Here is a 54,699-nt window from a genome sequence, read left to right on the forward strand (position 1 = left end):
TGTTCAGTTCGCTCAGGTCTTCGTCCCAGACGTGGCCGGTGGTGGAACCGGCGACCGGCTGGTCCCCCTTCTTGACCTTCCAGTTGGACTGCTGCCAGAGCAGCAGCGCGCAACCGGCAATGCCCAGCACGGTCAGGACGATGATCCAGATATTCCAGAAACCATTGGTGAAATCAGCCATGGCGCACCTCCTTGTCGACGCCTTCCGAAGCCGGCTGGCCGATATCGCCATCGGCAAAGGGAATCATCTCGGCTTGCTTGAAATCGGCGGGCTTGTGGCCGACGTAGGTCCACCACAGGATGCCGGCAAAGGTGATGAAACTGATCAGCGTGATCAGGCTGCGTGGATCGGTAATCATTTCAATCATGGTCTTATCTCTCCGCCTTGATCAGGATGCCCAGGCCCTGCAGGTAGGCGATCAGCGCATCCTGCTCGGTCTTGCCGACCAGTTCGGCCGGGGCGTTCTTGATGTCTTCTTCGGTGTACGGGTCGCCGATGCGCTTCAAGGCCTTCATGCGCGAGACGATGTCGTAGTTGTCCAGCTTGGTCTGTTCCAGCCACGGGTAGGCCGGCATGTTGGACTCCGGCACCACGTCGCGCGGGTTGTGCAGGTGGGCACGATGCCATTCATCGCTGTAGCGGCTGCCGACGCGGGCCAGGTCAGGTCCGGTCCGCTTGGAACCCCACTGGAAGGGGTGGTCGTAGACCGATTCGCCCGCCACGGAATAGTGGCCATAGCGCTCGGTCTCGGCGCGCAGCGGGCGGATCATCTGCGAGTGGCAGTTGTAGCAACCCTCGCGGATGTACACGTCGCGGCCCGCCAGGCGCAGCGCCGAGTAGGGCTTCAGGCCGGCGATCGGCTCGGTGGTCGATTTCTGGAAGAACAGCGGCACGATCTCGGCCAGGCCGCCGACGCTCACCACCAGCAGCACCAGGCCGATCAGCAGCCAGGGGTTCTTCTCGATCCATTCATGCGAAAACTTCATATTTCCCCCAAATCAGTGCGCAGCGTTGGTCACGGCAGGAATCGGTGCGACGGCCAGTTCGGTGCCGCGCATCGTGCGCCAGGTGTTGTAGGCCATCACCAGCATGCCGGACAGGTACATCAGTCCACCCATCAGACGGATGATGTAGTACGGATAGGTCGCCTTGACGCTTTCCACGAAGGTGTAGGTCAGGGTGCCGTCGCTGTTGACGGCGCGCCACATCAGGCCTTGCATGACACCGGCGATCCACATCGCGGCGATGTACAGGACGATGCCGATGGTGGCGACCCAGAAGTGGATCTCGATGAGGTCCTTGCTCCACATCTGGGTCTTGCCCGACAGACGCGGAATCAGGTAGTACATCGCACCCATGGTGACGAAGCCGACCCAGCCCAGGGCACCGGAGTGCACGTGGCCGATGGTCCAGTCGGTGTAGTGGGACAGGGCATTGACGGTCTTGATGGCCATCATCGGACCTTCGAAGGTCGACATGCCGTAGAAGGACAGCGACACCACCAGGAACTTCAGGATGGGATCGGTGCGCAGCTGGCTCCAGGCGCCCGACATGGTCATCATGCCGTTGATCATGCCGCCCCAGGACGGTGCCAGCAGGATCAGCGAGAACACCATGCCCAGCGACTGGGTCCAGTCAGGCAGTGCGGTGTAGTGCAGATGGTGCGGACCGGCCCACATGTAGGTGAAGATCAGCGCCCAGAAGTGCACGATCGACAGGCGATAGGAATAGACCGGACGGTTGACCTGCTTGGGGATGAAGTAATACATCATGCCCAGGAAACCGGCGGTCAGGAAGAAGCCCACCGCGTTGTGCCCGTACCACCACTGGATCATGGCGTCCTGCGCGCCGCTGTACATGGAGTAGGACTTGGTCATGGTCGCCGGCATGGTCATGCCGTTGACGATGTGCAGGATGGCCACGGCGATGATGAAGGCACCGTAGAACCAGTTGGCCACGTAGATGTGCTGCACCTTGCGCTTGACGATGGTGCCGAAGAACACCACCGCGTAGGCGACCCAGACCACGGCGATCAGGATGGTCAGGGGCCATTCCAGTTCGGCGTATTCCTTGCCACGGGTGAAGCCCAGCGGCAGCGAGACCGCCGCGCCGACGATGACCACCTGCCAGCCCCAGAAGGTGAAGGCGGCCAGGAAGTCGGAGAACAGTCGTACCTGGCAGGTACGCTGCACGACGTAATACGAGGTTGCCATCAGCGCACTACCGCCGAAGGCAAAGATGACAGCGTTGGTATGCAAGGGACGTAGCCGGCCGAAGCTCAGCCAGGGAATCCCCATGTTCAATTCGGGCCATGCCAGCTGGGCGGCGATGAACACGCCGACCAGCATGCCGACTACGCCCCACAGGATGGTCGCCACGCTGAACTGGCGCACAACCTTGTAGTTGTAGCTATTTTCTTTGCTCACGAAACTCTCCCCACTATGTTGAGTACTGATCAACGCGAGCTTACGGGTCGAGTTCCCCTGGGGCATTGACGTGTATCAAAGCGGGGAGAAGCATGAAAACAAAGACGGATAAACAACAGGAAAAACGCAGGAAAAAGACGGTATCTGCCCCCAGGGACAGGCTTGGAGGAAGGACTCAGGGCGCGCCTGGAGCATCCTTGCCGGGGACGGCATCGTCGTCATGGAGGATGCGCATGGCCGGACCTTCCAGGTCATCGAACTGACCACTATCGGAGGCGCGGAAGAAGATCCAGATCGCCACGAACACCAGCAAGGTGCTCAAGGGAATGAGCAGGTAGAGCGCTTCCATCAGACACCTCCTGCCAGCGCCGGCGCGGGCGCAGCGATGTCGCTGGCGGCCTCGTCGACAGCACGCCCGGAGCCGCGTGCGCGGCGGCTCAGACGCAGGGCATTGCCCACCACCAGCAGCGAACTGAGCGACATGCCCACCGCCGACATCCACGGATCGAGCAGGCCGAAGGCAGCGGCGGGGATGGCCAGGAAATTGTAGAGGGTGGCCCACACCAGGTTCTGCCGCACGATGCGCATGGTCCGCTGCGCCATGCCGGCGCAATCGGCCACGGCCTGCAGGCGGTCGCTGATGATCACGGCATCGGCACTGATCTGCGCCAGCGCCGCGCCCTTGCCCATGGCAAAGGAGACATCGCCGGCACGCAGCATGGCCGCGTCGTTGATGCCGTCGCCGACGATGGCCACCACCGCCCCGCCCTGCTGCAACTGACGCACGTAGTCCAGCTTGCCTTGCGGCGTGCATCCGGCGACCACATCGGTGATGCCTGTTGCGGCGGCGACGTCGGCACACACCTCGGGCTGGTCGCCGCTGAGAAGAATGGTGCGCAACCCGAGCCGGCGGAACGCGGCCACGGTGGCCACGGCATCGGGCCGCAGTGCATCGGCCAGGTCGAAGCGCGCCAGCCAGCCGGCACTGCTGCCCAGGTACACCGCGCCGGCACCGGCTGCCACCGGCTGGTTCAGTGCATCGGGCAGGACGTCACCCGCGATGTCGGCGACGAAGCGGCGCGCGCCGATGCGGTGGATCACGCCGTCGATCTGACACTGCATGCCGGCCCCGGTCACCGATTCCAGCATGGTGACGTCGACCGGCCGGACCTGTTTCGCCATCGCTTCCTGCACCAGCGCGCGCGCCAGCGGATGCAGGCTGCCACGCTCCATGGCGGCGGCCATCGCCAGCATCCGCGACTGCGGCGCTTCACTCCAGAAGGCGGTGAGTTGCGGCCGCCCCTGGGTCAGGGTGCCGGTCTTGTCGAAGACGATGGTATCGGCGCGTTGCAGGGCTTCCAGCACATTGCCGCGCACCACCAGCGTGCCTTCGCGCAGCAGCCGGTCGGTCGCCGCCGCCAACGCCGAGGGCGTGGCCAGTGACAGTGCGCAGGGACAGGACACCACCAGCACCGCAATGGCCGTGGCCCAGGCGCGCGAGGGATCGATCAGATGCCAGGCAAGGAAGGTCGCCGCCGCCAGCAACAGCAAGGCGACCACGAAGCGCGAAGCCACCAGGTCCGCCCACTGCGCCAATGCCGGCTTGCCCTGCCCGGCCTGTTCCGCCAGTCGCGTGAGGGCGGCCAGGGTACTGTCGCGGGTGGTGCGTACCACCCGCAGCAACACCGGCTGACTCAGGTTGACGGCGCCACCGGGGGCCTCCTGGCCAGGCTGGAAAGATTGCGGGCGACTCTCGCCGGAGAGCAGCGCCAGGTCCAGTTCGGTCTCGCCTTCGATCAGGCTGGCATCGGCCGCGATGGTGTCGCCCGGTCGGGCCAGGATGACATCGCCGGGCTGCAGTTGCGCGGCTGCCACCAGCGTGGTGTCGCGTTGTTGCGGATAGCCGCCCAGCACCAGGGCCGACGCCGGAAAGGCTTGCTGCATGCGCTCCAGCGCCGAGGCCGAACGACGCCGCGCCGCCGTCTCCAGATAGCGGCTGGCCAGCAGCAGGAAGATGAACATGCTCACGCTGTCGAACCAGATCTCGCCCTCGCCGCGCCAGGTGGCGATGGCGCTGCCAGCGAAGGCGGCGGCGATGCCGATGGCCACCGGCAGGTCCATGCCCGGTGCGCGCGCACGCAGGCCGGCCCAGGCACCGGTGAAGAAAGGCAGGGCCGAATAGAACACGGCAGGAATGGTCAGGAACAGGCTGGCCCAGCGCATCAGCGACATCATGTCGGGATCGATACCTTCATGCGTCATGTAGACCGGCACGGCGTACATCATGACCTGCATCATCGACAGCCCGGCGATGAACAATTGCCGGAACAGGCGACGCGAGGCGCGCCTGGCCTGCTCGCCCTGGCGCAGGGGATCGAAGGGATAGGCGGTGTAGCCCAGGCCACGCAGACCGCGCAGGATGACGGAGGTGGAGCACAGCGCCGGATCACGGCGGATATGCAGACGGGCGCTGGCGACGTTCATCTCGGCCATACGGATGCCGGGCAGACGCGCCAGGTATTTTTCGATCAGCCAGACGCAGGCTGAACAGCGCAGGCCATCAATGGAGAGCACCAGTTCTGCGGCCTGGTCGTCGGTAGCGGGGGCGTCGTGATGCTGCGCCTGCAGGGGCAGGTCCACCAGCGCCAGTTCCGGTGGCAGCAACTGTTCAGGATCGACGCGTGCCGAGGGCACCGTGCGACGCAGGTAGAAATCTTCACACCCGCTATCGACGATCAGACGGGCCACGCTCTGGCAACCCACGCAGCACATCGCGCGCGTATGGCCACCGATTTGCAGCGGCCAGGTCTCCCCGGCCGGTACCGGTTGACCGCAGTGGAAACACGGGTTCCCCTCCCCGCTCCCGTCGCCCTTATCGCTGCCGTTCATGCTCAAGCTCCATGTCCTGGCGTGATGCAGAACACATCGATCCAGCCACGGGCGATGCCCATGCCGCCGATCTCGGCGGCACGCAGCAAGCCCAGGATGCCGAATGCCAGCACGATCACGCCGGCCGCGCGGCGGACTGCCGGCCGTGACGCCAGTTGCCGCAGGCGTGCCCCGGACAAACCCGCCGCCAGCAACACCGGCAGGGTGCCGGCGCCGAAGGCCAGCATGGTCAGCGCACCCTGCACGGCGCTACCGGCCATCAGGGCAGTGAGCAAGGCGCTGTAGACCATCCCGCAGGGCAACCAGCCCCACAGGCTGCCCAGCAGCAAGGCCTTCTGGGGCGTATCGACCGGCACCAGGCGTGCCGCATGCGGACGCAGGCGCGCCCAGAGGCCGCTGCCCAGCTGTTCGATGCGGGTCATGCCCGTCCACCATTGGGTCAGGTACAGCCCAAGCAGAACGAGGACGAGATTGGTCATCACATAGGCGGCCGTCTGCGCCGGTGCCAGCCAGCCTAGCACGTCCGCACCCCGCAAGAGCCCGGCTGCGATGCCACCAGCCAGGGCACCTGCCAGCGCATAGCTGGAGAGGCGACCGAGGTTGTAGCTCAACACACGTACCAGGTCCTGCGTGAAGACCGGGACGGTGCCAGTGCTACCGCCCGCAATTTGGATGGGAATGACACGGCTAAGAGCCCCGGGCTCAACCGCGCCGAGTGCGGAGGCCGACAGCGTGACCGGTGTACGCGCCGACGCGGCCCGGCCCGGACCTGCCGAACTGAGCGCACCGACGATGCCGCCGCACATGCCGATGCAATGGACGCTACCCATCAGGCCCACCAGGAAGATCGGTAGCAGGTTCACGTCGACTCCACTCAGACCGTCTGCGAATAGCGCTGTGGTGCATCCTTGTTCTGGCTCGCGGCCTTCTCGCGATCCTGCGTCAGGTAGCGGTCGAAGACCATGCAGATATTGCGGATCAGCAGGCGGCCCTTGGGTTCGACGGTGATCCACTCGGGTTCGATCTTGATCAGACCGTCTTCTTCCAGCTGCTTCAGCTTTTCCATCTCGGTAGCGAAGTATTCGCGGAAGACGATGGGATAGGCGATTTCCAGCGAATTGATCGACAACTCGAAGTTGCACATCAGGCGCTGGATGATCAGGCGACGCAGCACATCGTCCATGCCCAGCTGGATGCCACGGGCGATGGGCAGGGTCGAGTTTTCCAGACGGGCATAGTAGTCGTCCAGGGTCTTTTCGTTCTGGCTGTAGCTGCCGCCAACGGCGCTGATGGCCGAGACGCCGCAGGCCACCAGGTCGGTTTCGGAATGGGTGGAATAGCCCTGGAAGTTGCGGTGCAGACGCCCCTGCTGCTGGGCGATGGCCAGGTCGTCGGTCGGCTTGGCGAAGTGGTCCATGCCGATGTAGACATAGCCGGCTGCCGTCAGCTGGCGGATGCACAGGGACAGCATGTCCAGCTTGCTGTCGGCGCTGGGCAACTCGTCTTCCTTGATCTGGCGCTGGGTCTTGAACAGCTGCGGCATGTGCGCGTAGTTGTAGACGGCGATGCGGTCGGGGCTGGCGGCGATCACCTTGGTCAGCGTGCGCGACATCGACATCACGTTCTGCCTGGGCAGGCCATAGATCAGGTCGATGCTGACCGAACGGAAGCCGGCGTCACGCGCGGCCTGGATGATCTGCAGCGTCTGTTCTTCGGATTGCACGCGGTTCACCGCCAGTTGCACTTCCGGGTCGAAATCCTGCACACCCAGGCTGACGCGATTGAAGCCTTGCTCGCGCAGCTTGTGGATGCGTTCCACCGACACGGTGCGGGGATCGATTTCGATCGAGTATTCCCCCACGTGATCAGGCGCCAGAGCGAAGCAATGACGGATGTGGTCCATCAGGTCCGTCATCTGTTCGTCCGAGAGATAGGTCGGCGTACCGCCGCCGAAATGCAGCTGCTCGACCTGGTTCATGCCTGAGAACAGCGAGCCCTGCATGCTGATCTCGCGCTTGAGGTAGCTCAGGTAGAGCGCCGCCTTGGAGCGATTCTTGGTGACGATCTTGTTGCAGGCGCAGTAGTAGCAGATGGTGTCGCAGAACGGAATGTGCAAATAGAGCGACAAGGCGCGCCAGGCGCTCATGCTGCGACGGTCGGAGACCGCATGCAGGTAGTCAGTCACGGCGAAGTCGTTGGAAAAACGATCAGCCGTGGGATAGGACGTATAACGCGGGCCACGCTGGTCCATTTTGCGCAGCACGCTCTTGTTCATGCCGGCGAGACTGGCGGAAGGATGCAGGGTGGACGGATGGGCGACTTGCATGCGATGCTCCTGGCCGGCCGCCGCGCCGGACTGACGCGGCGCGCACATGCGCTGGGCCGCGAGCCCACCGGGCGAGCTGGTATTGACTGGAGCTTGCAGGATAGTCACTTCATACCCGGACTACATTGATATGCATCAAAGGGCTAGCCAGGTCCTGCTTCTGCCGTCCGTCCCGTCCCTTTTCTGACGCGGCATGGCCACGGGTTATCATCCTGTCCAGCATAGTATCGCCCTGCAATCACGACAGGCTACAGACCAAGGAGACTCCATGACCACCCCTTCGCTCGCCGCTTCGCCTACCTGTTCCCCCTTCCCCTCCAGCCTGCCGGCCAACCCCTACGAACATTGCGATCCCCGCTTTTCCAGCCTGATCGTCCCCAGCGCCCGCCTGGACTGCCTGCACGAGGGCAGTCGCTGGACCGAGGGCCCGGTCTATCTGCCGGCCACCGATGAACTGATCTGGAGCGATATTCCCAACAATCGCCTGCTGCGCTGGTCGGAAGGCGCAGGGGCCGGCGTGTTCCGCCAGCCCTCCGACTACAACAACGGCAATACCCTGGACCGCGAGGGCCGCATCGTAGGCTGCCTGCATGGCGCGCGTGCCGTGGTGCGCACCGAGCATGATGGGCGCCGCACGGTGCTGGCTTCGCACTGGCAGGGCAAGCGTCTCAACTCCCCCAACGACGTAGTGGTCAGGTCGGACGGTTCGATCTGGTTCACCGACCCGGCCTATGGCATCGACAGCGATTACGAAGGCCACAAGGCCGACAGCGAGATCGGTGGCTGCCACGTCTATCGCATCGACGGCCAGAGCGGTGCGCTGACGCCGGTCAGCCAAGATTTCGAGCGCCCCAACGGGCTGGCCTTCTCGCCGGATGAAAAGCTGCTCTACATCGCCGACACCGGCCGCACCCATCGCGCCGACGGGCCGCACCATATCCGCGTCTTCAACGTCGGCGACGATGGTCAGCTCAGCGGCGGCCGTGTCTTCGCCACGATCACGCCCGGCCTGGCCGACGGCTTCCGGGTCGATGCGCTGGGCAATGTCTGGACCAGCGCCGGCGACGGCGTGCACTGCTACGCGCCGGACGGATGCCTGCTGGGCAAGATCCGGGTGCCGGAGGTGGTTTCCAATGTCTGCTTCGGCGGGCCGCGTCACAATCGCCTGTTCATCACGGCCACGACCTCGCTGTATGCGATCTACCTGGCCGTCAATGGCGCCCGCCGGCCGGGTTGACGAAGCGACATCAAGCCGGGGTGAAGCGAGCCCGCACTGTGGCGTAAAGGGAACGCGACCGTTTGCCGGGGCCTCCCTTTCATTGCTTTTCGGCACTGTCGCGCTTTACACCCTCTCCCCCTCAACCATAGGCTGCGATGGTCAGGTCTGCATCTGCCTGAACCATCACTTTTCTATTATCCCGGGGGATTCTTCGTGCACCGTCTTCATCTTTCCTGTGCTTGCCTCATCGGACTGGGCGCCGCCAGCCTGGGCAGCGTTCATGCCGCCAACATCGGCCTCAGCGGCGAGGTCGGCACCACCGGCGTGGGCGTTCACCTGAGCGTCCCGCTGGCCCAGCAGCTCAATGCGCGCTTCGGTGTCAACTACTTCGATTACTCGTTCAATTCCAGCACCAATGACGTCAATTACGACGCCCGGGCCAAGCTGCGCACCTTCGATGCCTTGCTGGACTGGTTCCCGTTCGACAACGGCTTTCGCCTCTCGGGCGGCGTGATCTACAACGGCAACAAGATCGACGCCACCGGCAAGCCCAAGGCCAACGGTATCTACACCATCAACGGCAATGTCTATACGGCGGCCCAGGCCGGCCAGGTGGATGGCCGCATCGATTTCAAGAAGTTCGCGCCCTACCTGGGCCTGGGCTATGGCAATGCCGCGGCGCCCAACCGCGGCTGGGGCGTGACGGCTGATCTGGGGGTCATGTTCCAGGGCAATGCGTCGACCTCGGTCAGCAACTCGGGATGCAACGCCACCGCTGCGCTGTGCGCCCGGCTGGCCACCGACGTCGCGGCGGAAAACGCAGAACTCAGCGACAAGGTGCATGGCTACAACCTGTATCCGGTCGTCCGCATCGGCGTGAGCTACAGGTTCTGATCCGGACCTAGGCCACGCCAGCCTGGCTGCGCGTGGCCCGCCAGCACAGGATGGAACCGCCACACACCAGCGCCGCGCCGACCCAGAACGAGGCCGGCAGCGGTGCCTGCAACAGCAGCGCCGACAGGGCCGACGACAATACCGGAATGAAATAGGACGCGCCCGCCAGCACCGTCACCCTGCCGTGCAGGATGCCGACGTTCCACGCCGCATAGCCCAGTCCCATGGCGGCCGCCGCCAGCAGCAGGTAGACCAGCGCCGACAGGCTCAATGACATCTCCCCGGCATGACCACCCAGCAGGAACTTGCCCCACAAGGCAAGCGCCACCAGCATGAAAAACGGCGTCACGCCGTTCTGGCCGCCGGCCATGCGGGTCGTCACGGTGCAGTAGGCGGCCCAGATGAAGGCGCCGGCGAAGGCCAGGCCATAGCTGAGCGGATTGTCCTGGATGTTGACCAGCATGCCGGCCACGTCCAGCCCCTGGTCGCCACCCAGCACCCAGCAGATCCCCAGCATGGAAAGAAGAAAGCCCGGCACCACCAGCAGGCTGGCCCGCTGCCCGCCGAACAGGATGGCCGCAATCATGGTGAAGGTCGGCCAGAGATAATTGACCATGCCCACCTCGATGGCCTGGCGCCCGCTATGGGCGTAGCCGATCGACAGTGACAGGCATAACTCGTAGGCCACGAACAGCACGCTCCCCCACAGCAGGTATTTGCGTGGAAAGCTGGACAGGCGCGGAAAACCCACCGACACCAGCAGGATCACCGAGGCCACCGTATAGATCGCTGCCGCCCCGCCGGTGGCGCCCAGATGTTCGCTCACGCCACGGATCAGGCCGACGATGGCGCTCCAGAGAACGACGGCGGTCAATCCGATCAGGGTTGCCTTGTTGCTGTTCATTACACCTGCCCAAAAGCGCAGAAGTGTACCTCAAGGCCGCCGCCATGCGGCCAGGCCGGCGGGCAGAGGCGGCACTATGCTAGAATCTTGCCCCTTCCGTGTCTGGTTCAGCCGTTTTAATTTAGGGCCAGGCCTCTGTTCCATGGGTTCCCTCACCCCCATCCATCAAAAAGGTTCTGATGACGACTCTCGACTTGCGCCGCCACGCGGCCGTGCTGACCTGGCTTTCGCTGTTCCACCTGCTGGTGATCACTTCCAGCAATTACCTCGTGCAATTGCCGGTGTCCATTTTCGGGCTGCACACCACCTGGGGTGCGTTCAGCTTTCCCTTCATCTTCCTGGCCACCGACCTGACGGTTCGCTTCTTCGGCGCTACCCTGGCGCGTCGCATCATCTTCGCGGTGATGCTGCCGGCGCTGTTCATTTCCTACGGCATCTCGGCGCTGTTCTACATGGGCCAGTGGCAGGGTTTCGGCGCGCTGGCGCACTTCAACGTATTCGTCGCACGCATCGCGGCGGCCAGCTTCATGGCCTACGTGCTGGGCCAGGTACTGGACGTGCAGGTCTTCAACCGCCTGCGCGCCTCGCGCCACTGGTGGCTGGCGCCGTCGGTGTCGATGATCTTCGGCAATGCCAGCGATACCGTCGCCTTCTTCTCGATTGCCTTCTGGCGCAGCAGCGACCCCTTCATGGCCACGCACTGGGTGGAGATCGCGCTGGTCGATTACGGCTTCAAGATCGCCATCAGCCTGTTGTTCTTCCTGCCCGCCTACGGCGCACTGATGTCGGTGCTCAAGAGCTGGTTCGCCCGCCCGCTGGCGGCCGATCCGGCCTGAGTCCTGCAGGCGATCCCATAGGACGGTAAACTGGCGGCTTTGCGCGACCTCCACGTCGCGCCCTTCCTTCACCCCTCCCACCTGGAATGCGCATGAACTGGCCCCTGTTTGCCCTTGCTGTTGCCGCCTTCGGCATCGGCACCACCGAATTCGTCATCATGGGCCTGCTGCCCGACGTGGCACGCGACCTGGGCGTATCGGCGCCCGCAGCCGGCATGCTGGTGTCCGGCTATGCCCTGGGCGTGGCGGCCGGTGCGCCCATCCTGGCCATCCTCACGGCCAAGTGGCCGCGCAAGCAGGCGCTGGTGGGATTGATGTGCCTGTTCATCCTCGGCAACGTGCTGTGCGCGGTCGCCCCCAACTATGTGTTCCTGATGGTGGCCCGGGTGGTCACGGCCTTCTGCCACGCGGCCTTCTTCGGCATCGGCTCGGTGGTGGCGGCCGAGCTGGTCTCGCCGCAGAAGCGGGCGCAGGCAGTGGCGCTGATGTTCACCGGCCTGACGGTCGCCAATATCCTGGGCGTACCGCTGGGAACGGCCTTCGGCCACGCAGCCGGATGGCGTTCCACCTTCGGCGTGGTGACCGGCATCGGCGTGCTGGCCGCCATCATGCTGTGGACCATGCTGCCCAGGAAAATCCCCATGCAGGGTGGCAATATCTTCCAGGAGTTCCGCTCCATCATCGATACCCGGGTACAGCTGTCGCTGCTGACCTCGACGCTGGCCTCGATCAGCATGTTCAGCGTGATCACCTACATCGCCTACATCCTGCTGGACGTGACCGGCTTCACCACGCAACAGGAGAGCTGGGTGCTGCTGCTGTTCGGCGCCGGCATCACCGTCGGCGGCCTGGTCGGCGGCAAGCTGGCCGACTGGAAGCTGATGCCGGTCATGTGCGCCGTGTTCCTCTGCATCGCCATCGTGCTGGGCCTGTTCTCCTTCACGAGCCATTACAAGTGGCCCACGCTGGTCACCATGTTTGCCTGGGGTGCATTCGCCTTCGCGGTGGTGCCGGGCGCGCAGATCCGGGTGCTCGATACCGCCCGCGGCGCCCCCAATCTGGCTTCGACCCTGAACCAGGGTGCCTTCAACCTGGGCAATGCCACCGGTGCATGGGTGGGTGGCCTGGCGATCTCGGCCGGCCTGCCGCTGACCGACCTGCCCCTGATCGGCTCGGTCTTTGCCTTGCTGGGCCTGGCCACCGTGGCCTTCTCCGCCTCGCTGGACAAGCGCGTGCGCGCCGCCACCTGAGCACGCTCTCCACGCAAAAAAAGCGCTTGCCCACCGGGCCAAGCGCTTTTTTTCACCATGCCGGACAGTTCAGACCGGCGCCAGATGCGCTGAAGCGATGAAGTTGTCGAAGAAACTCTCGCAACGCGCCAGTTGTCCCAGCGTGACGAATTCATTGGGCTTGTGGGCATGGACGATGTCGCCCGGCCCGCAGATCACCGCCGGCATCCCGGCCTGGCCGAACAGGCCACCTTCGGTCCCGAAGCCCACCTTGCGCGCCCGCTCGCTGCCGAGAATGCGCAGCGCCGAGGTCACCAGGGGATCGTCGACCGGCGTACTCATGCCGGGATAGGCGGTCAGGGTCTCGAACTCGATACGCCCCTGCGCGCCCTCGATCTGCATCTGCGGCAGCACTTCCTGCTCGGCATAGCGCTTCACTTCGTCGAAGACCTCGGCCGGATCGATGCCCGGCAGGAAGCGGTGTTCGAAGACGAACTCGGCCTTGTCCGGGATGATATTGGGCGCATTGCCGCCATTGGACAGGGTGGTCACGATGGAGGAATACGGCACATCGAAGTCGTAGTCCTGCACCTCGGAGTTGCGCACCCGCAGGGCGATTTCACGAATCTTCAACTGCATCATCGCGGCGTAGTCGATGCTGTTGATGCCCAGATGCGGACAGGACGAATGCGCCGCATGCCCATGCACGCAGCAGCGGTAGGAACGCTTGCCCTTGTGCGCGATGACCGGCTGCATCATGGTCGGCTCGCCAATGATCACGCCAGTGGGCTTGATGTCATTCTGCTGCAGGTCGGCCAGCAGTTCGCGCACCCCCAGGCAGCCCACCTCTTCATCGTAGGAGAAGGAAAAGTGCAATGGCGTCTGCAGGCGGCCCTGATCGATGGCGGGCAGGCGTGCCAGGCAGACGGCGATGAAACCCTTCATGTCGCACGCGCCACGACCGAACAACTTGCCATCCGCGACGTGTGCCACAAAGGGATCGGTATCCCAGTTCTGCCCCTTCACAGGCACCACATCGGTATGCCCGGAAAAGACGGTCCCGAAGCGGCCAGGCCCGGCATCGCCAATGGTGGCGAAGAGGTTGGCCTTGCGCCGTTCGGCGTCGTAGGTCAGGCGGGTGACGGCGCCGTGGCGTTCGAGGTAATCGCGGACCCATTCGATCAGGCCCAGGTTGGATTCACGGCTAATGGTATTGAAACCGATGAGGGTCTTGAGGATACCCAGCGTCTGCTTCGTCGGTTCCGAAGCGGCTGTTTTCAATGCTGCGTTCATGATGATGTTTTGCCTGTTCAAATCCGGAACACCGGGCTGCCTGCAGGAAGGACAAGCGGCCTCCGGCGTCCCATTGAAATGCAGCAAGCCCCGTGCCACCACGGGCCGCCACTGGGCCGGCGCCCTGCTCACTGGAGCCGGGGCGTTTGCGCCACACCGCGCCTCCCATAGCATGGGACTGGCTTGATCGACGCTATCGTGAGGCGTCTCTGCTCGAAGCGGACAGCTTACACTGCAATCGCGGCCTTGGCTCGCCACCCGAGCACCCTCGCTTTCCTGCAAACCGGGAATCATGCGGCGCAGGTTGGCCAATGTCATCGCAGCGCCAGAGACGCCTCATCAGGAAAATCATGATATGAGTTTCCATTCATCTTTGTCAGACTGCAGTTGAAGTTAGACGCCAGGAGGAACGCCCGCAGAGGCAAGCATCATTCCTTGGCGCAGCAATGGTGATCAGGGTCACTTGCAGAGAAGGACAAGTCCATGAAACCGCCGATCATACTGATGATAGAGTCGAACGGCGAAGCAGTAGAGCTGGCGCGCTTTGCGCTCTGGCGCAACAATTTCCATTGCGTGCTGCAATGGTATGACGAAGCCGATGCCGCCATCGAGCGCCTGTTGTCGGGCGGCCGACGGGAAAGTGACCGCGTACTGCCGGGCATGATCTTCCTCGACCCGGCCATGATGGAAAACAATGGACTGGACTTCATCCTGGCCATGAAATCGGGGCGGACGACCCGCGCCGTACCCATCGTGGTCTTCCCGGACAGCGACTACCCGCCCGGGATGCCGGACCTGATCGAAGCCGGCGCCGTCGAATACCTGCTCAAACCCGAGACCAGCCAGCAATACATGGAAGTCGTGGTTGACCGCGCCCGCCGCTGGAGCAAGCGGCGCCGACGGCGCTCCGCCCCGACCTGCGGTGCCAGGGAAGATGATGCGCTCAAGTCCTGAGTCCGACCAAGGTAGAAACGAAAACGCCGTGACGAGGTATTGTCACGGCGTCCGTCTGGGCCAGGCCTGGATGCGTTAGTTGGCGCAGGGCGCTGCCTATTTCTTCACACGCGAACTGATGTGCGCATCGAAGTCACGCTGCGCCGCTTCCAGCTTCCTGAGGGCTTCCTGCCAGGGCCGGTAATCCTGCTCGGTCAACCACGAACCGCCGGGATTCTGCTTCCACTGTTCGAGCTTGACCGTCATCTGTTCATATTCCTCAAGCTGCGCCACCAGCAGCGCTTCCATCTGCGTCTTGAGCTCTTCGGCGCGGGTGATCCAGGGATCCTGTTCCGACATGGACATCTCTCTTTCGTGAAGAATGAAGGTTAAGGCATGCTAACACGAACATGAAACACCTCACTGCACGGGAAATGCATTCCGGGATTCTTTGCGTTACCGAATTCCAAAAGTCTGACTGGCCACCCGACCTCTGCTTTTGCTGAAGAGAGCAGTTCATCATCACTTCGACGGTGGTGCCGCAACCGCCTTTCTCGCATTGCAGCTCGCCATCAGATCAGGAAATGGAGTGATGACGTTTCAACCATCCGCTTGAAATACTGAAAGTAGCTTCACATCCAAGCTTCCACTATGATGTGCGCTTTATTGTCAGTCATCTTCATAGATTGCTATGCAAAAGCGAATAGAATTTTTGGACGGTCTGCGGGTGTTCGCTTTTGTCAGTGTCCTGATTGGTCACAAATTCTACGGACAGCTTGAACTAGCTTCAGCCAACCTTAACATCCACGCGACAATCCGCTTTGTGATCGATCTCATCCGGCCGTTGGCGTGGAGCGGTGGCGCCGGCGTCGTGGTCTTTTTCCTTGTTTCAGGCTACATCATCAGTCACGTATTACAGACTGAAAATACGCCAACATTCTTGATCAAGCGGATATTCCGCATTTATCCGCTTTATATGTTTGCAGTGCTGGCAGAAGTCGGAATGAGCCACTGGGTCGCACAGACTCCGTTCCCGCCCTATCCGGTCCTGCTGCAGCGCTTGTTGTTGATTGGCGACTTGTTTTCCACACCGTATGGTCTGGGGGGCGTCGAATGGACGCTCAGACTGGAGATGTCTTTTTATCTGCTCATGGGTTCGCTCCGCCCCCTCAATTTGCTCAAAGACACAACGCGCCTTCCCCTGATCTATTTCATTCTTACCTTGGCAATCCAACTGGCACCGGCATTTCCCCGGACAGGTGCGTTTACCGATGGTTACCTGACCTTATTCTTTCCCTTCCTGTTCATTGGCTCAAGCATCTATTTGATGGAGCATCAACTTGCAAGCCGGCCTGCCTGCTGGGGATATGTACTGTATGCGATCGTTTCCACCCTAGCGCTGTGGCCGGGCCTCAACCCTGCCAATAAAGATACCCACTTTCAGATTCTGGGCTTCCTGCTTTTTGCTTCCGTATGGGGCCTTCGAAATCATATCAAAGCATCATCAACCGTAACTTTGCTCTCAAACCTGACGTATTCCGTTTATCTGTTTCACAACTGGATCTGGGCCTATCTGCTGGCTGCGGTATCACGCTGGCATGCAATCCGCCCGGAGCACCGCTGGATGGCCATCCTGATGCTCTTGTTCCTGATCTGCCTGGCCACGCATTACACAGTGGAAAAATGGGGAGTCAAGCTTGGCGCAAATATCATCAAAAAGTTGAAGAGACTGCGAGACGCAGGACATTTTCAGAAGGTTGCGTGAGCGCTTTGTGACAGCGGCAAAGCCAAGCACCGAAACGGTGTCAAATAACACGCCGTGCGAATCATCGTTAGCCATGAGTTACCCACCGTGCAGATAAGATAGCCTGCAACTTATATCTTCATCAGACGCGAACTAACGGGCCGTCATCTCCTGCTTGGCACCCGGTCTGACAGTGTCATGTTGTGCGCCAGGATCTGGTCGATGGCGCCCCGACTCAGCTTGTCGGTCTTCCAGATGAAGATGGGACGGATCCGGTTGTCGTTGTTGTCTGCGATAGCGGGCGCGCCAGCAACAGAGGGATTTACGCGTTCAGTCATTTCGCAACCGCTACTCAGGATCAGCAGCGGGCATAGCAGCAATCACGTTTTGCGTGTTTTCTGGTTCTCCTGCGGCCTGGGTGGCCTTCCCGGCGACGGTTCCATTATCTCCATGAGCTTATGAGCGATCCATGCATTCACGGCCCATTCCTCAGCCGGAACGCCACCCCAACGCTGCGATTTCAAACATTATTCTTGGATGAGAGAAAGAAATATAGATATTTCTGTCTTGTGAAAAATGCCATTCAATTACACCGGCGGCCCCACTGTATTCGCGCGGAGCTATGCCTCCAGCTTGGGTTACCCGGATCATAAGTTCTATCCGGGCATCGTCACTCCATAGCTTGTACTGAAGGATCGCACTGGGTGCGCTTGTAGGAATTAGATCACTGAGACTTACACCTATTGGCTTAGTCCACTGCGGAGGCAGTCGATTGCCGACCGCCTCCCCTGGCCTACCGTTTAGGCGCGTCGAAACAATTCCGTTACGAATTAGAACTTCCAGTTTGAGGGTAAGGAAACCGTAGCTTTTACCATCCTTTGTTTCCACGGTTCGATGAGCGTCATCCGCGTAGCCATATACCGCATCCTTTGCGACGAATACTATCGACTTGGTTCGGCAGTTGGCCAATCGGATCTTATTTCCATCCGGAAACCCCATTATTTCCCAATCATCGTCGACTGGGGGCAACTCGACATCCGCTGAGTCGAAGTAGCGCGCAGGTGGGTGCAATCTAACTATCTTATTCAAATTCTGCCTAATGAAATGTGGCCAATTCATCCCGTGTCCCTTATAAGATCGGCTGATTCGCTGTTGCTGTCATACCCACGCTCACAGCATTCTCAGCGATTTTCCGATGCCCGTCACTTTAGAAGCCGACAGTTATTAGAGGAGGTCGTTGGGTCCGTTCGTCGAGCACACCGACGTCCGATAAGCGCAGATTTTGTAGCCATTGAAGAAAGCAGCGAGATGCCTGCAGTTCCGAGAATTCCTCTTTCGTGGTCACGAAATAATGGCAATCGATAACGCGGCGCATTTGGCTTTCTCAATTATCAGTCTCTTCGATCAATTGCTCTGCCCGGTGGTACTTATCGACGCAGGCGTTGAGGTCCCGCACGATGTCACATCCGAGGGGCTTTGATCTGAGGCATAAGGTGGCTCACATGGTAAGCACACCGCCCGAAAAGCAAAAAACCGCTATCGGCTTTCGCTGATAACGGCTTTCTGGTATTTGGTTGCGGGGGCAGGATTTGTTATTCAGAAACAACGCATAAAGCTGACATAAAACTTCTGCGCCTCGCCTAGAGACATCATCCCCACGTTTTCGCTGCTCTGGGCTTATGGCAATTTACCAAAGTTGTGCATCAAAGCAAAAATCCTCGCTGGAGACCATGCGAGACCCCACCTTCCCAGGACCTCGTCAAGAAACTACGAACATCATTAAACAGCTGCATTACAACGTCCTCATAAACAGGATTTTTTACATATCCTTCTCGATAGCGATACTCCCGATCCGTGTTTTTTTGCTTACGAAGAACATAAATCTGATCAATCTTAAATTTTCTAAGATTCACGGCTTCGGTCAGCTTCAACCACTCCGCGACGACCAGGTATAGCGCATTTGGATTCCGATGTTTAATGATTTCTGACGCCGTAGATGCATCTTGCAACATAGTCTTATCAAGATATGTTTTGCATTCAACAGCCACAGCCGGCAAGTCCCAGGTTTCGAATTCTCGCTGAGGCTGGCCTGCGGCGCGAAAAGACGCATCTATATGAACACCAATAGCAAAGTCATGATCCTTCCGTTCCACAAGAATCTGAGGCGTCACAAGCATCTCTTGAAAGCTATTTGCTGTGAAAAATAGGTCTTTAAATGTATGAGACTTCCCGATCATCGCAGAATTTGAAATGGATTCGACAAGATCCCTAAAAAGGTAATACATAAACTCTTCAAGAACAGAAGAATGCAGGTTCGAACGAGAATCGAATTTTTCAGCGTAATGTTGTTGATCAATGAAATCTTTATATTCATTAAACAACGCTACTCTTCGATTAATAATCTCCATATCTCGTTCATCGGGATCACGGACGGGACCGCGTAAGCTCAAATTGGCTGCCTTCCAATCTTCGTACTTTGCGCGAATCTCCCGAAGGAAGCGGCAGGACTCATCATCACGGTATTTTGTTAAATGATTTTCTTTCTGTTGCAGATTATTTCCGTGAACGTACATCCGATGCCTCTTTATGTTCTTTGAGTTGAGATAGGAGATTATTTGCCACAGCACGGGCTAACAACGGGGGAACCGCGTTCCCGATTTGATTGTACTGACAAAGAAATTTTTCTTCTTCGCGCCCTTCTCTGGCTAAAAGCTTGTGACTAACGACGGTTGGCTTCCCCAAAAATCGGAAGTTATCCGGGAAGGACTGAATTCTAGCCCCTTCGCGAGCCGTAAAATTTCGATGCTGATACGGATGTACAAAATTTGCATAGAAAGATGCGGGCACCGTATGGCAAGGACGATGAGGATACATTCGACGATTATTTTGATCAAAAACTGCTGTCGCCATCTCCGTAGTGTTGCGTTTTCTAGGCTTTAAATGATCTGGAACGTCATTACCAGACTGCCCCCATTCCATATGAGAAAAACGCTCCACCATTCGGGGCGTGTGATTCATTGCTTTGTGATTGAAAAGAATTTCAGAGCCTTGCCGTAACATCCGCTGGTAGTCCGTCTGAGGAGAAGATGTATATGCCGATTGCTCTCCCCCCTCGCTGGCGCGTAGCTCGGGAAGGTCCGATATGGCATCCCAAAGTGTTGGACAGGATGGTAAAGGCTTGTCAAATAAATCCCCATCAACATTCGCTGCGCGTAAAACGTGGGTCGGCTCAGGAAATGGCCTATCAAGGGAAAATACGGAAGCGATAACAAACAAGCGTGAACGTGTCTGGGGCACGCCGAAATCAGTAGCCTGCAATACCTTAGAGTAAACGTGGTAGCCCAACTCCCTTAGGGAGTCGGAAATGATCTCAATTACAGGCCTGCCTTCACTCGTTTTTGCGGCAAGAAGGTTAGGAACATTTTCCATAACCATGAATGTGGGTGAAAACAGTCGACCGATACGAACGAACTCTTTGAATAGTGAATTTCTAGGGTCTTTAGGATCTCCAGAATTTCGATTGGCTATTGAGAAACCTTGGCAGGGAGGGCCGCCTACAACGATGTTGGGAGAAAGCTCTCCAAACATGGAAATGAATTCGTCATCGGACACCGCCGATATATCTGCTTTCATCACTACTGCGCTGGGATGATTATGTTTGAACGTGTCAGTTGCCCAACCGTCTATTTCGACAGCACCAACTACATCACAGCCAGCCATCTCAAATCCCAAACTAAACCCGCCGGCACCTGCAAAGGTATCCAAGACACGGAGTTTCGTTTCGAGGTGAGGTTTGGTCATATTAGTCCCATTGTTACTTAGCAAAAATTCAGCGGACGATTATCTCCGATTCCTTACTCATTTGCTTGTTGCTGTCGCGAAAAGATGTCATTTTGAAAATACTTTTCTCCGAAGCACTAGGCATTACATGCCTTTCCCCCCCTTGGATAAAAAGTCCGATAGATGCGTCAAAATGCGTCAGATTGGATCTCCGTCGGACGGGTCACGTGGTCAGGCTTGGCGGGCTCCTCCGCCTAACGCAAATTTGTGTCAAAACTGACCCATGTAGCGGGCAGGCGCGGGGTGGGGGCAACCGCGCGCGCAGGGCCAAGAAAGTGAATTATACTGTTCATACGTACAGTATAATTTCTCCAACCGCCATTCATTGTTGTCAATATGTCATTCCCCACTTATCCCGCGCCAATCCCGCCAGGGAGCCCTGTCCAGCCCGCCTCGCCCATTCAGTTCGCCGGCGAGCCGCTGGCTCTGCACATCTCGCACAAGCCGCATGTCGGCTTCCCCAGTCCGGCCGCCGACTACAAGCGATTCGACCAAGACACCGTACGCCTTCGCCAGCGCTACCGGTACTCATCGCTGGGCGGCACGCTTGAGCACGTGACGTCGCATTACAAAACGGATGAGGCGGCGCTGCCGCACGTGGGATGAGCATGCAAGTGACCGTTTATCAGATGCGCCGGAACGGCGTAGAGATCCCCGGCGAGCTGTTAGGCGATGAGGCGCGCAATATTGGTGAGCTGCGCTTGGGGGTGTTCCACGATGGAGAACGACGCCGGCCAACCAAGGCGGCGCGACTTCAGCGGGACAATGGTGACGTGATCATGGAGCTGGTTGATGTCCATGTCGATGCTATCAAAGCGTCGCGCATGGTGATCAAGGGCATCGAGCGACGGAAAACAGATCGTGGCGTGGCGGAGTTTGCGCAGGCCTGGCTATGCGTGCAGGCAGGAGGACCACTGCTGGAGACATCAAGAGAGAAGTTCTTCAAAAGCAGCGGCGGGACACAACATTAGGCATAATGGTTTGGCTCGTTGTCGAGCTTTTCTTCAGCTTCTATATCGGCTGCGCATACAACAAAAATAAAAAATGTGCGCACCAGGCTCCGTTACAAAGCAGCACAGCTCATCAACAGCGTGACTTAGGAAAGCAATGGAAACATCCCTTACCTTTGGCTTCGCCTACAGGGGATTCGATATCACCATCATCGGATACGAGATCGATGGCGGTTGGCGAATGGCCCTTGAACTGCGCAAAGGAGAAGAGGTTGAGATTATCCGGGACACTGCCAATGTTTATCCTGACTTCAACAGCCTGCGTAGTATGGCAATCTGGGCTGCGCATCTGAAAATTAAGAGCCTCACAGACGCGTGAAGTCATCTCTAGCCTGCAAGATCGGAGACTCGGATTGAACTGCATCACCGCTTTGTGCTATTTGCACGGTTTCCACAGTTGAAATCAGAAGCGGCAGCGGGCATGGTTTAACTAATAGCGCATCAAAAATCTGCCGAGCTTGCCAAGAGTTTGGCAGTGGCGTCGCGCTGAGTAAGACGATAGGAATAGCTGAAAGCTGCGTATTATTTTTTACCTTACTCGCGAATTCCAGTCCGTCCATTACGGGCATGCGTAGATCGGTCAGCACAACATTCACCACCACATCGGGACACAACAGCATGGCATATGCTTCGGCACCATTTGACGCTTCTAACACTCGGTAGCCTCTCTCGGAGAAAATCTCCGCAAAGATGCTGCGCACATTCGAATCGTCCTCAGCGATTAGTAGACTACGTTGTCTCCCGTGCATGATGTCAACCCTCCGCTCCTGGCTATATGCCCGTTAAGGGTTTTATTGGCTGAACCTATTATGGACCTACCCGACCACAGTTTCATGTCAAAAGTCCCGCAAAATGGGAATTTCAATTAAGTAAATACCGCTAAAAACTACGTCAAATCGAGGACATATGAGTTATGCAACATCTAAAATTCTCGCATCAAGAGAAAATTATGGACGCCCTATTTTGCTGGGCACCGATGACACGCTCGTAAAGGTCCCGACAATTTAAATTGCAAATCGCAGCGCCGACTCGACCTTTTCGATACAAAAGTTACGGATAACGGGAAGGAAGGTTATTCCATGAGTTGCTGGGGAAAACGCTATGTGTTTCTTCGAAATGGTGCCGGCTAATATTGAGATGAAACGAGCTCTGCTTGTACAAAGGCGTTAGACTTTGGATAAGAAATTTGGCGCATGAACTCGCTTTTGTACAAGCGTCCGGCCACACTTAATTGCCAGATATAAAAAAAATCGACACCACCAGGCTAATGAAAGCCAAAACTACTATTGCCTTTCTTTGGCGAAGAAGGGGCTAGCTCGTGGTCTTCGATGAAGAGCAAAAATTCAACGTGCAGCTTCATTGTCGTGAGTAGTTTAGAAAATCGGTGATCAGCTGAAGTGCAATCCTCAAGGGGATGCTTTTCAAGATTATCAAAGATTGCGCGAATATCGGCCGCTTCAGCGCCGGCCGCATGCATTTCGATTAAGCACTTTCTCACCTGTACTCTTATCAAATCACCGACGATTTGCCCTTGATCCGCCTTCTTCCCAATCTCCCGTATTACCAATGCATATCGCCCGACTATCTCCTTCAACATAACCTCAGACATTTCTTCTCCAATTTATTCTGTGCATTATTCACCAAGGCGAACAGAGATCATCTGCTGCAGATTGGAGAAACATGGTTCTAGATGTTGCGGCGCTCAGGAAATAAGTTTCCCCGATCCGTTGGCGGGCCCATCCTAGAACCAGAATTCAAGAACCTTTCACTTACTCAGAAAAAGCCTATGAAGAAAAGGCTGAATATGAAGATGGTCAGCCCTGACCAAGCTATCAGCACCCCGCACATCTTATTGCTATTCAACATGCAAAACTTGACCACATAGCACTGCACAACAAAAAGCGCGGGATAGGCTGCACTCACGAAAAATAGTCGTACCGGAAGAGAATTCTCCAGGTGAGATGAAAGCTTGTTGATGTTTGCGACTAGGCCCAAAAATGTCGCAGTAGGACCCAAGACAAAGGCACAGAAAATCACAGGCAATGCTGATGCTATGAGTCCTCCTTTGGCACATCTTTCGAAAATCTTCTTATTGTTCAAATCCGTTCCAAGCCAAGAGAATAGACGTACTGGCTAGGCGTGAAAAGAACGTGTTGACTCAACGTACGAGCGCCCTCCAAGCATCAGCCTAGAATTCCGCATGATGCAAGCACAACAGTTCGGTGGGTATCAGGAATTTCCTTACTTTGCGGCAGCCATCATCTCAATTCCTATTTCCCCTGAATCTTCCATGCTCTTTCCTGCCGCTCGAAGTCGTCACGACAGTCGTGGTTGCAAAAAAATAGATCAGTCGCCACTATTTCGGCGCAAAAATGGCAACGGCGATCCGGTATCAGTGACGGTGCGCGTCGGGCTGCTGCGAGACTAGCCGCGATAGTGCTGTATATCGTGTTGTCAGCGTTATCCGCGTAATCGCTCATGCTTATTTCCCCTCATTGGTAGGAAGTTGATAGGAGCGGAAACGGACCACCTCCTGGCCGGCCCACTCGTTCAAGGAAAGGAACTGGGCTTGCAGCGGCTCAATCTCATTGCAGCCGAATACGGCGGCGGCCTTAGTCACATCGCCGAAGCCGCCGGTGTTGTTGGGCATGGTGCCGAGCAGTTGCGGAGGCACCCGGTGTGCGGCCAGCACGTCGTCGCGCGTGCAGTTCTTGATGTTGAAAAATTCGTCCTTGGCCGCGATCTCGGAAACCGGCAGGATCTGCAAACCGTCCTTCTTTCCGCCAGGTGCATACACAAACAGGTTGCGGAAATTTCCAGGCCCTTTGCTGTTGCGCATCGCCTCGCGCAGCTTGTCCACGTCGTTGACGTTGCTAGCCGTGTCGGTCATGTAGAGGATGAAGCCGGCATGCGAGCCGTTGAGGTAGTAGCGACGGCGGAAGAGCGTGGCCGACTCATTGAGCCAGGCAGATTGCAGCGCGCTCACGTACTGCGGCACCCCATACACCTCCTGGTTGATATCTGGGGCCTGCAGGTGCCAGATGCCGTCCCGCTCGAATTCGTAGGTATCCCGCCAGCCGTTGACGAAGAAGTAGCGGCCTTGCTCTACCCCGACGCGCGTGTATTTGGCCAATGCCGGCTTGAGGTTCAAGAGCTTGCCCGTCATGCTCTCGCGCCGCTCGGCGTAGCAGTTGCCGAACAACAGGAAGTCCAGCGCCAGGCGAGTGAAGTCTCCCCGAGACAAGACGGCGGATGGCTGGAAGGTGGAGGCCAGGATATTGACCTTGCACCAGATCGCACTGGCGTGGTGGACACTGGCATTGAGAGACTTGGCCAGGCCGGCCATGCTCAAGGGAGGTTCGTACCAGTCGCCATTACGGTAGCACTCGACGTCCGCCAGCATGTCACGGCCTTCCAGCACGGGCGAAGGATCGCCGAAAGAGAACGCTTCAACGGATGGCGCCGGCGGCGCTTCGACCTTGGCCGCCAGCGTGTTGTCGGATGCAGCCGCGCGGCGGCGTGCTCGGTGTTTCATTAGAAGAACTCCATGGAGGAAGTGTTGTTGGCGGTGGTGCCTTCGAACGGCTCGTAGTCGAGGGCATGCATGACTGACCAGGCCAAGTCAGCGTGGCCAGTTTCTTCGGAACGGCCGGCGTCATAGGTGACCGCGCGCCCGCTGGGGGTGAGGATTTTGCGAATGGCCATGAAGGACTGCGCGATGTCGGTCCAGCCGGCATCGAATTGCAGGCGACCGCTGCGGATGATGTTCTGTGCCTTCAACACCATGCGCGTTTTGACTTCCGGCGAGTAGCTGATAGCGGTCACGCCCGGGAAGAACTGTTTCACCAGGGGATAGACGCCCACGCCCATGCCGGTGGTGTCGATGCCGATGTACTGGACGTTGTAGCGGCCGCACATTTCCTTGATGAGAGCGGCTTGCTCCGAAAAGTCTTTGCCGCGCCACTGGTGGCGCTCCAAGATGCGGAAGTTACCGCCGGGGACCAGCGGTGGCGCAATTACCGAGCAGCCGGCGCTGTCGCCCGTCAGCGAAGGGTCGTAGCCAATCCACACCGGCCGGTGGCCGAAGGGGCGTGCCGTAAACGGCTTATAGTCGTCCCAATCCACCCACGAATCGACCATGCCGCGCTGCAGATCCGCCAGGGGGAACACCGACGCAGAATCGTCGATGAAATTACACATCAAGAGGTTGTCGAACTGGTCCGGCGAATATTCGAAATCGCGCAGCTCGTCGATGTCGAACAGATCGCAGCCACCGGCCGCAGCGTCCATGATCGTGACGATCTGGCGCCAGATTTTGTCCTCGCCCGTGAAACCCGACGACAGCCGCTTATGGCTGACATCGATATTCACCTTGTCGCCCTTAGCGCGGCGCTTGTTGAACGCCTCGCCGGTCCAGAACGGATAAGCCTGGTGCGTGGTCGCCGAGGGCGTCGAGAAGTAGGTTTTACGCCACTTCTTGTGCAAGGCCATGCCGGACGCGACCTTGTTCAGCTCGGTGAAATTGTGCGTCCAGAAGAATTCATCGAAATAGAAGTTGCCGTGATAGCCCTGCGCGGTTCGTGCATTCGTGCCGAGGAAATACAGGTGCGCGCCGTTCGGCAGAACGATAGGATCGCCCGACAGCTCCACGCCGCATGCATCCTTCGCAAACTGGATGATGTACTGCTTGAAAACATGCGCCTGTGACTTCGAGGCCGAGAGAAAAATCTGATTGCGCCCGGTCTGGATCGCATCAATCAGCGCCTCGCGCGCGAAGTACCAGGTCGCGCCGATCTGGCGCGACTTCAGAATGATGCGCGTGCGCTCGCTGCCGTTTCGATACCAGACCTTTTGATAATCGAAGAGCGAATCATTGAAGGCCTCGACGATGCGCTGCTGCGCCTCATCGCTGAACTCGTTGCGCACCGGCTTTTTCTTCGGTCCGGCATTGCGATTTGCGATCTTGGGATTGAGGTCAGTCTCATTGCCTCCCGGCTGCTCATAGCGGCGCACGCGCGCTGCCTGCACAAGCTGGCGCATCAGCGCGTCGAGTTCCTTGTACTCGCCATTGCCCTTTACTTCCTTGGCGATCAGTTGCACTATGCGCGCTTCAAGCGCAATCTCTACGCGCTCAAGGCGCGAGACCTTTTCCCATTCATCGCGGTGCTTCCAGCTATTGACCGTGGAACGCTTAATCTTCAGGTGGCGCGCAATCGACGAGATGCGCCAGCCCTCGAAATACAGGCGGCGCGCGACCTGTCGAGGCTCGGCCGCCTGGTCGATGCTGTCCTTGATGTCTTCTGGAATTTCTAACATGCCGCAAGCGTAGGCGGCGCGCGCGCGTAGCGGGGACTTTGCCGAGTCGCTATCCCCCTTATCAACCCTCACTTGATTGATGCATTTCGCCCATCGGCAGAAGATGACGTTATCCGATCAACCGATAACGAGCGCGAAATCTCATGGCAACCAAGAGCAAATTTTTCCGCGTCGCGACCGAGGGCGCGACCACCGACGGCCGCAGCATCAGCCGCGAGCAAATCCAGCAAATGGCCGACAGCTACAACGTGAAAACCTACGGCGCTCGCGTGTGGGTTGAACACCTGCGCAGTCTGCTGCCTGATGGCCCGTTCAAGGCCTATGGCGACGTGCTGTCGCTGAAGGCCGAAGAGGTCGACACCGAAAGCGGTAAGCGCTTGGCGCTGTTCGCACAGATCGAGCCGACGCCCGCCCTGATCGCCATGAACAAGGACCGTCAGAAGATCTACACCAGCATCGAGCTGGCCGATAAGTTCGCCGACACCGGCAGTTCCTATCTGGTCGGCCTGGCCGTGACCGACAGTCCGGCCAGCCTGGGTACCGAGATTCTGCAGTTCTCGGCCACCAATCCGAAGGTCTCGCCTTTCACTCCCCGCAAGCTGAAGCCGGAGAACCTGTTCTCCGAGGCCATCGAGGCCAATATCGAATTCGAGGAAGACGGCCCCAGCGTGGCCGAGACCATCAAGCAACTGTTCAGCCGCATTGGTGGTGGTGAGAAGAAAGCCGATGCCCAGCATGCCGACGTGGTGGCCGCTATGACCGCCGTTGCCGAAAAGGTGGGCGAGTTCGCGCAAGAGGCCGCGCAGGCCGGCAAGATCGCTGCCGAAGCCGTGTCGCGCCTGGAGAAGCTGGAAAAGCGCGTCGGCGATGAATCGACCACCGCCGAGCAGTTCCGCCAGACCATCAACCTGACCGACAAGAGCAACCTGCAGCGCCCGCCGGCCACCGGCGGCGGCAACAGCGGCACCGTGCAGACCGAGTTCTAAGCTGTCGGCCGACCAAGTACACCATTTCCGCATTTCACTGGAGCAGAACACATGAAGAATCAGACCCGCGCCGCCTATAACGCCTACACTTCGCGCCTGGCGACGCTCAACGATGTCGCCGGCGGCGCCGTCCACTCCACCTTCTCGGTGGACCCGAGCGTGCAGCAGAAGCTCGAAGACAAAATGCAGGAATCGTCCGAATTCCTGGGCAGCATCAACATCATCGGCGTCGATGAGCTGGAAGGCGAGAAAATCGGCCTGGGCGTATCCGGCCCCATCGCCAGCCGTACCGACACGCGCGGTGACAAGCGCCGCAGCACCCGGGATGCGTCGGCCATGACCAACACCCGTTATCGCTGCGAGAAGACCAACTTCGATACTCACATCACCTATGCCAAGTTGGATGCCTGGGCCAAGTTCCAAGACTTCCAGACCCGTGTGGCCAATGCGATTCTGAAGCGCCAGGCGCTGGACCGCATCATGATCGGTTTCAACGGCGTGAAGGTCGCGGCCGATACCAACCTGGCGCAGTATCCGCTGCTGCAGGACGTCAATAAGGGCTGGCTGCAGCAGATCCGCGAGAACTCGCCCCAGCGCGTCCTGGGCCTGGTCGGCCAGGACCTGCCGGGCAAGGTGGTCATTGGCAGTGGCGCAGGCGCGGACTACGCGAACCTCGACGCTGCCGTGTATGACGCGGTGACCAATCTGGACCCGTGGTATCAGGACGATACCGGCCTGGTGGTGATCGTCGGTCGCGAGCTGCTGCACGACAAGTATTTCCCGCTGATCAACAAGGAAAAGGCGCCGACCGAGACCCTGGCCGCTGACGTCATCATCAGCCAGAAGCGCATCGGCGGACTGCCGGCGGTGCGCGTGCCGTCCTTCCCGGCCAATGCCATGCTGATCACCCGCCTGGACAATCTGTCGATCTACTTCCAGAACGGTGGCCGCCGCCGTCGCGTGGTCGACGAACCCAAGGCCGACCGCATCGAAAACTACGAATCGTCGAACGACGCCTATGTGATCGAGGATGAAGGCCTGGCCACGCTGGTTGAAAACGTGGTGCTGCAGGATGCGGCAGCAGGCGGCGCCTGATGTCCCGCCTGTCTCCCGCCGCGCGCCACCGTGAGCGCATGCTCGGCAAGCTGGCAGCGTCCGCCGGCGAGCCGGGCGGCGTGACCACCGGCAGCGCCTATGAGCTGATGTTGATGAAGCTCCACGAAGACCGGCGCACGCTGTCCAACATCCAATCGATCGAACGCAAGATCGAAATGAAGGCCACCATGCTGCCGGCCTATCAAGACTGGATTGATGGCGTGCTGTCCGCCGGGCGCGGTGCTCAGGACGAAGTGCTGGCCAATGTGCTGGTGTGGCACATCGATGTGGGCGACTACGAACGCGCCCTGCAGATCGCAGGCTATGCCATGGAACACCAGTTCATGCTGCCAGATCGCTACAACCGGACCTTACCCACGCTGCTGCAGGACGATTTCGCAGGCGCGAGTCTGGGCGGCCGGCTGAAGGACGAGCCTGCACGGGCGGCCGATATCCTCCAGCAGGTCCTGGCCATGACGGGCAATGCCGATACGCCCGACCAGGCGCGCGCCAAGGTGCATAAGGCGCTCGGCCTGGCCCTGCTGGAGCTGGTCAATCAGGTGGACGCCGAGAACGTAACAGCCGCCTCGGCAGACCATGCCACGGCGGCACTGCAGCACCTCACCCGCGCATGTGAGCTGCACCAGGCGGCCGGCGTCAAGAAGGACATCGAGCGGCTGGAACGGCGACTGAAGAAGTTTGCCGAGCCGGCCAAGTAAAGAGCACCCCACGGCGCAGGGCGGCCCGGGAGGGAAGCGGCATTGTCCGTCGGATGTCCCGGCCACCGCCCCCTACATTCTCCAAGACCATGAACTACATCGATGACGTGCCGGTGACGCCGGCACCGGCCGCGCCGGCCGAGGTGAAGGCCATCACCAACGACGGATTTTTCCCGGACATCAGCATGCCGGACATGCGGGACGCTATGCGGCTGGACTCGACAGTAACCGATGCACGCCTACGCCCTGCCCTGGTGGACGCAATTCTGACGGCCAATCGGTTGCTACGCGACTGGCAACTGCAGCACCTGGCCAGCGGTATCGAGAAGCTGGAACAGGTGCCGGCGCTGCAGGTAGATGGAGAAAGCCAGTATCTGGCGCACTACCGCCGAGCGGTCTATAGCTTCGCCAAGGCCGATATTTTCGAGAGCTACCGGGACTACGACACCACCGCGAGCGCGCTGACCGACAAGAAGAACATGGAATGGATGGACACGGCGCCGGACGTGCAGCGCCGTAACGGGCATTGGGCCATCAATGACATTCTCGGCCGCACGCATGCGACCGTAGAGCTGATCTGATGCAGGTCCGCAGCCAGCAGGGCGACACGCTCGATGCACTGGTGTTTCGCTACCTGGGCGCCAGCAGCGGCTATGTGGAACAGGCACTGACCTTGAATCCATCGCTTGCGGCGCTTGGCGCCGTGCTGCCGGCGGGCACGATGGTCACGCTGCCGGATGCGATGGAAGCGCCGACCAGCGCGCGCGACAGCATCAGTTTGTGGGAATGACGACATGAACAGCAAATCAATGACAAGGGGAAATCACGTTATGGCAGCAGAATCCGCCGGTGGCATCGCTGCCATCCTGAAAATCTACGGCATCAAGGCCGTGCTCGGCATGGTCGGCGCGGCGCTGTTGTATATCGTCCTGCCGCCGCGCAATGCAGACGGCTCGTTCAACGAGAAGGAATTTGTGGTGCGTCTGGCCTGCGCCGGTGCGTTCTCCATCATGTTCGGCGACCTGGCGTTTTCGGTGCTGCTGCAGCATGTGCCGACAATGGCCGCTGTGCTCGGACCGAAGCCGGTCGATTTGATGGTCGGCGCGCCGGCCTGGTGGATCACCCGGGCCGTGGCCCTGTGGTTCCAACGGCGCCAGGGCAAGGACATTGCCGAGCTGGCGCGTGACGTGAAGGAATCGATTTGAACGCCATCGACAATCGTCGCGCATTCCTGGGCATGCTGCGCTTTTCAGAAGGCACCTCGAATTCGCCGACCACGCGTGACCGAGGATATGACCAGATCGTCGGCCGAACCCGTTTCGCCAGTTATGCCGATCACCCTCGGGTGCGTGTCTGGATTCCACGCATCAAGAATTGGTCCACTGCGGCCGGCGGTTACCAGTTGCTGATGCGCTACTACGACATCTATCGCCAGCGGCTCGGTCTGACGGGTTTCGGGCCAGACGTGCAAGACACTATCGCTCTGCAGCAGATCAGGGAATGCCGGGCCTTGCCCGACGTCGATGCTGGCCGCCTGCAGGAGGCCATCAGCAAGTGCAGAAACATCTGGGCGTCGTTGCCAGGCGCTGGATACGGCCAATTCGAGCATCGCTATGTGGATCTCGAAAAGGCATTCACGCGGGAAGGCGGTGAGGCCATCGTGCTGCCCACCTTGAAGACCAGCGAGGAACTGCACCTGGCCTTCGTGGAAGCCGGCGGAGTGCTGGCATGACGCTCACGGACACATGGCGCACGCGCCTGCGCGTCTTGCTCGACACCAGTTTTCTGGCCCTGGCTTTTGCTGCGGCGTGGACGATTCAGGGCTGGCGAAAGAATGCGGATATCGACAACCTGAAATCCGGCATTGCTACCGCCAATCAGGCCGCCGCTGATGCCCGCGCCGAGCGTACGCAAAAGGTGCTGCAGGCCGAGCGCAACGCCCGCGACGCCATCCAGGCCATCACCGACAAACTCACCAATGAAAGGGATGCTGCACGCAATGAGAAAGACGCCTTTATTGCTGGTGTGCGCAGTGGCGCTATCCGGCTGTCAATCCCCGTTATCGCTTCAGTGCCCACCGGGGCCGGTTGCGCAGATACCGGCACTCCCGGCCGACCTGGCCAAGAAGCGCGAGCCGAACTTACGCCAGCGGCAGCAGAATTTCTTGACGACATCGCCAGCGATGGTGATGACGCCATCCGACAAAGCAATGCCCTGATCGACGCCTACAACGCCTTGCGCGAGAAACTGAATGTACAAGCCCAACAATCTGCGGGACTATCTGCGCAAGGCCATTAAGGATCTGGTGCAGAATCCGGACAAGCTGCACATCTTCATCGATGAGGGCGGATCACGCGCCACCGGCACGGCCGGTCTGTCCTTCGAGTACGACTATGTGCTGAACCTGATCTTGACCGATATCGGGCTGGACCTCGATCTGGTGTTCGTGCCGCTGCTGGCCTGGATGCGGGTTCATCAGCGCGAATCCTTCGCCAATCCTGAGAATGCCAGGAAGGCGATACGTTTCGAGGTGGACATGAACAGCGCCACATCCCTGGACTTGTCCATCAAGCTGGCGCTCACCGAGCGCACTATCGTGAAGCGACACGACGGTGGCCGCCTGGAAATTGTCCATGCGGCTGAGCCGCAGCTTACTCCACCTTTCCCGGATGACTTCTGGCGGCTCTACCAGGGCGAGACCCTGCTGACCGAGTGGGACGTGCCGAAGCTGCCATGAGTGATGATCTGCAACGTCTGGAAGAATGGGCCGGTGCCCTCATTGCCAAGCTGCAACCCGCACAGCGGCGCCAACTCGTGCGTAAGGTCGCCAATGACTTGCGGCGCGAACACGCCCGCCTGATCGCGCAGCAAGTGGCGCCGGACGGCACGCCCTATCCGGCACGCAAGAATCGCAAGGAACTGCGCAGTAAATCCGGGCGGATCAAGCGGCAGAAAGCGGCTATGTTCGGCAAGCTACGCACGAATACCTATCTGCAGATTCGAGCGGATGCGGACCAGGCATCGGTCGGCTTTTTTGGAAAGGTGGCGCGCATTGCGCGTGTGCATCATGAGGGGTTGCCTGACAAAGTTGCTCCTCGCGGCCCGAATTACAAATACCCAGCCCGTCCGCTGCTGGGGTTCACTACCACTGATGCGGCAAAGATCCGAGAGCTTCTGCTTGAACACTTGCAGGAAGCCCGATAGCTCAGCTATTTGTCAGCAAGATATGCGACGATCGATCTCACCTTAGCTTAATGAGGCCGACGTATGAAAGCGCGCAGTAGAGAAAACGCAGTGAAGCTTCTGATCCAGACTTTAGGAATGGCGTTGGTGTGCGTGTCAGGAACAGCACTGGCAAAAGATAAGCTGCGACAGGGCTACTCTGCCTGGCATAACGAAGATCCGTGCGACGCACAGTGCCGCGAGGGTGACAGGCCTGTCACGCACATGGTACGGGACATCTGGTTATATCGACGTGGAGATCAGCTCTGCGGCTTTGTAATGATGGCCTACGCGCCAAGAGGAAAAGTCGCATCAGGACGGATTGCGGGAAAGCTGAAAAAAGACGGTAAATTTTTATTCAACTTTACGGACGATTGGAGCCACGATGGAAATTTTGGCCTTGCTGAGCTTGATATTCAGCATGGCACGCTGAGGGTAAGGCAATTAGAAGGTACTAATGGATATATGGGCTTCGGCGACGGCTCAGAACGTTACAAGAAAGTCGCGGACAAATTTAATTTCGGAACACAGTCAATGGTCGGACGCGAGCTACGATCATGCCAAAAGAAAATCGATCACGTGATTGACTTCTTGAAGACTGAAGAATAGTTATGTCATTCTCGATGATGCCGAGAATTTGCCATGCTACCAAGTATGTTGTACTGGCCTCTGTAGCCGTAGCAGTCATTTGGTGGATGAACAAAGGGCCGAATATGATGCTCTTTAATTCAAAATTATCACCTGATGGCAGCTTTGTTGTAGAGAACTATCTGGTAGATGAATGTTTAGGTGAGTGCGCCACTGGCCGCATTGATATCCGAAACCTCCGTAACGGGCGATCTGAAGGATTCTCTCTTCCGAAACCAATGCCGGGAATCTTCTTTCGTTGGTTCGACGCCAACCATCTCGTAATTTTCCAAGACGATTCGTCTGCGGTTTCGTCCATCTCGATGCCGAGACAATTATCGGAGATCTCAATTGCTTACGAGACCTACACTCCTCTGAATGCTGCAACTGCAGCCGCGCAGGCCCGGCGGGTGGAGAAGCGAACGATAAGTGCCTCTACTACGTCAGCAACCTTCACCAAAGCGTCTGTATTCGACAGATGAAGGATTGGCGGAGATGCGACTTGACCGTATCGGCCAAGGACAAGCAGGGATCTCAGGAAATAGGTGTTGAAATTATTGCGCGCACACGTTCCTGTAGCACGGAACTGTCTGATAAAAAATCTTGTGGTCGCATGGAATCGCGATATTGGTTGAGTCCAAAGTCACAGCAACCCTCTAAGCAAATCTTGACGTCGGCGGATATCGACGGAGCCCATGGGTACGCATTGCTGCCTACTGGCAGAGATCATGAAGAAATAAGAGGCCAATTCCTGGGAAGTAGTGCTAGCAGCGTGGTTCGCATATTGAATAAGTCATCGTTTTCGGTTATTTACACGTTCGATTTTCTCGACTACAGCCTGAGGTACGAAATACCAACTAGTTCAATCTCGAAGGAGATCGAAAAATTCCAAGAATGCGTAAAAGATGCAGATTTTGAGTGGTTAGACCATATTAAGTAGAAGACACACTCCAGAGAATAAAACGCCGTTGTGTCACTTTGTCGTGATTCCGATGGCATAGGCAGGTCATGGTCAGAAACGCCGAAATGAAGAATAAGCGGTAAATATGAAATGCGCCCATGTTGGTGGCTCCGCTCCCCTTTTGGAATAGTTCCTACTTGATGTTCTCTTACGAGCAGAAACCTGAAAATCCCATATGAGATTGCACGCGTAGTACAACCCAAAAGAGCGGGATCAGTACAAACAGGAACGACATCCTGACCGATCTGGAACTCTCTGACGATGCATACGCGATCACAAATACAAAAAGACTTGCTACGAACCCGATTGCGACAAAAAGAACATAGGAAATTCCAACAAACGCCGGCTCACCATTAATAAACGCCAGGCACTTCCCACTAAAGATGAGCGCAGTAAAAAAAATGAGTGCGACAAATGAAATAGCTAACTTATGATTGTTGTTCATATCAGCTCCGGACCGTGGCATTGAAATTCCACCTGATTCTATTGGAGCAAAAAAACAGCTTTAAAATAGATTACGCAATTTGCATTTCTTTACGCAATGTCAGCGATTAGCAAGTTTCGACGGCTCGCAGGCGTTGAATACCCTCTTGGTCGGTAAGTCGTATATCAACCCATCGCCACGTGCCTTCCCGCGCGTGCTCCGGCAACATGGGTTGCATGACGCCCGACCTCTCCGAACTCATTCGCACCATCCCAAATTTGATCCGCATCGGCAAGATTGCCGAGATCAATGCGGACAAGGTGCGCGTGCGCCTGTCGCCTTCGCTGCTGACCACCTGGCTGCAGTGGATCGCACTGCGGGCCGGGGATGTCGTCCACTGGTCTCCGCCTTCCATCGGGGAGCAGGTGATCGTCTTTTCGCCGAACGGCGATCTGACGCAGGGCAAAGTCCTGGCCGGCCTGTTCTCGGCCGAGTCACCGGCGCCTCAATCCAATCTTAAGGTTCGCTCCATTCACTACCCTGACGGCGCCGTCGTGCTCTACGATTTCAGCACGCATGCGCTGTCTGCCATTCTGCCGGCGGGCGGATCGGCGCTAGTCAAGGCCGATACCGTGACCGCCGATGCACCGCAAACCACCTGCACCGGCGATGTGACCATCAAAGGCAATCTGTTGGTGGAGGGCTTCAGCGCATTGAAGCAAGGCGCCAAGGTAGAGGGCGGCGGCGGTGGCGCTGCCATGACCATCGATGGGGACGTAGCGGCCACAGGCGACGTGAAGGCCGGTCCTATCAGCTTACGTGGCCATGCACACAGTCAAGTCAAGCGCGGCGATGAACAGTCGGGAGGGCCGGTGCCATGATCGCCATGGACGCATCAACCGGCCGCAGCATGTCACTGCTGGACCACATCCGCCAGTCCGTGCGCGACATTCTCATGACGCCCCTGGGAACCCGCATCTACCGCCGTGCCTATGGATCGGAAATTCCTGAATTGATCGACCAGCCCCTGAACGGGGTTACCGTCATGCGCATCTATGCTGCTGTGGCCTATCGCCTGGCGCTGTGGGAGCCGCGGATTTCGCTATCGGAGGTCAATCTGAACCGTGACGCAACGGGTGCGATTTCGGTCGTGCTGCAGGCAGTGACCAACGGAAGGGCAATCGAATTCTCGGTACAGGTCCGCGAAGGGGCGATGCAATGAGTTCTCCTATCGATCTTTCGCTGTTGCCGGCGCCGCAGGTGCTGGAAACCCTGGACTACGAGACCATCCTTGCCAATCGTAAGGCTGCCGTCCTGGCGCTGCTGCCACAGGAACAGCGTGAAGCCGCCGCCAAAGTGCTGTCCCTGGAGTCGGAGCCTGCCACGAAGCTGCTGCAGGAGAACGCCTATCAAGAGCTGCTGCTGCGCAACCGTGTCAATGATGCCGCCCGGGCGGTCATGCTGCCCTTCGCCATTGATGCCGACCTTGACCAGATCGGGGCAAACACCAACGTCAAGCGCCTAGTGCTGATCGAGGCCGATCCGGACGCATCTCCTCCGGTGGAGGAAGTGCGCGAAGACGACGATGCATACCGCCTGCGCATCCAGGAAGCCCCGGATGCTCTATCCACGGCCGGCCCTCGCAATGCCTATGAATTCCATGCGCGCAGTGCCGACGGTCGCGTGCTTGATGCCCGTGCGGTCAGCCCGGCGCCCTGCGAGGTCGTGGTGGCTGTCTTGGCGACCTCTACCGATTGGCAGGCGCCGCCCGAAGTGCTGCAGGCGGTAGAAGACGCCTTGTCGGCTGAAGACGTGCGTCCGCTGGGCGATCTGGTATCCGTGGTGCAAGGGGAAGTCACCGACTACGTGCTGGAAGCTGTCGTGTATGTCGAGAAACGCCCCGAGGCGCCCATTGCAATCAGCGCCGCCAGGGCGAACGCTGCCGCCATGGCAAATCCGCCGCGCCCTCTTGGCTACAGCGTCTATCGGAATGCCTACGTGGCGGCGCTGAAAGTCGAGGGAGTGCGCAACGTGCTCATCAAATCGCCTGCGGCCGACATCCTGTGCGGCAGGACGCAGGCCGCCCGCTGCACCGCCATCACTATCACTGCCGAGGTGCTGGAAGAGATCGACGATGTATAACCCGGTGCCTACCTTGCCCCCGAACACCACTGCGCTGGAACGTGCTCTTGCACGCGCCTGCGCAGAACTGGCCAAGACGCCGGTGCCGCTTCGCGACCTCTGGAACCCGGACCGCTGTCCCGTGGCCTTGCTGCCTTTCCTCGCCTGGTCATTTTCGGTGGACCGCTGGGACGATGGCTGGTCCGAGGCGATCAAGCGCAAGACCATCAAGGCATCCCGCTATATCCATCAGCACAAGGGCACTATCGCCGCCGTTCGTGGCGTGGTCGAGTCGCTGGGCTACGTGATCAAGATCACCGAATGGTGGCAGACAGATCCGCCTGGCCGCCGTGGCACCTTCGCGCTCGATGTCGGTGTGCTGGAGACGGGTATCACCGAAGAGATGTTTGCCGAGATGGAACGGCTCATTGACGACGCCAAGCCGCTATCGCGCCACCTTACCGGCCTGCGTATCCACCTCGAATCGCGCGGCGCCATCTATATCGGTGGCCTGGTGCAGGTGGGTGAGGCCATTACCGTCTACCCCTGGATTCCAGGCCAGGTCGAATCTACCGGAAGAATTCACATCGGCACCGCTGCCCACCTCATTGAAGTCATGACCATCTACCCATGAGCGACTATTACTCTCTTCCAACTGAAATCGGCGAAGCCAAGATTGCCAAGGCGATTGCCCTGGGCGAACCGCTGAAGCTCAAATATATGGCGGTCGGCGACGGCAACGGAGAAACGCCGATCCCCAGCCGCAAGCAGAAGGCCCTGGTCAATGAACAGCGCCGGGCGCTGATCAATACGATCTTTCCCGACGAGAATGACGCCAGCCAGCTGATCATCGAACAGGTCTTGCCTGCCGAGGTGGGCGGCTGGTGGGTGCGCGAGATTGGCGTCTTCGATGAAGACGGCGACTTGATCATTGTCGCGAATTGCCCGCCAAGCCTGAAACCAGCGCTCGCGTCCGGTTCGGGCAAGGACCAACAGATCCGCATCGTTCTGCTGGTGGCCAGCGCGTCGGCCATTGAGCTGAAGATTGACCCCACCGTCGTGCTGGCTACACGCAAGTACGTGGATGACGCCATCGTCGTCTATGCCGCCCCCAAGGACCACAAGCATCCTGACTTGGCGCCCTTGGCATCACCTACTTTTACTGGCGTGCCGAAGGCGCCCACGGCCGCCCCTGGCACCAGCACTACCCAGTTGGCAACGACCGAGTTCGCCGCCAAGGCTCTCGCCCTCAAGGCCGATTTGGCATCGCCGACTTTTACTGGCACGCCGAAAGCGCCTACGGCCGCTTCCGGCACCAATAATACCCAGCTGGCCACGACCGCCTTTGTGCGCAGTGAAATCGCATCCTTGGTCGGGAATGCTCCCTCGGCACTCGATACCCTCAAGGAACTGGCGGACGCCATGGGTAACGACGCCAATTTTTCCGCCACGGTGACCAATGCGCTGGCGCAGAAGGCGCCGCTTGCATCGCCGACATTCACCGGCGCGCCGAAAGTACCTACGGCGGTACCTGGCACCAACAATAACCAGGCCGCGAGCACTGAATTTGCCTTATCAGCCATCGAGGAGGCTGTTGCTTGGCGACCTCTCTTTTCTGGTACGTTGAATAAGAAGACCGGCGTCCTGCATGTCGCCAATCTGCCTGTGGGCAATAACGCTACCCAATGGTTCTTCCGTCTTCATCTTGGTTATGGTGGCACTTCGCAGACCGCGATTATCGAGTTCACGATAAAACAGGGCGATATCCTCATCAGCGCTGCTTACGGCACCGCTATCGAACTGGCCGCAAAGTATGTAACCACATACAAAACGCACGTTTCTGGCGTCAATACGGGTGTATCAGACCTGTACATCAATCTGGACATGAATGCAGAGGTCGCTGCCTCCGCTTACTGGCGATCTGTTCTGCTGGAAATCGCGCCTAAAAATCCGTTCGGCATGACGGCTGAATTGTTAGACGCGGCACCTGCAGAAGCGTTTTGGGTGGCCATGCCTAGCACCTCAATTCTTGCGACGAGATCGGAAGTAGCCGGAATAGCACCTGTCGTGGGCGAGGTCCGAATGTGGTCGGGTGTTGCTACGGAAGCGGCCGTCTCTGCGGCGTGGGGAGCGGGCTGGCATCTGGCCACCGGTGCCAATGGTACGTCGAACCTCACCGACAGGTTCATTGTGGGCGCAGGAGGCGCCTATGCCGCAAGTGCGACGGGCGGCGCAGCTTCTTACAAACTGTCGGCCGCGCAGCTGCCTTCGCACACCCACGCGATCACGGTCAACGATCCAGGCCACTATCACGACGTTGTCACCTACAACCCTGGCTCCTATCAGAGCGGCCAAAACATCAGTGGCGGTCAAACGATCGGTACGACCTATCCACAGCACGCCAGCGTGAGCAAGACAGGCGTTACGGCCAGTGCGGCCAATACCGGCGGCGGCGCGGACATCAGCAATTTGCCGCCTTTCTATGCGCTGTGCTTCGTTCAATACACAGGGGCCTAAGCATGCTCGGAAAACTCATTATCTGGTTTGGCAGCGCCCGCTGGCGCCTGAGTCTTTCGCACTGTCTGGAAGGCCTATTGATCCAGCTACCGGTCGCACTACTGTGCGGCGCACCGGCCAGCGTACTTGCGGTGGTGGTGTGGTACTGGTCGCGCAAAAAGCTGGAAGTCGAGGAATTGCACGGCCATGCCACCGATCCGGCAGCGTCATGGGGGTACGGCTGGTTTCCCTGGACCTGGGACAAGTGGCAGGTGCTGGACGTGGTGCTGCCCTCTCTATCGTCGGCTGCGCTCGCAATGCTGAGTTTGCGCCTTTCTCCATGAGCGGCACCTTGCCGTACCAAATCTGAAATCCGGCGAAAGCCGCACTGAAACCAAAGGAGCATGAACAATGGCAACTGATTATCACCACGGCGTACGGGTTGTCGAGGTCAACGAGGGTAGCCGGCCAATCCGCACCATTTCGACCGCCGTCATCGGCTTGATCGCCACGGCAGACGACGCGGACCCGACAGCCTTCCCGCTGAATGTCCCTGTCTTGTTGACCAACGTCATCGCAGCACAAGGCAAGGCCGGCAAATCCGGTACGCTGCTGCGCACCTTGAAGGCCATCGGCAAGCAGGCCAAGCCGCTGACCATCGTCGTGCGCGTGGAAGAGTCCGACGACCCGGCAGAACTGAGCAACAACGTGATTGGCGGCGTGAGCGATGGCAAATACACTGGCGCCCAGGCATTGCTGGCTGCACAGAGCAAGTTCGGTTTCAAGCCGCGCATCCTGGGCGCGCCCGGGCTGGACAGCCAGGCGGTGACCAATGAGCTGGTGAGCATCGCTCAGACCCTGCGCGCTTTTGTGTATGCCTATGCACGCGGCGCCACCGCTGTGGAGGCGACGAACTACCGTGGCCAATTTGGCCAGCGCGAATTGATGCTGATCTGGCCGGAATTCCTCGACTGGGATTCGGAGCAAAAGGCAGATGCCAATATCTCCGCAGTCTGCTATGCGCTGGGCATGCGCGCCAAGCTGGACGAGACCATCGGATGGCACAAGACCATTTCCAATATGGTCATCAATGGCCCGACCGGCATCAGCAAGGACGTGTCCTGGGACCTGCAGGACCCGGCGACCGATGCCGGCATCCTGAACGCGAAGGAGGTCACCACGCTGATCAACATGAGCGGCTACCGCTTTTGGGGTTCCCGTACCTGCGAGGCACAGGGCGGCTACTTCCCATTCGAGAGCTACACCCGGACCGCGCAGGTCCTGCGTGACACCATCGCCGAAGCGATGTTCGAATTCGTCGACAAGCCGCTCAATCCGTCCCTGGTCCGGGACATCCTGGCCAGCATCAATAACAAGTTCCGGCAGCTGCGCGCCAGCGGCTACATCATTGATGGTGAAGCCTGGTTCGATGAAGAGTTCAACGATGTGGACTCGTTGAAGTCGGGCAAGCTGACCATCGACTACAACTACACGCCGGTGCCACCGCTTGAAAACCTGCTGCTGCAACAGCGCATCACCGACCAGTATCTGGCCGATTTCAGCGCCCGCGTCTCCGCGTAAGTAACGGCGGCCGGTCCGGCCGCCTTTCGCATCTATTGAAAGGAGTATGAAAAATGGGGATGCCCAGCAAACTGAAGGATTTCAACCTGTTCGAAGACGGGTTCAATTATTCCGGCCAGGCCACGGAAGTGACCTTGCCGAAGCTGTCTCGCAAGATGGAGGAATATCGCGCGGGCGGGATGTCCGGCCCGGTATCGGTTGACTTCGGCCAGGAAGCAATGCAGCTCGAATGGACGGCCGGCGGCCTGGTGAAAGAATCGCTGAAGAAGTATGCGGCGGCCACCCATGGCGCGGTGCAGTTGCGTTTTGCAGGCGCCTATCAGAGCGACGACGACGCCCGCGTCCAGGCGGTGGAAGTCGTCGCGCGTGGTCGCTACAAAGAAGTCGATATGGGCACTGCCAAGGTGGCCGACGACACGACCCAGAAATTCACCATGCCGCTGAGTGCCTACAAACTCACCATCGACGGCGAAGTGATCTTCGATTTCGATTTCATGAACGGCATCGAAATCGTTGCCGGTGAAGATCGCCGCGCCGCAATCAACAAGGCCATCGGGCTGTAAGTGCTGGGCGGCACTGCGCCGCCTGGCTTGTACTTTCTCCATTCTCACAAGGAACACCATGACTACTCCCATCAAAATCGAAACCGCCGTCATCGAACTGGACGAACCGCTGATGCGCGGCAATACCCAAATCACCGAACTGACCTTGCGCCGTCCCAAGTCCGGGGCGCTGCGCGGCGTCAGCCTGATGGATCTGATGAATATGAACGTGAGCGCACTGCAGGTGGTGCTGCCGCGTATTAGCGAACCGCCCCTGACGCAATTCGACGTTGCAGCAATGGACCCGGCCGACCTGATCAAGTGCGGCATGGAAGTCTCCGTTTTTTTGGCACCGAAGGCGGACCGCGCCTTGGTCTCCCAATCGAAGTAGAAGACGCGATGGCGGACATCGCGACCGTGTTCCATTGGCCGCCGGCCGCGATGGATGACTTGGAACTAGCAGACCTGATGAAGTGGCGCGAGCGCGCCCGAATGCGCAGCGGGGCGGAATAGATGGCAAATGAACTGAAAATGCAGGTCGTGTTCTCCATGATGGAGAAAATCACCGCCCCGCTGAAAAAGATCACCGGCGGCGCCCGCGATACCGGAAAGGCGCTCAAGGACACCAGCGACCGCCTGCGTGAGCTGAACAAGCAACAAAAAGACCTCGACGGCCTGCGCGAGCTGCACCAGGGCATGCGCAAGACGAATGCCGAACTGTCAACCGCGCAGCAGCGTGTCGCCGAGCTGGCGGCCAGGATGAAGGGCACCGAGAACCCGACCCGTGCCATGACGCGCGAATTCAATGCGGCCGTGCGCAGTGTCAAGTCCCTGCAGGAGGCCAGCGAGCGGCAAGGTACGCAGTATCGTGCTCTGCGCGAGCACCTGGCCGATGCGGGCATCGGTTCGCGCCAGCTGGCCACCGCGCAGACCTGGCTCAAGAACAGTATCGCCGCCACCAATACCGAGCTGGCCGACCAACAGAAGAAGCTGGCCGCCAGCCAGCGCCAGCAGCAGGCCATGGCCAGTGCCCGACAGCGGGCGGACAAGTTGCGCAGCACCGCAGGCGGCCTGGCGGCGGCCGGCGTTGGTGCCACGGCCACCGGAGCCGCCCTGGCCGCGCCGGCCCTGGCTGGCCTGAAGGAAGCGAAACACTATGAGACCGAAAACGGCCGCGTACGTGCGCTAGGCCTGGGGCCGGCCGCCACGGCCGAGGCGATCAAGTTCGCCCGCGACATGAAAACCTACGGCACCAGCCAGCTCGACAATCTGCAATTGCTGCGCGATGGCATCACGGCCTTTGGTGACACGCACCATGCCGAAATGGTCGCGCCCATGATGGCCAAGATGAAATTTGGCAATCACGCCTTCTACGGGGAGGCCGAGGGCGCCGAGAACGAGCGCAAGTTCATGGATATGCTGAAGGTTATCGAAATGCGCAACGGCACCAAGGACATCGGCGCGTTCTCCAAACAGGCCAACATGGTGCAGCAGGTATTGACCGCCACCGGTGGCCGGGTCGGTCCGGGCGAGTGGCTGAACCTGATTAAGACGGGCGGTATCGCGGCCAAGGGTCTCAAGGACGAATCCTTTTATTACCAGATGGAATCCCTCGTGCAGGAAATGGGCGGTAACCGGGTCGGCACCTCGATGATGAGTGCTTATCAGAACCTCTATCAGGGCCGGACCACCAAGCGTTCTATCGGCATGCTGGCTGATTTGGGCCTGATCGGCGATCAATCGAAGGTCAAGCATGACAAGGCCGGCCAGGTCTCGTTCCTGAACCCGGGTGCCATCAAAGGCGCGGACCGGTTCCGCGAGAACCAATTCGAATGGATGGAGAAAGTGCTGTTGCCACAGCTGGCCAGTAAGGGCATCACCGACGAGAAAGGCATCCTTGATGCTATCGGCGGCATCTTCTCGAACCGCACGGCCGCGCAGCTCTTTTCCACTATGTACCAGCAGCGCGCGCAGATCCACAAGAACGAGAAACTGAACCGGGGCGCCGCCAACATCGACGAGCTCGACAAGCTCGGGCAAGACACGGCCAGCGGCAAGGAACTGGAAACCCTGTCCAAAGTGGCGGACCTGAAGCTGGAGCTGGGCACCAAGATTCTACCGCTCTACGCTTCAGGCCTGCAGATGGCCGCCAATGCCGTCCGGGCGCTGACTGGTTTCATGGAGCGCAATCCTGCCACCGCCAAGGCCATGATTGTGGGCTTCTCCGCCATCGCCGCCATCATGGTGGTGATGGGGCCGCTGATGCTGGCCCTGGCCTCAGTCATCGGTCCTTATGCCATGTTGCACGTCCTGTTCGCCAAGATCGGCCTGCAGGGCGGTTTGCTCATGCCCATCCTGCGCGGCGTTGGAACAGTCTTCATGTGGCTGGGGCGGATCTTCCTGATGAACCCTATTGGCCTGGTGGTGAGCGCCATCGCCGCCGCTGCCTATCTGCTGTACCGGAATTGGGAACCTATTGCCGGATTCTTCGGCAACCTGTGGCAGCAGGTACGCAGTGCCTTTGCGGGCGGCCTGGCCGGCGTGGGCGCGCTGATTTTGAATTGGTCGCCGGTGGGCCTGTTCTACCAGGCGTTTGCCGGTGTGCTGAGTTGGTTTGGCATCGAGCTGCCGGCCAAATTTACCGAGTTCGGCGCCATGATCCTGCGCGGCCTAGTCAACGGCATCACCAGCGGCATCGGCGCCGTCAAGGATGCGGTGCTGGGTGCCGGTGCCAGTGTTATCGGCTGGTTCAAGGAAAAGCTCGACATCCATAGCCCGAGCCGGGTTTTTGCCGAGCTGGGCGACTACACCATGCAAGGCCTGACCGTTGGACTGAATCGTGGCCAGGACGGGCCGCTGTCCACTGTAAGCATCCTGGCCGGCAAGCTGGCCGGCGCCGGCGCCGCCGTAGCCATTGGCGCGGGCAGTATGCCCGCGATGGCCTTTGATAGCCGTCCGCCAGTCAGTCAGGCCAGCATGCAGCCTGTCGTCCACCAGGGTGACACGGTGCAGATCATCATCCAGCCGGCCCCTGGCATGGATGAACAGGCCATCGCCCGGGCGGTGGTCGCCGAGCTGGACCGGCGCGACCGCGTGAAGGCCTCGCGCCAGCGCTCCAACCTCGCAGATTGGGACTAAGGAAGAAATCATGATGATGGTCTTGGGAATGTTCGTGTTCAGCCTGCCCACGCTGGCCTATCAGGAGCTTCAGCGGCAAACGCAATGGAAGTTCGCCAGCAATGCACGGGTGGGCCGGCGCGATGCGGTGCAGTTCACCGGTAAAGGGGATGACGCCATTACCTTGTCGGGCTGGATTGCACCGGAGCTGACCGGTAGCGCCTTTTCGCTGGATGCCCTGCGCCTGATGGCTGATACGGGCAAGAGCTGGTTCCTGATCCAGGGAACCGGGCGCATCTATGGCTCCTACGTCATCGAGAGCATGGACGAAGGGCGCACGGTGCTCGATGGCGACGGCGATGCCAAGCGCATCGAATTCACCATCAAGCTGAAGCGCACCGACGATAGTGTGCTGTCGTCGCTGGGCTTGGGGGATATCTCAGATCTGCGCAACATGGTCGACATCGACGGTATCACCAACAGCATCGCAGACAAAGCGCGCGATGTGGTCGGCAGCGCCATCGAAGGCATCAAGACGACTGCCGGCGGCATTGCCGGCACGTTCGGCGGGATTGGCCAATGACCACGACCGCGCCAGCTTTCCGCATCGTCATCGAAGACAAGGATGTCAGCCGCCCGGTCTCCGACAGGCTCATGAGCATCACGCTGCGAGAGTGCCGGGGTGACGAGGCCGATCAACTGGACATTGAGCTGGATGATACCGACGGCAAGCTGAAAATTCCGCCCAAGGGCGCGAAGCTGACTTTTGCCCTCGGCTGGCAGGGTTCGCCACTAGTGGACAAAGGGGCGTTCGTGGTCTCCGAGGTGGAGCATAGTGGTGCGCCGGATCGGCTCACCATCCGTGCCAGGTCGGCCAGCATGATCGATGCGTTTCGCCAGCAGCGGGACCGCAGCTTCCATGAAACTACGCTTGGCGCCGTAGTCGATGCCATCGCCGCCGGCAATGGTCTGGCGTCAGGTATCTCTGCCGGCCTGCGCGGCATCTCCATCAAGCACCTGGACCAGACGCATGAGAGCGATTCCGCGCTGCTGCGCCGCCTGGGCAAGAAATACGATGCCGTGGCCACGGTGAAGAATGAAACGCTGCTATTCATACCGATCAACGAGAGTCGCACCGCCAGCGGCAAGTCACTGCCGGTGGTCAAGGTCGTGCGCGCGCTGGGGGACCAGCATCGTTATCACAGCTCGGAATCGGACGCCTATAGCGGCGTGCGTGCCTTCTGGATGGATGAGAAATATGGCCGACGCCGCAGCGTCGTTGCTGGCCAGGCCGGAAACAGCAAGCGCTTGCGCACCACCTTTGCGAATGAAGCCGATGCGCGCACGGCGGCTACGGCGGAATGGCAACGCATCGAACGCGGCCTGGCCACCTTCGAAATGCAACTCGCTCTTGGCGATGCCAGCATCATGCCGCAATCGCCTGTGGTGGTTTCGGGATTTAAGGCAGATATCGACGCCACGGAATGGCTATCGAAGACCGTCACGCACTCCATCAGCGGCAGCGGTTTTACTACGCGCATCGAGTTTGAGACAAAATCCGAGCCAGCCGACATCAAGCGTGAACTTGAACACGATCCCGAGGAAGGGATCACCGGTGTTAAGGCAGAGTGGTACGATAAAGCAAGAACGAAAAACAAGACAGGCACAGAGCTAGCGGGAAAAGCTCACAATGCGAAGGCGCTAAAACGAACCTATGCAACTAAGCAGAGCGCCAAGCGTGCCGCTACGCTAGAGTGGGCAAAAATAAAAGAAGTACGTGAAATCATTGCGGAGAATAATCAGACCTGATTTTCTCCGATATGGCAGTCGTAATTAGCTAATTTATCGTACTGGGTGGAGAAGATTCCAATCTTGACAAATCTTCCAGTCCCTTCCGCAATTGATCCCGAAATGTTTTAAACGATGCCCGGGCAAAGGTGCTATCTTGAGCTTCGATTTCCTTTTCTACCAGCGAATGTAGGCTACTTATCCAGCTGCGTTCGTCAACGGCGTTTGTGAAAATATTAAGGTGCTCATAGCGCTTCTCGAAAACGTAACCGCATAGGCGCCGATCAGACATCTTTAGACTCTTCCACTTATCGAGGAAAAATTCTGGCTCGACATAATGTAAGATCGCTGTGTGACTGAAAAGACCTCCACCTTGACCTAGTGTTAGAGCAATCGCGAAATCGCGAACGTCTATTGCCATCTTTTCTACCAGTGCGTGAGCTTCAGCCTTAACTTTCGCGATTCGTATATCCCGTCGATAGGCGGAAATATAGTCGCGTACCTCTAGGAACTCTGGTGCCGTCTGACTGTAATATCCTAATCCGTTCCAGCCGGACGAAAAGGACGCATAGAGATTTTCTATTTCGGTTGGTAGCGTAAATTTCCCGTTTTCATACATCGCGTCCAATTTTCGTTTTGCACGCTCTACGACTTCGTCTTTTGGCCTTGAGTAATATCCCTTTTCCGAAAGTTCGATCAGCAATCCTGTTATATGCAAAACAATCTCGGGGGCTTCGTAAGCCGCAGATTTCCATTCGTTTTCAAATTTCAAGAGTAGATCATAGTATTCAGTGGGCGACAGGTCCGGGAAGTGCCAAAGCTTCACCCACAGCGGTTGCTCACCGCTTAAAAAGTATGTCGAACTGCGGATTTCGTTGTTAAGTTTCTTAAGGTCCGTGTAACCTTCGTCCAGAATTGATTGCCAGATTTCATCCTCCACGATCTTTATGGATAAATCTGTTCCGGCATATTTTTCGGTAATTGCATCCAGTCTTTTTTGTCTCAGCGAAACCGTTGTGTTTCCGAAATGGTATGCAATACCCTTCAGGTGTGATATCTCATCGGGGCGGAGATTTCCGCATCCAATTTCATAGGAAAAGATCGAAAATAGGGACAAGAATTGATTATAAAAGCCGGAATTCGCAACGATGTCGCGAGGAAGGATGCTTGTCCATCGATCAAACTCCTGCAGCGCTTTGCGTGCCAAGCGTAAATTGTTACTTCCGCTTTGAAGATAGATGTTGGAGATGAGGTTCTTGCTATCTTTTAGGAGAATTTTTGTATCGCTACTCAGTTCGCTAATAAAAGAATCAATGGCCAATTCAACGTCAGGTTGAATATCAAACTCTCTTCCAATTAGCTTTTCTTTAGCTCTTATATATGTCGACTTTTCGGCCCCTTGCAGCCCATCGTCCTCATCGCTGGTTGCGTCAGCGGCACCGACAATTTCGTCTTGGTTAGCCAGAATTATAATTTTGCTGTCGCCGTGCTCTAAGAATTTATTGATGTAGCCCAGCACTTCAACCACTTCCATCGAAGCTCTTTCTAAGTCATCGAATACGATGACCATCTTGCTAGCTTTTTTTGTCTTGTCCACTAGCCAATCGGCAGGAAGAGCGACGCTTAATGAACCATCAGGTTTCCCGTCGTTGTTGACGTCAAAATTGGTGCTGATCTTAAGAGTAGTTTTTAAGACGCTTCCCGCCAGCTGCATGGTACGACTGCTTAAGATAGGATGAATTTGCTTGAAAAGCTCATCATCAATTGCTGTAGTAGTTTTTATGCCATACAACGAGATATACAAAAAGTTCTTTTTGCCGTCAATATTCTCGATGGTTGCTTCGGCGCCGGAGCTGTCATCAACCGACCGACTAAGTCTTTGCTTGAAATAATTATTAATGAACCAGGTTTTCCCGACGCCCCATTTTCCTTTCAACAGCACCGCAAATTTCGGAGACGACATTCGATCGATGTATTGATCAAGAAAACTTGTAATGTGTTCGTTCCTGGCCGTCATCAAATCCCTCCCCGTTCGGACGGGTAATTATTCTTCAATACGTCATTCGGAAGTTTCGCCGAAACCGGCCATATCGTTGCCGTCAAAAAATGTCCCCGTCAAATTCGTTCTAACTTGGTGTAACTGGCGAGATCATTTCAGAGAACAATGCTGGCTAAGCTAAATTCTTGCTATTGTTACGTCGATTTTTGAGTGCGAAGCGTTTTTAGAATTCTGGAAAGAGAATATGTGTAGACAACAGACTTGAGCCCAGAATCGAGAGAAATTTCTTCAAGTTGACGTGTGCACTCCGAAATCGCTACAGCATTCATCATCGGAGAGAAAATTGGTACAACAACTGCTCCAAGCAACCTCTTCTGTTCTTCCGAAAGTTTGGGGGAAAGTCGATAAACTTGAGATAGGAATTTCTGAGTTTTCTCAATGGCCTCTGTTGGAGTATTAACGACGAATGCTTCAAACAAAGTGAATGACGTCGCCGATGATGCAACAGCGTCGAAGATATACGGATGCCCGTCTAGCCTCATGTCAAAAACAGGGCTGACGTCGAAGAAGTTTTTCGCAATTTCAGAAATAGCACATTGTTCGACTTCACGCGAAGAATATGCTCGCAGCATGTCGCGATGAATTTTGTTCGAGAGGACTACGGTATTATTAAAGTTAAAATTGCTTGACTTGCCTTCTTGGTCTTCTGGCTTCGGATCAACAGGTTTCGCTGGCTCTGCTGATTTCGTATCCCCTTGTGAAATAGCTTCCGTTAGTGCAGCATCAGGTGGTGCTTCAACATTTGCCGACATTTCGGACACATCATTTTCTTCAGATAGAGCATTTATTTGCTGAACGGTATCGGCGATATTTGACTCCGCAGCTTTTTGTAGCACTTCCATGCTGCTTGCCTTTTTCAACAATCCCATAAAATTTTCCTCGTACTGAAAATCAGAAGGGGCATACAAGACACGGTGATTGAAGTTCAACGTACCAAAGAAGATCAATACAAGGATCGACGGAAACGACATCAAAAAATAAATGTACAGACGCTGATTGTCAGGCGCAATATGAGGCAAAACCAAGGTTCCGCTTATCTCTGCAATACCAGCGAAAATAGCTATGATTGTTAGCGGATTTTTAATTGCGCCAGCTGAGGCAATCTTTGCGATTTCCATTTCGAATCCCCCTCTAATTATTTTGGCTGACCCCAAGTCATTGCTGTTCCAGTTCCATCGCTCATACATTCCCTTAACATCCCGCCGGCACCTCGAATTGCGCTCCCGACCGAGTAGGGCTTGCCATCAAAGAGGCAGTACTGTTCTGCCGTTGCTGCATCACCAGGCGCAGGCATTTGATAAAGCAGCCATGCGCATGAAAGGGCCAAAATCAAGATCAATAACCATTGCGAAAAAATAGTACGCTGTAATCTAGAGAACGACAGATCCTTTTCAGCGCAAGCCGCGCAAACGGTGCGTTCATGAACAGGCAAGGCTGAATGCGAAGTGGGCGCGCTAGAAGATTTCGCACTCGCCTTATCGGAGCCAGCAGCAATCCACTCTTCCAGTGTCTTTTTGACTGTCATGTAGTGCTCAATCGGCAATTCTCGGAAATATCGGATTCCAAAATCCTCGATGAAAATCTTGTAGATTTCGATTTCTTCATCGCCACAAATTGCGGACCATTCCCTTACCAATACCTTGATTCTTCTTCGTTGGTACTCGGTAATTCGCTGCACTTCCTTTTTGGACTCATTCAGGTGCAGATTTACGACGTTGCTAAGACGTGCGCCCTCATTCACATCACCTATTACTGCCTGCCCCACTTCCCCATGGAAGCCATTTTTTTCCGACATCTAAAACCCTGCTTTTTTTATTTCGAAATTGCAATTGCTTTTGTCACTGAAGCCCCATGCATGCCCCCGCATAACATGGTGCTATGCCACGCCTACTTTTTTTTTCGTCCTACATTGATGGTTTGCGGCGCCGTAATGTCGCCAGTGATTTGCTGGCCGACCGAGCCGTGGAATGTCACCGTAGGCGCTGTCTTTTTCACCGGGGAGGATGTATCAGCGCCGCCAGCTCCCTCAACGACTCCGAGCACACGTGCCTTATTTTTGAGGTCCAGTTTCCTGAAACCGTCAATGAGCAAAGCCTCGTCGTCCGTCAGTGCCTGGACACTTGGTATTCCAGTGACAACAAATTGGATATCGACTCCAAGTCTTGATACGGCCAGCAAATAGCCGGCATCTGGGCGCCGCTCGTCCTGTTCGTAGAAAACTTGAGCCCTACGCTGCACGCCGCCGACCGCCGCAAATTCTGTCTGATTGAAGCCCAAGCGCGTGCGCTCTGCTTTTAGACGTTCCCCGATTGTGTTCATAAAGACGCATAAACAATTTGACATGAGTCTTTTTGGACTCTATATTCACGTCATTGCTAAGTGACGTACACAAATATTAACCCATGAGCACACAAGACACCGCCCAAGCTGGTGCAGCGGACATTAGCTCCCTGCCTGTAACGCTCCGTCTAACCGCCGGGGAAATCGAGAAGGCTCAAATTCTCGCCCGGCAGGATCATCGCACCCGCGCCGCATTCATCCGAGTGATGTTCCTGCGCGGATTGGCCGCCTACGAAAAAGAACTCAAATCCGCAACCGCCTGACCAGGGGAACTGCCATGTATCCAGATCCGAATCGCATTCGCCAGAATCGCCACATGGTCCGCCTAGACGCCTACGAACAAGCCATCGTTGAGGCCCTGGCCAACTACCAGGGTGAGCCGGTTTCTACCGTCATCCGCCAGCTCGCCATGAGCAAGGCCGAAGAGCTTCTGCCGGCCAGCACCATTGGTAGCGTAAATACCGTTGGCCGATAAACCAAGGCATCAAAAAGCAACTTTTGAGCAGCTCAAAAATGCAGGCCAATGAAACCGTGACCCACAATGACGAAGACGCCCACCTTGAGGCGCTTCGCATAAACCAGGGACTCGATACGATTGAGCAGACCCTCGAATGGCTCGTCAAGACGACCCTTCGAGAAAGCGTCAAACGCATCACCGGCAGGGGCCGGGCGCTGTATGAGGTCAAGGGGAAAGATACACCATGCGAGTAATCAGTCTTCCATGCCCGCACTGCCAAAGCCCGGTGCGTGCCGCGAAAAGCCGCACCATGTCGGCGATGCTGAAGGAAATCACGTACCAGTGCCAGAACGTCGAATGCGGCCATACCTTTGTCGCCACGCTTGAGGTGTCCCGTACCGTGTCGATGTCCGCCATGCCGAATCCAGAAGTGCGCATCCCAATTTCCTCGCGCGCATTTCTGGCCGCCAAGAACCAGATGACGCTAGACCTCGCGACAGCCTAAGCGGTCGTTCAACTCCCGATAAATCAATTCCTACCGTGCGCTGTTTGGCGCACGCGGGATTCGCTCACCCTAAAGAATCATGGCCACGATTAGCGATCAGCAAAAAGCCATCAACGCCCTCAAATTGATCCGACTTCGCATGGACGAGGACCTGCAGGAATTCAGGTGCGCGCAGCGCATGATGTCGCATAAGGCTGTGCTCAATGACGGCTTGCGCTGGAATGTGATTTGGGAAGGAAAGAACGCCATTTCTAAGCGCCTTGCTTCTCGGTTGCAGCGCATCGATGGCCTGCTGGGGGAATGGTGATGCGTACCGCACTGGCTTATTGCATCGCAGGCTTGTTGTTGCTGGCACCGGTTGTGCTGTCGGCGCTTGGCCTGGTGAAAGGCTGACCATGCGTTGCTCCCGTATCAAGGACCATGCTTCGTTCCGTCCGGTCACGGATCTGTTGCGCGAGCGTGCGGCACAAGCACCCACGCCGCCAGGTGATGAGACGGCAATGGCCGAACTGGAAAAGGCCATGACCCTACTGCGCACCCGCAAGCGTCCTAACAACCAGCTCGGCGTCGCGTATTCCTGGGCGGCCACGGCCAGGCCGGTGCGCCGACACATTCTGAGTCTGGCCGGCTTGTCGCCTGACCGCTGGGAATTACCTATCCACTCATTTACCGAAGCCGAACGTCTGGCCATGCGCCATGCGGTGCTGCGCGCAATCTCGACCTATGAAAGAGCACTCAATGCAGTATAAGAAAGTCGATGCGAAGACGCGCCGCCAGCACAAGGCCTTCGTCGATTCTCGGCAGTTTTCCAGCGAGCTGGAACGCATCCCGCTGAAATGGCGCGGCCGTGTCGTCAGCCAGGTGCTGGAACTGATGTCGATATGGCACTGGCGCAAAATCTTCGAGCCCGTCGCCCTGGACTACGTTCGGGAATTTTCCGACAAATATGTGCCGGCTGGTGTTGACCTGTCCCAGGACGATGCGGAGATTTGTGCGACTGCTGAGAGAGCCGCCGAGAACGTCAAGAAGATGCTGTGGAAGGCGATTTCGGATACGAACGCCCGCGACATCATCGAGCAGGAATGCAGCGACTACGGCATTGACGTTCCCGAGGTAGATGACGACGACCTACGCGCCATCATTGCTCGCGTGGTGGACCCACGATGGTGGCGTCGGCAACTGCGCAAGGTAGTCGGCCGCGCCTTCGAGGGCGGCAATATCCGTCTGGGTTATGTCCACTATCACGGCGAACCCTACGCCAGCAACGATGCGGTGTTGTCGCGCCTGGCGCAAAACAAGCGCAATGCGGCGGCCCTTGAGGCCACCATGGTACGCAACGAAGCGGGCCAGGAATTCAGCATTGCTGAACTGGCCGAGAAAACCACAGCAAACAAGACCATTCGTCGCGGCGAGCTGATGCTACGCATCAACGGCTTCGAGATGATCGCCCGCGAGTGCAAGGACGAAGGTCTGTTTCTCACCTGGTCATGCCCGTCACGCTTCCACGCAACCCTGCACAGTGGCAAGCCAAATCCAAAATTCGACGGATCTGACCCACGCACTGCTAATAAGTACCTGGGCAAGATGACTGCGCTGGCGCGCTCGGCGCTGGCCCGGCGCGGCATTGGCCTTTATGGTTTTCGGATCGCCGAACCTCACCACGATGGATGCCCGCACTGGCACATGCTGGTGTTCGTGCGCGCCTTGCCTGGTTACACCACGCCGCATATCAAGGACGTGGCCGGCCGTGCCGTGCGCATCATGAAGCGATATGCCTGGCGCGTGGATCGTGGCGAGCCCGGCGCCTTCAAGCGTCGGCTCGACGTGAAGCGTATCGACTGGTCGAAAGGCAGTGCCGCCGGCTACATCGCCAAGTACGTCGCCAAGAACATCGATGGCGTGGCAGACCACAAGACCAAGGAAGGTTACGTGGTCACCACTGATACCGCCGGCGACTATGAGCTGACGCCATCGGCACGAGTGGAGGCTTGGGCGGCACGCTGGGGCATCCGCCAGTTCCAGCAGTGGGGAGGCGCACCTGTGAGCGTCTGGCGAGAGCTGCGCCGCGTGCCGGCACACATGGTGCAAGAGGCGCCACCGGCCATGGCCGCTGCCTGGGATGCCGTGCAGAAGGTCGAGGGCGAGAAGCGTGCATGCTGGGCTAGCTATTTACGTGCACAAGGCGGTGCCATCGTGAAGCGTGACGATCTGATGGTCACGCTGGCTAAGGAAACCAAGACTGTGACCGGCCGCTACGAAGAGTGCGAACGCGTCATGCCCTATGGCGTGCAATGCCGCCAGATGGTCGGTGTGGTTTTTAAATCTGTTCGTCACACATGGACGCCAGTTCAAGGGCACGACACTCGCGCACCGGCGGGTTCGGGGTTCCCTTGGACTCGTGTAAATAACTGTACGCAGCCCGCTGTGCCTGGCTTTGCGGCCGATGTGTCCTTTGAGCCGAAGACTGCGCCGGTACCGGTCACGTTCCTGCCGGACCACGCCGCACAGGCTGAGCATGCCTGGCTTGCCCTGGGCGCATGTCCCTGGCCTAGGCCGGTGGTGGACGACATGCCGACATGGCCAACGCCAGCCATGACGGCGGACGAACAGCGCCAGGCCCTGGCCTCATGGGATGCCATCAAGGCATGCCCCTGGCCGCGCATGGTGCCGCTGCCGGACAAGTCACCGCGTCACGGCACGCCCCGCCAGGTCGCCGACTGGCGCGCCGGCCGGCTCGATGTGACCGAACTTCCGATTGACACCAACCCAACGAAAGGGAACGCCCCATGACCGCGTTTC

64 protein-coding genes (2 of these 64 running past the window's edge) are annotated in these 54,699 nt (G+C 58.0%); 42 read left to right on the forward strand and 22 right to left on the reverse strand.

Features of this window, described 5'->3' with window-relative positions; all coding sequences use genetic code 11:
* The 8 genes from ccoP to hemN all read right to left on the reverse strand — a co-directional run.
* On the reverse strand, positions 1 to 181 hold the 5' end (the start) of the coding sequence (gene ccoP, locus HBH1_RS16240) for a cytochrome-c oxidase, cbb3-type subunit III (protein WP_102663572.1). Its footprint begins 752 nt before the window's first position; the window shows 181 of its 933 coding nt (coding positions 1-181); it begins with the start codon at positions 179 to 181; the stop codon falls past the left edge of the window.
* Positions 174 to 368 (reverse strand): cbb3-type cytochrome oxidase subunit 3, encoded by a 195-nt coding sequence (locus HBH1_RS16245; RefSeq protein WP_102663573.1) that lies wholly within the window; start codon positions 366 to 368, stop codon positions 174 to 176. The genes ccoP and HBH1_RS16245 overlap by 8 nt, the downstream gene beginning before the upstream one ends.
* A 4-nt stretch (positions 369 to 372) precedes the next feature.
* Positions 373 to 987 carry a cytochrome-c oxidase, cbb3-type subunit II gene (ccoO, locus tag HBH1_RS16250; RefSeq protein WP_006464224.1) on the reverse strand — a complete coding sequence of 205 codons (615 nt, stop codon included), beginning with the start codon at positions 985 to 987 and terminating at the stop codon, positions 373 to 375.
* Between the two features lie 12 nt (positions 988 to 999).
* Positions 1,000 to 2,427: a cytochrome-c oxidase, cbb3-type subunit I gene (gene ccoN / locus HBH1_RS16255; protein WP_102663574.1), complete on the reverse strand. Its 1,428-nt coding sequence runs from the start codon at positions 2,425 to 2,427 to the stop codon at positions 1,000 to 1,002.
* 175 nt (positions 2,428 to 2,602) lie between these two features.
* On the reverse strand, positions 2,603 to 2,776 hold the full coding sequence (ccoS, locus tag HBH1_RS16260) for a cbb3-type cytochrome oxidase assembly protein CcoS (RefSeq protein ID WP_006464222.1): 174 nt from the start codon (positions 2,774 to 2,776) through the stop codon (positions 2,603 to 2,605).
* A complete protein-coding gene (locus HBH1_RS16265) occupies positions 2,776 to 5,316 on the reverse strand; it encodes a heavy metal translocating P-type ATPase (protein ID WP_102663575.1) in 2,541 nt (846 codons plus the stop codon). Before HBH1_RS16265 ends, ccoS begins: the two co-directional genes overlap by 1 nt.
* A 2-nt stretch (positions 5,317 to 5,318) precedes the next feature.
* Complete coding sequence (locus HBH1_RS16270) at positions 5,319 to 6,179, reverse strand: sulfite exporter TauE/SafE family protein (RefSeq protein WP_102663576.1); 861 nt, start codon at positions 6,177 to 6,179, stop codon at positions 5,319 to 5,321.
* An 11-nt stretch (positions 6,180 to 6,190) separates the two neighbouring features.
* Positions 6,191 to 7,642: an oxygen-independent coproporphyrinogen III oxidase gene (hemN, locus tag HBH1_RS16275; protein ID WP_102663577.1), complete on the reverse strand. Its 1,452-nt coding sequence runs from the start codon at positions 7,640 to 7,642 to the stop codon at positions 6,191 to 6,193.
* 268 nt (positions 7,643 to 7,910) lie between these two features.
* Here hemN and HBH1_RS16280 point away from each other — a divergent pair, with 268 nt between their 5' ends.
* Both HBH1_RS16280 and HBH1_RS16285 read left to right on the forward strand, forming a co-directional pair.
* Entirely contained in the window at positions 7,911 to 8,879 is a 969-nt protein-coding gene (locus tag HBH1_RS16280; RefSeq protein ID WP_233207629.1) for an SMP-30/gluconolactonase/LRE family protein, read from the forward strand.
* Between the two features lie 195 nt (positions 8,880 to 9,074).
* Positions 9,075 to 9,755, forward strand: a complete 681-nt coding sequence (locus tag HBH1_RS16285) for a hypothetical protein (protein ID WP_233207630.1) — start codon at positions 9,075 to 9,077, stop codon at positions 9,753 to 9,755.
* A 7-nt stretch (positions 9,756 to 9,762) separates the two neighbouring features.
* Here HBH1_RS16285 and yddG read toward each other — a convergent pair whose 3' ends face one another.
* A complete protein-coding gene (gene yddG, locus HBH1_RS16290) occupies positions 9,763 to 10,659 on the reverse strand; it encodes an aromatic amino acid DMT transporter YddG (RefSeq protein WP_102663578.1) in 897 nt (298 codons plus the stop codon).
* Positions 10,660 to 10,838: 179 nt separating this feature from the next.
* On the opposite strand from yddG, the gene HBH1_RS16295 reads away from it, so the two are divergent.
* Both HBH1_RS16295 and HBH1_RS16300 read left to right on the forward strand, forming a co-directional pair.
* Entirely contained in the window at positions 10,839 to 11,495 is a 657-nt protein-coding gene (locus HBH1_RS16295) for a 7-cyano-7-deazaguanine/7-aminomethyl-7-deazaguanine transporter (protein WP_102663579.1), read from the forward strand.
* A gap of 92 nt (positions 11,496 to 11,587) precedes the next feature.
* Positions 11,588 to 12,745: an MFS transporter gene (locus HBH1_RS16300; protein WP_102663580.1), complete on the forward strand. Its 1,158-nt coding sequence runs from the start codon at positions 11,588 to 11,590 to the stop codon at positions 12,743 to 12,745.
* 69 nt (positions 12,746 to 12,814) lie between these two features.
* Here HBH1_RS16300 and argE read toward each other — a convergent pair whose 3' ends face one another.
* Positions 12,815 to 14,017, reverse strand: coding sequence for an acetylornithine deacetylase (argE, locus tag HBH1_RS16305; protein ID WP_102663581.1), 1,203 nt, complete (start codon positions 14,015 to 14,017; stop codon positions 12,815 to 12,817).
* Between the two features lie 483 nt (positions 14,018 to 14,500).
* On the opposite strand from argE, the gene HBH1_RS16310 reads away from it, so the two are divergent.
* Complete coding sequence (locus tag HBH1_RS16310) at positions 14,501 to 14,971, forward strand: response regulator (protein WP_102663582.1); 471 nt, start codon at positions 14,501 to 14,503, stop codon at positions 14,969 to 14,971.
* 96 nt (positions 14,972 to 15,067) lie between these two features.
* Here HBH1_RS16310 and HBH1_RS16315 read toward each other — a convergent pair whose 3' ends face one another.
* On the reverse strand, positions 15,068 to 15,310 hold the full coding sequence (locus HBH1_RS16315; protein ID WP_102663583.1) for a hypothetical protein: 243 nt from the start codon (positions 15,308 to 15,310) through the stop codon (positions 15,068 to 15,070).
* A 331-nt stretch (positions 15,311 to 15,641) separates the two neighbouring features.
* Between HBH1_RS16315 and HBH1_RS16320 the strand changes: the two genes are divergently transcribed.
* On the forward strand, positions 15,642 to 16,715 hold the full coding sequence (locus HBH1_RS16320) for an acyltransferase family protein (protein ID WP_102663584.1): 1,074 nt from the start codon (positions 15,642 to 15,644) through the stop codon (positions 16,713 to 16,715).
* A gap of 1,682 nt (positions 16,716 to 18,397) precedes the next feature.
* Here the strand turns inward: HBH1_RS16320 and HBH1_RS16335 are convergent.
* Entirely contained in the window at positions 18,398 to 19,267 is an 870-nt protein-coding gene (locus HBH1_RS16335) for a Bpu10I family restriction endonuclease (RefSeq protein WP_102663587.1), read from the reverse strand.
* Positions 19,248 to 20,459: a DNA cytosine methyltransferase gene (locus tag HBH1_RS16340; RefSeq protein WP_199181603.1), complete on the reverse strand. Its 1,212-nt coding sequence runs from the start codon at positions 20,457 to 20,459 to the stop codon at positions 19,248 to 19,250. Before HBH1_RS16340 ends, HBH1_RS16335 begins: the two co-directional genes overlap by 20 nt.
* A gap of 683 nt (positions 20,460 to 21,142) precedes the next feature.
* On the opposite strand from HBH1_RS16340, the gene HBH1_RS16345 reads away from it, so the two are divergent.
* Together HBH1_RS16345 and HBH1_RS16350 are read left to right on the forward strand one after the other, a co-directional pair.
* Positions 21,143 to 21,505 (forward strand): hypothetical protein, encoded by a 363-nt coding sequence (locus HBH1_RS16345; protein ID WP_146012870.1) that lies wholly within the window; start codon positions 21,143 to 21,145, stop codon positions 21,503 to 21,505.
* Positions 21,506 to 21,641: 136 nt separating this feature from the next.
* Positions 21,642 to 21,863 (forward strand): hypothetical protein, encoded by a 222-nt coding sequence (locus tag HBH1_RS16350; protein ID WP_006464200.1) that lies wholly within the window; start codon positions 21,642 to 21,644, stop codon positions 21,861 to 21,863.
* On the opposite strand, the gene HBH1_RS16355 is transcribed toward HBH1_RS16350, so the two are convergent.
* Both HBH1_RS16355 and HBH1_RS16360 read right to left on the reverse strand, forming a co-directional pair.
* Positions 21,850 to 22,293, reverse strand: a complete 444-nt coding sequence (locus HBH1_RS16355) for a response regulator (protein WP_102663590.1) — start codon at positions 22,291 to 22,293, stop codon at positions 21,850 to 21,852. The two genes, HBH1_RS16350 and HBH1_RS16355, sit on opposite strands and share 14 nt — an antisense overlap.
* A gap of 515 nt (positions 22,294 to 22,808) precedes the next feature.
* Positions 22,809 to 23,153 carry a hypothetical protein gene (locus HBH1_RS16360; RefSeq protein WP_039875902.1) on the reverse strand — a complete coding sequence of 115 codons (345 nt, stop codon included), beginning with the start codon at positions 23,151 to 23,153 and terminating at the stop codon, positions 22,809 to 22,811.
* Positions 23,154 to 23,744: 591 nt separating this feature from the next.
* Here HBH1_RS16360 and HBH1_RS25110 point away from each other — a divergent pair.
* Positions 23,745 to 23,972 carry a hypothetical protein gene (locus tag HBH1_RS25110; RefSeq protein ID WP_158243301.1) on the forward strand — a complete coding sequence of 76 codons (228 nt, stop codon included), beginning with the start codon at positions 23,745 to 23,747 and terminating at the stop codon, positions 23,970 to 23,972.
* A 54-nt stretch (positions 23,973 to 24,026) separates the two neighbouring features.
* Here the strand turns inward: HBH1_RS25110 and HBH1_RS16370 are convergent, their stop codons facing one another.
* Positions 24,027 to 25,079 carry a phage portal protein gene (locus HBH1_RS16370; RefSeq protein ID WP_102663591.1) on the reverse strand — a complete coding sequence of 351 codons (1,053 nt, stop codon included), beginning with the start codon at positions 25,077 to 25,079 and terminating at the stop codon, positions 24,027 to 24,029.
* Positions 25,079 to 26,860 (reverse strand): terminase ATPase subunit family protein, encoded by a 1,782-nt coding sequence (locus HBH1_RS16375; RefSeq protein WP_102663592.1) that lies wholly within the window; start codon positions 26,858 to 26,860, stop codon positions 25,079 to 25,081. The genes HBH1_RS16370 and HBH1_RS16375 overlap by 1 nt, the downstream gene beginning before the upstream one ends.
* Positions 26,861 to 27,003: 143 nt before the next feature.
* Between HBH1_RS16375 and HBH1_RS16380 the strand changes: the two genes are divergently transcribed.
* The 12 genes from HBH1_RS16380 (at position 27,004) to HBH1_RS24975 (ending at position 33,991) form a co-directional block, all read left to right on the forward strand.
* Positions 27,004 to 27,846 (forward strand): GPO family capsid scaffolding protein, encoded by an 843-nt coding sequence (locus HBH1_RS16380; RefSeq protein WP_102663593.1) that lies wholly within the window; start codon positions 27,004 to 27,006, stop codon positions 27,844 to 27,846.
* 51 nt (positions 27,847 to 27,897) lie between these two features.
* Positions 27,898 to 28,941, forward strand: a complete 1,044-nt coding sequence (locus HBH1_RS16385; RefSeq protein ID WP_102663594.1) for a phage major capsid protein, P2 family — start codon at positions 27,898 to 27,900, stop codon at positions 28,939 to 28,941.
* Positions 28,941 to 29,660 carry a phage terminase small subunit gene (gene gpM, locus HBH1_RS16390; RefSeq protein ID WP_102663595.1) on the forward strand — a complete coding sequence of 240 codons (720 nt, stop codon included), beginning with the start codon at positions 28,941 to 28,943 and terminating at the stop codon, positions 29,658 to 29,660. The genes HBH1_RS16385 and gpM overlap by 1 nt, the downstream gene beginning before the upstream one ends.
* Positions 29,661 to 29,749: 89 nt before the next feature.
* Positions 29,750 to 30,241, forward strand: a complete 492-nt coding sequence (locus HBH1_RS16395; RefSeq protein WP_102663596.1) for a head completion/stabilization protein — start codon at positions 29,750 to 29,752, stop codon at positions 30,239 to 30,241.
* Positions 30,241 to 30,450, forward strand: a complete 210-nt coding sequence (locus HBH1_RS16400; protein ID WP_006464189.1) for a tail protein X — start codon at positions 30,241 to 30,243, stop codon at positions 30,448 to 30,450. Before HBH1_RS16395 ends, HBH1_RS16400 begins: the two co-directional genes overlap by 1 nt.
* A gap of 4 nt (positions 30,451 to 30,454) precedes the next feature.
* Positions 30,455 to 30,865, forward strand: coding sequence for a hypothetical protein (locus tag HBH1_RS16405; RefSeq protein WP_233207631.1), 411 nt, complete (start codon positions 30,455 to 30,457; stop codon positions 30,863 to 30,865).
* Complete coding sequence (locus HBH1_RS16410; RefSeq protein ID WP_102663598.1) at positions 30,862 to 31,392, forward strand: glycoside hydrolase family 24 protein; 531 nt, start codon at positions 30,862 to 30,864, stop codon at positions 31,390 to 31,392. Before HBH1_RS16405 ends, HBH1_RS16410 begins: the two co-directional genes overlap by 4 nt.
* On the forward strand, positions 31,389 to 31,958 hold the full coding sequence (locus HBH1_RS16415) for a lysis system i-spanin subunit Rz (RefSeq protein ID WP_102663599.1): 570 nt from the start codon (positions 31,389 to 31,391) through the stop codon (positions 31,956 to 31,958). Before HBH1_RS16410 ends, HBH1_RS16415 begins: the two co-directional genes overlap by 4 nt.
* On the forward strand, positions 31,912 to 32,397 hold the full coding sequence (locus tag HBH1_RS16420; protein ID WP_102663600.1) for a phage tail protein: 486 nt from the start codon (positions 31,912 to 31,914) through the stop codon (positions 32,395 to 32,397). The genes HBH1_RS16415 and HBH1_RS16420 overlap by 47 nt, the downstream gene beginning before the upstream one ends.
* The gene (locus HBH1_RS16425; RefSeq protein WP_102663601.1) at positions 32,394 to 32,864 is read left to right on the forward strand and encodes a phage virion morphogenesis protein; all 471 of its coding nucleotides are present in this window, start codon (positions 32,394 to 32,396) and stop codon (positions 32,862 to 32,864) included. Before HBH1_RS16420 ends, HBH1_RS16425 begins: the two co-directional genes overlap by 4 nt.
* A gap of 90 nt (positions 32,865 to 32,954) precedes the next feature.
* Entirely contained in the window at positions 32,955 to 33,491 is a 537-nt protein-coding gene (locus HBH1_RS16430; RefSeq protein WP_146012871.1) for a hypothetical protein, read from the forward strand.
* Between the two features lie 2 nt (positions 33,492 to 33,493).
* Positions 33,494 to 33,991, forward strand: coding sequence for a hypothetical protein (locus HBH1_RS24975; protein ID WP_146012872.1), 498 nt, complete (start codon positions 33,494 to 33,496; stop codon positions 33,989 to 33,991).
* 627 nt (positions 33,992 to 34,618) lie between these two features.
* Here the strand turns inward: HBH1_RS24975 and HBH1_RS25115 are convergent.
* Positions 34,619 to 34,915, reverse strand: coding sequence for a hypothetical protein (locus tag HBH1_RS25115; RefSeq protein ID WP_158243302.1), 297 nt, complete (start codon positions 34,913 to 34,915; stop codon positions 34,619 to 34,621).
* A gap of 215 nt (positions 34,916 to 35,130) precedes the next feature.
* Here HBH1_RS25115 and HBH1_RS16435 point away from each other — a divergent pair, with 215 nt between their 5' ends.
* The 13 genes from HBH1_RS16435 to HBH1_RS16495 all read left to right on the forward strand — a co-directional run bounded on the left by HBH1_RS16435 (position 35,131) and on the right by HBH1_RS16495 (position 46,560).
* Entirely contained in the window at positions 35,131 to 35,775 is a 645-nt protein-coding gene (locus HBH1_RS16435) for a phage baseplate assembly protein V (protein ID WP_102663603.1), read from the forward strand.
* Positions 35,772 to 36,116, forward strand: a complete 345-nt coding sequence (locus HBH1_RS16440) for a GPW/gp25 family protein (RefSeq protein ID WP_102663604.1) — start codon at positions 35,772 to 35,774, stop codon at positions 36,114 to 36,116. The genes HBH1_RS16435 and HBH1_RS16440 overlap by 4 nt, the downstream gene beginning before the upstream one ends.
* Positions 36,113 to 37,036: a baseplate assembly protein gene (locus HBH1_RS16445; RefSeq protein WP_102663605.1), complete on the forward strand. Its 924-nt coding sequence runs from the start codon at positions 36,113 to 36,115 to the stop codon at positions 37,034 to 37,036. The genes HBH1_RS16440 and HBH1_RS16445 overlap by 4 nt, the downstream gene beginning before the upstream one ends.
* Positions 37,029 to 37,649 (forward strand): phage tail protein I, encoded by a 621-nt coding sequence (locus HBH1_RS16450; protein WP_102663606.1) that lies wholly within the window; start codon positions 37,029 to 37,031, stop codon positions 37,647 to 37,649. Before HBH1_RS16445 ends, HBH1_RS16450 begins: the two co-directional genes overlap by 8 nt.
* Positions 37,646 to 39,532, forward strand: a complete 1,887-nt coding sequence (locus HBH1_RS16455; RefSeq protein ID WP_102663607.1) for a phage tail-collar fiber domain-containing protein — start codon at positions 37,646 to 37,648, stop codon at positions 39,530 to 39,532. Before HBH1_RS16450 ends, HBH1_RS16455 begins: the two co-directional genes overlap by 4 nt.
* Positions 39,533 to 39,534: 2 nt before the next feature.
* Entirely contained in the window at positions 39,535 to 39,855 is a 321-nt protein-coding gene (locus HBH1_RS16460) for a hypothetical protein (RefSeq protein ID WP_102663608.1), read from the forward strand.
* Positions 39,856 to 39,922: 67 nt separating this feature from the next.
* The gene (locus HBH1_RS16465; protein WP_102663609.1) at positions 39,923 to 41,092 is read left to right on the forward strand and encodes a phage tail sheath protein; all 1,170 of its coding nucleotides are present in this window, start codon (positions 39,923 to 39,925) and stop codon (positions 41,090 to 41,092) included.
* Positions 41,093 to 41,145: 53 nt separating this feature from the next.
* Positions 41,146 to 41,655 (forward strand): phage major tail tube protein, encoded by a 510-nt coding sequence (locus HBH1_RS16470; RefSeq protein ID WP_102663610.1) that lies wholly within the window; start codon positions 41,146 to 41,148, stop codon positions 41,653 to 41,655.
* Positions 41,656 to 41,713: 58 nt separating this feature from the next.
* Positions 41,714 to 42,025: a phage tail assembly protein gene (locus tag HBH1_RS16475; protein WP_102663611.1), complete on the forward strand. Its 312-nt coding sequence runs from the start codon at positions 41,714 to 41,716 to the stop codon at positions 42,023 to 42,025.
* An 8-nt stretch (positions 42,026 to 42,033) separates the two neighbouring features.
* Entirely contained in the window at positions 42,034 to 42,147 is a 114-nt protein-coding gene (locus HBH1_RS16480; protein ID WP_102663612.1) for a GpE family phage tail protein, read from the forward strand.
* On the forward strand, positions 42,148 to 44,772 hold the full coding sequence (locus HBH1_RS16485) for a phage tail tape measure protein (RefSeq protein WP_102663613.1): 2,625 nt from the start codon (positions 42,148 to 42,150) through the stop codon (positions 44,770 to 44,772).
* A gap of 10 nt (positions 44,773 to 44,782) precedes the next feature.
* Positions 44,783 to 45,334, forward strand: coding sequence for a phage tail protein (locus tag HBH1_RS16490; RefSeq protein ID WP_102663614.1), 552 nt, complete (start codon positions 44,783 to 44,785; stop codon positions 45,332 to 45,334).
* On the forward strand, positions 45,331 to 46,560 hold the full coding sequence (locus tag HBH1_RS16495) for a contractile injection system protein, VgrG/Pvc8 family (RefSeq protein ID WP_102663615.1): 1,230 nt from the start codon (positions 45,331 to 45,333) through the stop codon (positions 46,558 to 46,560). The genes HBH1_RS16490 and HBH1_RS16495 overlap by 4 nt, the downstream gene beginning before the upstream one ends.
* Before the next feature lie 28 nt (positions 46,561 to 46,588).
* On the opposite strand, the gene HBH1_RS16500 is transcribed toward HBH1_RS16495, so the two are convergent.
* The 4 genes from HBH1_RS16500 to HBH1_RS16510 form a co-directional block, all read right to left on the reverse strand.
* Positions 46,589 to 48,556 (reverse strand): P-loop NTPase fold protein, encoded by a 1,968-nt coding sequence (locus HBH1_RS16500; protein ID WP_102663616.1) that lies wholly within the window; start codon positions 48,554 to 48,556, stop codon positions 46,589 to 46,591.
* Between the two features lie 176 nt (positions 48,557 to 48,732).
* Complete coding sequence (locus HBH1_RS24980; protein WP_146012873.1) at positions 48,733 to 49,716, reverse strand: hypothetical protein; 984 nt, start codon at positions 49,714 to 49,716, stop codon at positions 48,733 to 48,735.
* Positions 49,717 to 49,733: 17 nt separating this feature from the next.
* A complete protein-coding gene (locus HBH1_RS16505; protein ID WP_102663617.1) occupies positions 49,734 to 50,393 on the reverse strand; it encodes a hypothetical protein in 660 nt (219 codons plus the stop codon).
* Between the two features lie 92 nt (positions 50,394 to 50,485).
* Positions 50,486 to 50,917 carry a helix-turn-helix domain-containing protein gene (locus HBH1_RS16510; RefSeq protein ID WP_102663618.1) on the reverse strand — a complete coding sequence of 144 codons (432 nt, stop codon included), beginning with the start codon at positions 50,915 to 50,917 and terminating at the stop codon, positions 50,486 to 50,488.
* A gap of 83 nt (positions 50,918 to 51,000) precedes the next feature.
* On the opposite strand from HBH1_RS16510, the gene HBH1_RS16515 reads away from it, so the two are divergent.
* The 8 genes from HBH1_RS16515 to HBH1_RS25230 form a co-directional block, all read left to right on the forward strand.
* Positions 51,001 to 51,201: a hypothetical protein gene (locus tag HBH1_RS16515; RefSeq protein ID WP_102663619.1), complete on the forward strand. Its 201-nt coding sequence runs from the start codon at positions 51,001 to 51,003 to the stop codon at positions 51,199 to 51,201.
* Positions 51,202 to 51,254: 53 nt separating this feature from the next.
* Positions 51,255 to 51,413, forward strand: coding sequence for a hypothetical protein (locus HBH1_RS16520; RefSeq protein ID WP_369878626.1), 159 nt, complete (start codon positions 51,255 to 51,257; stop codon positions 51,411 to 51,413).
* A gap of 38 nt (positions 51,414 to 51,451) precedes the next feature.
* On the forward strand, positions 51,452 to 51,649 hold the full coding sequence (locus HBH1_RS16525) for a hypothetical protein (protein WP_102663621.1): 198 nt from the start codon (positions 51,452 to 51,454) through the stop codon (positions 51,647 to 51,649).
* Positions 51,640 to 51,900: an Ogr/Delta-like zinc finger protein gene (locus HBH1_RS16530; protein ID WP_102663622.1), complete on the forward strand. Its 261-nt coding sequence runs from the start codon at positions 51,640 to 51,642 to the stop codon at positions 51,898 to 51,900. Before HBH1_RS16525 ends, HBH1_RS16530 begins: the two co-directional genes overlap by 10 nt.
* 79 nt (positions 51,901 to 51,979) lie before the next feature.
* Positions 51,980 to 52,207 carry a hypothetical protein gene (locus HBH1_RS16535; protein ID WP_102663623.1) on the forward strand — a complete coding sequence of 76 codons (228 nt, stop codon included), beginning with the start codon at positions 51,980 to 51,982 and terminating at the stop codon, positions 52,205 to 52,207.
* 193 nt (positions 52,208 to 52,400) lie between these two features.
* Positions 52,401 to 52,649, forward strand: a complete 249-nt coding sequence (locus HBH1_RS16540) for a hypothetical protein (RefSeq protein WP_233207632.1) — start codon at positions 52,401 to 52,403, stop codon at positions 52,647 to 52,649.
* Positions 52,639 to 54,690 (forward strand): replication endonuclease, encoded by a 2,052-nt coding sequence (locus HBH1_RS16545; protein WP_102663625.1) that lies wholly within the window; start codon positions 52,639 to 52,641, stop codon positions 54,688 to 54,690. The genes HBH1_RS16540 and HBH1_RS16545 overlap by 11 nt, the downstream gene beginning before the upstream one ends.
* Positions 54,687 to 54,699 carry the beginning of a hypothetical protein gene (locus tag HBH1_RS25230; RefSeq protein ID WP_199181604.1) on the forward strand. 134 nt of this gene lie beyond the right edge of the window, so the window shows 13 of its 147 coding nt (coding positions 1-13); it begins with the start codon at positions 54,687 to 54,689; its stop codon lies beyond the right edge, outside the window. The genes HBH1_RS16545 and HBH1_RS25230 overlap by 4 nt, the downstream gene beginning before the upstream one ends.

Origin of the sequence: Herbaspirillum sp. BH-1 (genome assembly GCF_002870055.1) — a bacterium.
GTDB lineage: Bacteria > Pseudomonadota > Gammaproteobacteria > Burkholderiales > Burkholderiaceae_D > Herbaspirillum > Herbaspirillum frisingense.

Excerpts from the sequence above, each read along its gene's own strand:
- HBH1_RS16245 (WP_102663573.1), bottom strand. The coding sequence starts at position 368 with ATGATTGAAATGATTACCGATCCACGCAGCCTGATCACGCTGATCAGT.
- ccoO (WP_006464224.1), bottom strand. The coding sequence starts at position 987 with ATGAAGTTTTCGCATGAATGGATCGAGAAGAACCCCTGGCTGCTGATC.
- ccoS (WP_006464222.1), bottom strand. The coding sequence starts at position 2,776 with ATGGAAGCGCTCTACCTGCTCATTCCCTTGAGCACCTTGCTGGTGTTC.
- HBH1_RS16265 (WP_102663575.1), bottom strand. The coding sequence starts at position 5,316 with ATGAACGGCAGCGATAAGGGCGACGGGAGCGGGGAGGGGAACCCGTGT.
- hemN (WP_102663577.1), bottom strand. The coding sequence starts at position 7,642 with ATGCAAGTCGCCCATCCGTCCACCCTGCATCCTTCCGCCAGTCTCGCC.
- HBH1_RS16280 (WP_233207629.1), top strand. The coding sequence starts at position 7,911 with ATGACCACCCCTTCGCTCGCCGCTTCGCCTACCTGTTCCCCCTTCCCC.
- yddG (WP_102663578.1), bottom strand. The coding sequence starts at position 10,659 with ATGAACAGCAACAAGGCAACCCTGATCGGATTGACCGCCGTCGTTCTC.
- HBH1_RS16295 (WP_102663579.1), top strand. The coding sequence starts at position 10,839 with ATGACGACTCTCGACTTGCGCCGCCACGCGGCCGTGCTGACCTGGCTT.
- HBH1_RS16300 (WP_102663580.1), top strand. The coding sequence starts at position 11,588 with ATGAACTGGCCCCTGTTTGCCCTTGCTGTTGCCGCCTTCGGCATCGGC.
- argE (WP_102663581.1), bottom strand. The coding sequence starts at position 14,017 with ATGAACGCAGCATTGAAAACAGCCGCTTCGGAACCGACGAAGCAGACG.
- HBH1_RS16310 (WP_102663582.1), top strand. The coding sequence starts at position 14,501 with ATGAAACCGCCGATCATACTGATGATAGAGTCGAACGGCGAAGCAGTA.
- HBH1_RS16315 (WP_102663583.1), bottom strand. The coding sequence starts at position 15,310 with ATGTCGGAACAGGATCCCTGGATCACCCGCGCCGAAGAGCTCAAGACG.
- HBH1_RS16320 (WP_102663584.1), top strand. The coding sequence starts at position 15,642 with ATGCAAAAGCGAATAGAATTTTTGGACGGTCTGCGGGTGTTCGCTTTT.
- HBH1_RS16335 (WP_102663587.1), bottom strand. The coding sequence starts at position 19,267 with ATGTACGTTCACGGAAATAATCTGCAACAGAAAGAAAATCATTTAACA.
- HBH1_RS16345 (WP_146012870.1), top strand. The coding sequence starts at position 21,143 with ATGCAAGTGACCGTTTATCAGATGCGCCGGAACGGCGTAGAGATCCCC.
- HBH1_RS16350 (WP_006464200.1), top strand. The coding sequence starts at position 21,642 with ATGGAAACATCCCTTACCTTTGGCTTCGCCTACAGGGGATTCGATATC.
- HBH1_RS16355 (WP_102663590.1), bottom strand. The coding sequence starts at position 22,293 with ATGCACGGGAGACAACGTAGTCTACTAATCGCTGAGGACGATTCGAAT.
- HBH1_RS16360 (WP_039875902.1), bottom strand. The coding sequence starts at position 23,153 with ATGTCTGAGGTTATGTTGAAGGAGATAGTCGGGCGATATGCATTGGTA.
- HBH1_RS25110 (WP_158243301.1), top strand. The coding sequence starts at position 23,745 with ATGATGCAAGCACAACAGTTCGGTGGGTATCAGGAATTTCCTTACTTT.
- HBH1_RS16370 (WP_102663591.1), bottom strand. The coding sequence starts at position 25,079 with ATGAAACACCGAGCACGCCGCCGCGCGGCTGCATCCGACAACACGCTG.
- HBH1_RS16375 (WP_102663592.1), bottom strand. The coding sequence starts at position 26,860 with ATGTTAGAAATTCCAGAAGACATCAAGGACAGCATCGACCAGGCGGCC.
- HBH1_RS16380 (WP_102663593.1), top strand. The coding sequence starts at position 27,004 with ATGGCAACCAAGAGCAAATTTTTCCGCGTCGCGACCGAGGGCGCGACC.
- HBH1_RS16385 (WP_102663594.1), top strand. The coding sequence starts at position 27,898 with ATGAAGAATCAGACCCGCGCCGCCTATAACGCCTACACTTCGCGCCTG.
- gpM (WP_102663595.1), top strand. The coding sequence starts at position 28,941 with ATGTCCCGCCTGTCTCCCGCCGCGCGCCACCGTGAGCGCATGCTCGGC.
- HBH1_RS16395 (WP_102663596.1), top strand. The coding sequence starts at position 29,750 with ATGAACTACATCGATGACGTGCCGGTGACGCCGGCACCGGCCGCGCCG.
- HBH1_RS16400 (WP_006464189.1), top strand. The coding sequence starts at position 30,241 with ATGCAGGTCCGCAGCCAGCAGGGCGACACGCTCGATGCACTGGTGTTT.
- HBH1_RS16405 (WP_233207631.1), top strand. The coding sequence starts at position 30,455 with ATGAACAGCAAATCAATGACAAGGGGAAATCACGTTATGGCAGCAGAA.
- HBH1_RS16415 (WP_102663599.1), top strand. The coding sequence starts at position 31,389 with ATGACGCTCACGGACACATGGCGCACGCGCCTGCGCGTCTTGCTCGAC.
- HBH1_RS16420 (WP_102663600.1), top strand. The coding sequence starts at position 31,912 with ATGTACAAGCCCAACAATCTGCGGGACTATCTGCGCAAGGCCATTAAG.
- HBH1_RS16425 (WP_102663601.1), top strand. The coding sequence starts at position 32,394 with ATGAGTGATGATCTGCAACGTCTGGAAGAATGGGCCGGTGCCCTCATT.
- HBH1_RS24975 (WP_146012872.1), top strand. The coding sequence starts at position 33,494 with ATGTCATTCTCGATGATGCCGAGAATTTGCCATGCTACCAAGTATGTT.
- HBH1_RS25115 (WP_158243302.1), bottom strand. The coding sequence starts at position 34,915 with ATGAACAACAATCATAAGTTAGCTATTTCATTTGTCGCACTCATTTTT.
- HBH1_RS16435 (WP_102663603.1), top strand. The coding sequence starts at position 35,131 with ATGACGCCCGACCTCTCCGAACTCATTCGCACCATCCCAAATTTGATC.
- HBH1_RS16440 (WP_102663604.1), top strand. The coding sequence starts at position 35,772 with ATGATCGCCATGGACGCATCAACCGGCCGCAGCATGTCACTGCTGGAC.
- HBH1_RS16445 (WP_102663605.1), top strand. The coding sequence starts at position 36,113 with ATGAGTTCTCCTATCGATCTTTCGCTGTTGCCGGCGCCGCAGGTGCTG.
- HBH1_RS16450 (WP_102663606.1), top strand. The coding sequence starts at position 37,029 with ATGTATAACCCGGTGCCTACCTTGCCCCCGAACACCACTGCGCTGGAA.
- HBH1_RS16455 (WP_102663607.1), top strand. The coding sequence starts at position 37,646 with ATGAGCGACTATTACTCTCTTCCAACTGAAATCGGCGAAGCCAAGATT.
- HBH1_RS16460 (WP_102663608.1), top strand. The coding sequence starts at position 39,535 with ATGCTCGGAAAACTCATTATCTGGTTTGGCAGCGCCCGCTGGCGCCTG.
- HBH1_RS16465 (WP_102663609.1), top strand. The coding sequence starts at position 39,923 with ATGGCAACTGATTATCACCACGGCGTACGGGTTGTCGAGGTCAACGAG.
- HBH1_RS16470 (WP_102663610.1), top strand. The coding sequence starts at position 41,146 with ATGGGGATGCCCAGCAAACTGAAGGATTTCAACCTGTTCGAAGACGGG.
- HBH1_RS16475 (WP_102663611.1), top strand. The coding sequence starts at position 41,714 with ATGACTACTCCCATCAAAATCGAAACCGCCGTCATCGAACTGGACGAA.
- HBH1_RS16480 (WP_102663612.1), top strand. The coding sequence starts at position 42,034 with ATGGCGGACATCGCGACCGTGTTCCATTGGCCGCCGGCCGCGATGGAT.
- HBH1_RS16485 (WP_102663613.1), top strand. The coding sequence starts at position 42,148 with ATGGCAAATGAACTGAAAATGCAGGTCGTGTTCTCCATGATGGAGAAA.
- HBH1_RS16490 (WP_102663614.1), top strand. The coding sequence starts at position 44,783 with ATGATGATGGTCTTGGGAATGTTCGTGTTCAGCCTGCCCACGCTGGCC.
- HBH1_RS16495 (WP_102663615.1), top strand. The coding sequence starts at position 45,331 with ATGACCACGACCGCGCCAGCTTTCCGCATCGTCATCGAAGACAAGGAT.
- HBH1_RS16500 (WP_102663616.1), bottom strand. The coding sequence starts at position 48,556 with ATGACGGCCAGGAACGAACACATTACAAGTTTTCTTGATCAATACATC.
- HBH1_RS24980 (WP_146012873.1), bottom strand. The coding sequence starts at position 49,716 with ATGGAAATCGCAAAGATTGCCTCAGCTGGCGCAATTAAAAATCCGCTA.
- HBH1_RS16505 (WP_102663617.1), bottom strand. The coding sequence starts at position 50,393 with ATGTCGGAAAAAAATGGCTTCCATGGGGAAGTGGGGCAGGCAGTAATA.
- HBH1_RS16510 (WP_102663618.1), bottom strand. The coding sequence starts at position 50,917 with ATGAACACAATCGGGGAACGTCTAAAAGCAGAGCGCACGCGCTTGGGC.
- HBH1_RS16515 (WP_102663619.1), top strand. The coding sequence starts at position 51,001 with ATGAGCACACAAGACACCGCCCAAGCTGGTGCAGCGGACATTAGCTCC.
- HBH1_RS16520 (WP_369878626.1), top strand. The coding sequence starts at position 51,255 with ATGGTCCGCCTAGACGCCTACGAACAAGCCATCGTTGAGGCCCTGGCC.
- HBH1_RS16525 (WP_102663621.1), top strand. The coding sequence starts at position 51,452 with ATGCAGGCCAATGAAACCGTGACCCACAATGACGAAGACGCCCACCTT.
- HBH1_RS16530 (WP_102663622.1), top strand. The coding sequence starts at position 51,640 with ATGCGAGTAATCAGTCTTCCATGCCCGCACTGCCAAAGCCCGGTGCGT.
- HBH1_RS16535 (WP_102663623.1), top strand. The coding sequence starts at position 51,980 with ATGGCCACGATTAGCGATCAGCAAAAAGCCATCAACGCCCTCAAATTG.
- HBH1_RS16540 (WP_233207632.1), top strand. The coding sequence starts at position 52,401 with ATGGCCGAACTGGAAAAGGCCATGACCCTACTGCGCACCCGCAAGCGT.
- HBH1_RS16545 (WP_102663625.1), top strand. The coding sequence starts at position 52,639 with ATGCAGTATAAGAAAGTCGATGCGAAGACGCGCCGCCAGCACAAGGCC.